At 54.7% G+C, this 57,671-nt stretch carries 39 protein-coding genes (2 of these 39 running past the window's edge); 18 read left to right on the forward strand and 21 right to left on the reverse strand.

Features of this window, described 5'->3' with window-relative positions; all coding sequences use genetic code 11:
- The 3 genes in view from FF011L_RS25225 to FF011L_RS25235 are tightly spaced (at most 59 nt apart) and all read left to right on the forward strand, a layout consistent with a single transcriptional unit that may run on beyond the window.
- A protein-coding gene (locus FF011L_RS25225; RefSeq protein ID WP_145354692.1) for a DUF2309 domain-containing protein crosses the window boundary here: on the forward strand, positions 1–35 show its 3' portion. The gene continues 3,088 nt to the left of window position 1, outside the view; the window shows 35 of its 3,123 coding nt (coding positions 3,089–3,123); its start codon lies off the left edge, out of view; the stop codon is at positions 33–35.
- Positions 35–1,444, forward strand: coding sequence for a proton-conducting transporter transmembrane domain-containing protein (locus tag FF011L_RS25230; RefSeq protein ID WP_246109622.1), 1,410 nt, complete (start codon positions 35–37; stop codon positions 1,442–1,444). Before FF011L_RS25225 ends, FF011L_RS25230 begins: the two co-directional genes overlap by 1 nt.
- 59 nt (positions 1,445–1,503) lie before the next feature.
- Positions 1,504–2,982, forward strand: coding sequence for a proton-conducting transporter transmembrane domain-containing protein (locus FF011L_RS25235; protein ID WP_145354693.1), 1,479 nt, complete (start codon positions 1,504–1,506; stop codon positions 2,980–2,982).
- A gap of 113 nt (positions 2,983–3,095) precedes the next feature.
- Here the strand turns inward: FF011L_RS25235 and FF011L_RS25240 are convergent, their stop codons facing one another.
- Together FF011L_RS25240 and infA are read right to left on the reverse strand one after the other, a co-directional pair.
- Positions 3,096–4,406 carry a DUF819 family protein gene (locus tag FF011L_RS25240; RefSeq protein ID WP_145354694.1) on the reverse strand — a complete coding sequence of 437 codons (1,311 nt, stop codon included), beginning with the start codon at positions 4,404–4,406 and terminating at the stop codon, positions 3,096–3,098.
- 9 nt (positions 4,407–4,415) lie between these two features.
- Positions 4,416–4,637, reverse strand: coding sequence for a translation initiation factor IF-1 (gene infA, locus FF011L_RS25245; protein WP_145354695.1), 222 nt, complete (start codon positions 4,635–4,637; stop codon positions 4,416–4,418).
- Between the two features lie 491 nt (positions 4,638–5,128).
- Here infA and FF011L_RS25250 point away from each other — a divergent pair, with 491 nt between their 5' ends.
- From FF011L_RS25250 to FF011L_RS25265, 4 genes are read left to right on the forward strand one after another with little or no spacing between them, the layout of a single operon-like run.
- Positions 5,129–6,808 (forward strand): TolC family protein, encoded by a 1,680-nt coding sequence (locus FF011L_RS25250; RefSeq protein WP_218932883.1) that lies wholly within the window; start codon positions 5,129–5,131, stop codon positions 6,806–6,808.
- 10 nt (positions 6,809–6,818) lie between these two features.
- Positions 6,819–7,694: an efflux RND transporter periplasmic adaptor subunit gene (locus FF011L_RS25255; protein WP_145354697.1), complete on the forward strand. Its 876-nt coding sequence runs from the start codon at positions 6,819–6,821 to the stop codon at positions 7,692–7,694.
- A 7-nt stretch (positions 7,695–7,701) separates the two neighbouring features.
- Positions 7,702–9,009: an efflux RND transporter periplasmic adaptor subunit gene (locus tag FF011L_RS25260; protein ID WP_145354698.1), complete on the forward strand. Its 1,308-nt coding sequence runs from the start codon at positions 7,702–7,704 to the stop codon at positions 9,007–9,009.
- Positions 9,010–9,022: 13 nt separating this feature from the next.
- On the forward strand, positions 9,023–11,263 hold the full coding sequence (locus FF011L_RS25265; protein WP_218932884.1) for a site-2 protease family protein: 2,241 nt from the start codon (positions 9,023–9,025) through the stop codon (positions 11,261–11,263).
- Here FF011L_RS25265 and FF011L_RS25270 read toward each other — a convergent pair.
- Positions 11,253–16,424 carry a cadherin domain-containing protein gene (locus FF011L_RS25270; protein WP_145354700.1) on the reverse strand — a complete coding sequence of 1,724 codons (5,172 nt, stop codon included), beginning with the start codon at positions 16,422–16,424 and terminating at the stop codon, positions 11,253–11,255. The two genes, FF011L_RS25265 and FF011L_RS25270, sit on opposite strands and share 11 nt — an antisense overlap.
- A gap of 207 nt (positions 16,425–16,631) precedes the next feature.
- On the opposite strand from FF011L_RS25270, the gene FF011L_RS25275 reads away from it, so the two are divergent.
- On the forward strand, positions 16,632–17,591 hold the full coding sequence (locus FF011L_RS25275) for an exonuclease domain-containing protein (protein ID WP_145354701.1): 960 nt from the start codon (positions 16,632–16,634) through the stop codon (positions 17,589–17,591).
- An 85-nt stretch (positions 17,592–17,676) separates the two neighbouring features.
- A complete protein-coding gene (locus tag FF011L_RS25280) occupies positions 17,677–18,669 on the forward strand; it encodes an alpha/beta hydrolase (RefSeq protein WP_145354702.1) in 993 nt (330 codons plus the stop codon).
- A gap of 390 nt (positions 18,670–19,059) precedes the next feature.
- Here FF011L_RS25280 and FF011L_RS25285 read toward each other — a convergent pair whose 3' ends face one another.
- Entirely contained in the window at positions 19,060–20,418 is a 1,359-nt protein-coding gene (locus FF011L_RS25285) for an amidohydrolase family protein (protein WP_145354703.1), read from the reverse strand.
- Between the two features lie 32 nt (positions 20,419–20,450).
- Between FF011L_RS25285 and FF011L_RS25290 the strand changes: the two genes are divergently transcribed.
- Both FF011L_RS25290 and FF011L_RS25295 read left to right on the forward strand, forming a co-directional pair.
- The gene (locus tag FF011L_RS25290; protein WP_145354704.1) at positions 20,451–22,688 is read left to right on the forward strand and encodes a protein kinase domain-containing protein; all 2,238 of its coding nucleotides are present in this window, start codon (positions 20,451–20,453) and stop codon (positions 22,686–22,688) included.
- A gap of 8 nt (positions 22,689–22,696) precedes the next feature.
- Entirely contained in the window at positions 22,697–24,007 is a 1,311-nt protein-coding gene (locus FF011L_RS25295) for an adenosylmethionine--8-amino-7-oxononanoate transaminase (RefSeq protein WP_246109623.1), read from the forward strand.
- 79 nt (positions 24,008–24,086) lie between these two features.
- Here the strand turns inward: FF011L_RS25295 and pheT are convergent, their stop codons facing one another.
- The 6 genes from pheT to FF011L_RS26630 form a co-directional block, all read right to left on the reverse strand.
- A complete protein-coding gene (gene pheT / locus FF011L_RS25300) occupies positions 24,087–26,144 on the reverse strand; it encodes a phenylalanine--tRNA ligase subunit beta (protein WP_145354705.1) in 2,058 nt (685 codons plus the stop codon).
- 40 nt (positions 26,145–26,184) lie between these two features.
- Complete coding sequence (pheS, locus tag FF011L_RS25305; RefSeq protein ID WP_145355945.1) at positions 26,185–27,207, reverse strand: phenylalanine--tRNA ligase subunit alpha; 1,023 nt, start codon at positions 27,205–27,207, stop codon at positions 26,185–26,187.
- 248 nt (positions 27,208–27,455) lie between these two features.
- Entirely contained in the window at positions 27,456–27,812 is a 357-nt protein-coding gene (rplT, locus tag FF011L_RS25310; RefSeq protein WP_145354706.1) for a 50S ribosomal protein L20, read from the reverse strand.
- Positions 27,813–27,962: 150 nt separating this feature from the next.
- Entirely contained in the window at positions 27,963–28,178 is a 216-nt protein-coding gene (gene rpmI, locus FF011L_RS25315) for a 50S ribosomal protein L35 (RefSeq protein ID WP_145354707.1), read from the reverse strand.
- Between the two features lie 297 nt (positions 28,179–28,475).
- Positions 28,476–30,032: a coiled-coil domain-containing protein gene (locus tag FF011L_RS25320; RefSeq protein ID WP_145354708.1), complete on the reverse strand. Its 1,557-nt coding sequence runs from the start codon at positions 30,030–30,032 to the stop codon at positions 28,476–28,478.
- A gap of 56 nt (positions 30,033–30,088) precedes the next feature.
- On the reverse strand, positions 30,089–31,102 hold the full coding sequence (locus tag FF011L_RS26630; RefSeq protein WP_218932885.1) for a DUF6384 family protein: 1,014 nt from the start codon (positions 31,100–31,102) through the stop codon (positions 30,089–30,091).
- 612 nt (positions 31,103–31,714) lie between these two features.
- On the opposite strand from FF011L_RS26630, the gene FF011L_RS25330 reads away from it, so the two are divergent.
- Complete coding sequence (locus FF011L_RS25330; protein ID WP_145354709.1) at positions 31,715–32,959, forward strand: cell surface protein; 1,245 nt, start codon at positions 31,715–31,717, stop codon at positions 32,957–32,959.
- 144 nt (positions 32,960–33,103) lie between these two features.
- Here FF011L_RS25330 and FF011L_RS25335 read toward each other — a convergent pair whose 3' ends face one another.
- From FF011L_RS25335 to rny, 6 genes are all read right to left on the reverse strand, one after another.
- Entirely contained in the window at positions 33,104–36,349 is a 3,246-nt protein-coding gene (locus FF011L_RS25335; RefSeq protein WP_145354710.1) for a WD40 repeat domain-containing serine/threonine-protein kinase, read from the reverse strand.
- On the reverse strand, positions 36,350–37,633 hold the full coding sequence (locus FF011L_RS25340; RefSeq protein ID WP_145354711.1) for a sialidase family protein: 1,284 nt from the start codon (positions 37,631–37,633) through the stop codon (positions 36,350–36,352). It abuts the gene before it with no gap.
- A complete protein-coding gene (locus tag FF011L_RS25345; protein ID WP_145354712.1) occupies positions 37,626–39,104 on the reverse strand; it encodes a neutral/alkaline non-lysosomal ceramidase N-terminal domain-containing protein in 1,479 nt (492 codons plus the stop codon). The genes FF011L_RS25340 and FF011L_RS25345 overlap by 8 nt, the downstream gene beginning before the upstream one ends.
- A gap of 161 nt (positions 39,105–39,265) precedes the next feature.
- The gene (locus FF011L_RS25350; RefSeq protein WP_218932886.1) at positions 39,266–40,543 is read right to left on the reverse strand and encodes a GspE/PulE family protein; all 1,278 of its coding nucleotides are present in this window, start codon (positions 40,541–40,543) and stop codon (positions 39,266–39,268) included.
- A 174-nt stretch (positions 40,544–40,717) separates the two neighbouring features.
- Positions 40,718–41,512 (reverse strand): TIGR00282 family metallophosphoesterase, encoded by a 795-nt coding sequence (locus FF011L_RS25355; RefSeq protein ID WP_246109624.1) that lies wholly within the window; start codon positions 41,510–41,512, stop codon positions 40,718–40,720.
- The gene (gene rny / locus FF011L_RS25360) at positions 41,509–43,071 is read right to left on the reverse strand and encodes a ribonuclease Y (protein WP_145354714.1); all 1,563 of its coding nucleotides are present in this window, start codon (positions 43,069–43,071) and stop codon (positions 41,509–41,511) included. The genes FF011L_RS25355 and rny overlap by 4 nt, the downstream gene beginning before the upstream one ends.
- A 232-nt stretch (positions 43,072–43,303) precedes the next feature.
- Between rny and tilS the strand changes: the two genes are divergently transcribed.
- Entirely contained in the window at positions 43,304–44,332 is a 1,029-nt protein-coding gene (tilS, locus tag FF011L_RS25365; protein ID WP_218932887.1) for a tRNA lysidine(34) synthetase TilS, read from the forward strand.
- Positions 44,333–44,465: 133 nt separating this feature from the next.
- Here tilS and FF011L_RS25370 read toward each other — a convergent pair whose 3' ends face one another.
- The 3 genes from FF011L_RS25370 to FF011L_RS25375 form a co-directional block, all read right to left on the reverse strand.
- Positions 44,466–45,887 carry an aminotransferase class III-fold pyridoxal phosphate-dependent enzyme gene (locus FF011L_RS25370; protein WP_246109625.1) on the reverse strand — a complete coding sequence of 474 codons (1,422 nt, stop codon included), beginning with the start codon at positions 45,885–45,887 and terminating at the stop codon, positions 44,466–44,468.
- 496 nt (positions 45,888–46,383) lie between these two features.
- Positions 46,384–46,782 (reverse strand): GYF domain-containing protein, encoded by a 399-nt coding sequence (locus FF011L_RS27310; RefSeq protein WP_391560901.1) that lies wholly within the window; start codon positions 46,780–46,782, stop codon positions 46,384–46,386.
- A gap of 98 nt (positions 46,783–46,880) precedes the next feature.
- On the reverse strand, positions 46,881–47,627 hold the full coding sequence (locus FF011L_RS25375) for a sugar phosphate isomerase/epimerase family protein (RefSeq protein WP_145354716.1): 747 nt from the start codon (positions 47,625–47,627) through the stop codon (positions 46,881–46,883).
- Positions 47,628–47,880: 253 nt separating this feature from the next.
- Here FF011L_RS25375 and FF011L_RS25380 point away from each other — a divergent pair, with 253 nt between their 5' ends.
- The 3 genes from FF011L_RS25380 to FF011L_RS25390 all read left to right on the forward strand — a co-directional run bounded on the left by FF011L_RS25380 (position 47,881) and on the right by FF011L_RS25390 (position 51,471).
- On the forward strand, positions 47,881–49,689 hold the full coding sequence (locus tag FF011L_RS25380; RefSeq protein ID WP_145354717.1) for an arylsulfatase: 1,809 nt from the start codon (positions 47,881–47,883) through the stop codon (positions 49,687–49,689).
- A complete protein-coding gene (locus tag FF011L_RS25385) occupies positions 49,658–51,142 on the forward strand; it encodes a sulfatase family protein (RefSeq protein WP_246109626.1) in 1,485 nt (494 codons plus the stop codon). Before FF011L_RS25380 ends, FF011L_RS25385 begins: the two co-directional genes overlap by 32 nt.
- A 116-nt stretch (positions 51,143–51,258) precedes the next feature.
- Positions 51,259–51,471 (forward strand): hypothetical protein, encoded by a 213-nt coding sequence (locus tag FF011L_RS25390; protein WP_145354719.1) that lies wholly within the window; start codon positions 51,259–51,261, stop codon positions 51,469–51,471.
- Here FF011L_RS25390 and FF011L_RS25395 read toward each other — a convergent pair.
- On the reverse strand, positions 51,468–52,526 hold the full coding sequence (locus FF011L_RS25395) for a linear amide C-N hydrolase (RefSeq protein WP_145354720.1): 1,059 nt from the start codon (positions 52,524–52,526) through the stop codon (positions 51,468–51,470). The genes FF011L_RS25390 and FF011L_RS25395 overlap by 4 nt on opposite strands.
- Before the next feature lie 428 nt (positions 52,527–52,954).
- Positions 52,955–53,767 (reverse strand): heparin lyase I family protein, encoded by an 813-nt coding sequence (locus tag FF011L_RS25400; RefSeq protein WP_145354721.1) that lies wholly within the window; start codon positions 53,765–53,767, stop codon positions 52,955–52,957.
- Positions 53,768–54,072: 305 nt separating this feature from the next.
- Between FF011L_RS25400 and FF011L_RS25405 the strand changes: the two genes are divergently transcribed.
- Positions 54,073–56,535 (forward strand): PSD1 and planctomycete cytochrome C domain-containing protein, encoded by a 2,463-nt coding sequence (locus FF011L_RS25405; protein ID WP_218932888.1) that lies wholly within the window; start codon positions 54,073–54,075, stop codon positions 56,533–56,535.
- Between the two features lie 4 nt (positions 56,536–56,539).
- Positions 56,540–57,671, forward strand: partial view of a DUF1501 domain-containing protein gene (locus FF011L_RS25410; protein ID WP_145354723.1) — the 5' portion only. Its footprint extends 338 nt past the window's final position; only the first 1,132 of its 1,470 coding nucleotides appear in the window; it begins with the start codon at positions 56,540–56,542; its stop codon lies beyond the right edge, outside the window.

Genomic DNA, 57,671 nt, shown 5'->3' on the forward strand with positions numbered 1-57,671 from the left:
AACCAAATACTCCACCGACACGACGGCCTTCATAATGAACGAGATCGAAAGTCTATTTCGAATGTTCGCAGGGCCTGGTGCGATCCATTTCCAAAGCTTCTTTGCCATGAATGGGATTGAAAGTCTCTACCAAACCCTGGGGACGATTGTCATCGCCAGCCCGGCGATCCTATTAGCCATCTTTGGCGTCACAGCGTTATCCAACATCTCGCTAAGCGAAACCGTCATCGCGCGGCTCACACAAGTCGCGGTGTTTGCGGCGATCGCGCCGACGCTGGGTATCCTGGCGATGATGCTATTCGACGGGACCCGCTACGTCCCCGTTGAATGGGGAAACTGGGTGACGATCCCAGAGCAGGAATTTCACTTCCACCTTAAGTTTGTCTTCGACCGGTTAAGCATCCCCTTCCTGTTGCTCTCCTGCGTCCTGTGCGGAATCGTTGGTGCGTTCACCCGAGGGTATTTGAACCGAGAGGACGGCTACCGACGTTTCTTTCTGTACTACGCACTCTTCTTTCTAGGAATGACCGTCAGTTCGCTGGCAGGAACGATCGAAACCCTGTTTGTTGGCTGGGAAATGGTCGGACTCTCTTCCGCCCTATTGGTCGCCTATTTCCATGAACGAGAGAACCCTGTCCGCAATGGGCAGCGGGTGTGGACGATTTACCGACTGTCCGATGCGGCGTTCTTAATCGCAGCGATCACGATGCACCACATGACGGGCGAAGGAGACCTTGGCGGATTGATGGGTTCGGAAATCTGGCCGGCAGGAACCGCGGTGGTCACTCCCAGCCAAGCCTTGTTGATCGGTTCGCTCCTGCTGATTGCGGCCGCTGGAAAATCAGCCCTCTTTCCCTTTTCGGGCTGGTTGCCGCGCGCGATGGAAGGGCCAACGCCTTCAAGTGCAATTTTTTACGGAGCCCTTTCGGTTCATCTTGGAGTCTATCTGCTACTGCGTGTCAGCCCGATCCTGGAGGCCTCGTTCATTTTGCAAATGATCGTCATTGGCCTAGGGGTTCTGTCCGCGGGCTGCGGTGCATTGATGTCACGTGTTCAAAGTGACGTCAAAGTCTCGTTGGCGTATGCCTCGTTAACCCAGGTGGGAATTATCGTTGTCGAAATCGGATTGGGTTTTCGCTACTTGGCACTGATTCACATCATCGGCCATGCCTGCCTACGAACGATGCAATTGCTCCGCGCACCCAACCTCCTTCGCGATTACAAGGAACTGGAAAATGCCCTCGGCACCAGTTTGACACCAGCGAACAGCACTCTAGCCAGCTGGCTGCCGGTTTCGGTTCGGAACTGGGGCTATCGATTTGGATTCGATCGTGGCTTCATGGATATTGGCTTGGACAAATGGGTCGTTTATCCATTCCAATCATTATTCAGATGGTTCAATCGCATGGAGCAAAGAATTACCGCAGCGATCTCAAGAAACTAATCGACAGCCCCAAAATCTGATTCCTTCTAGCCCGTCCCCCGACCCTCTCGCCGTACTTCATGCCCGAACTACATTTTCCCTGGATCGAAGTTTCCATACTGCTGCCTATGTTCGGGGCGATTTGGCTATACATCCAGCGTCGAAACCCCAACAACCTGACCCACGCGATCGTCATCTGCGGTCTGACGTTGCTACTGACGGTTGGTGAACTGATCGATTTTTTGATCATCGGATCCTTTGAAGCGCACGACCATTGGTTTTCACTGGAGTGGTTGTTCCATCGCGATCTTTTTGTTGTCGATGAACTGAGCGCGTTCCAGCTTCCTCTGTCAGCGCTGATTTTTCTTGTCACGATCCTTTCGACATTAAAAACAAAAGCCGCTCGTTTCTCACTGCCGCTGACACTTATTTCCGAATCATTGTTGCTGGCGACGTTCAGCTGCCGAGCCTCCTGGCCACTGATTGTTCTCCTGATCCTTTCGACGATTCCACCGTGGTTGGAACTGCGGCAAAGAGGCCGTTGCACGCGAATCTACACGCTTCACATGGCGGCATTTTCGATTCTATTGCTGGTCGGTTGGGGGTGGTTAACCCAAGTCGATCAAACCTCGTCCGCCGCCTTAATCCCCGGGGCACTTTTAACGGGCGCCGCGTTGATTCGGAGCGGCATCTTTCCGCTCCACCTATGGATTCCCGACCTATTTGATAAAGCTGCCTTTGGAACATCGATCCTCTACACAACCCCTTTGGTCGGTGCCTATGCAGTGATGCGATTGGTGTTGCCCTATGCACCAACCTGGGCATTGCAGACGATTGCCATTCTGTCTCTCTTTACCGCCCTGTACGCCGGGGGAATGGCCTTGGTCCAAAGCGAAGCACGACGCATGTTCTGCTTTCTTTTCCTCAGCCAAGCATCCTTGGTACTGATCGGATTAGAACTGGTGACTCCGATCGGCCTTACCGGCGCGCTGTGCGTATGGTTATCGGTTGGCCTATCGATGACAGGTTTCGGGATCACCCTCCGGTCGATTGAATCGCGAATCAATCGCATCTCGCTAACACAGTTCCATGGCCTCCAGCGGCAAATGCCGATGCTGGCTGGCTTTTTCTTGTTAACCGGACTGGCCGCAATCGGGTTTCCTGCAACGGTCGGTTTCATCGGCATGGAATTACTGATCGAGGGAGCCATCGAAGTCTACCCACTTGTTGGCACCTTGGTCGTGATCGCTGCCGCCCTGAATGGGATCGCTGTTCTACTAGCCTACTTCCGCATTTTCACCGGCCGATCCGTCCTAACGCGAGTCCCAATGCATGCCCGCATGAGTGAACGAATCGCCGTGCTGGTGCTCACCCTTCTGATCCTCGGCGGAGGCTTATACCCACAACCTGGAACCGCCACGCGATACCATGCCGGTAAGGCGATCAGCGACCAGCGGCAGAAGAATCCGCTCACCGTCGGTCCTGTCATGCATCACGATGAAGAGGATGACCACGACGATGAAACAGATGATGAAGTCGCACGCGACGCGAATGATTGAACCGGAGCCATCACCTTTCTTAGCGGCAGGGCGCGAGCCCTCCGGCCAGCAGTTTTGAACAGCAAGCGTACTGACCGGACGCCCCGCGCCGTTCCGCCAAGTGATGGTCTTGATCAGACCGCCGCTGCTGCGGCTTGCATCAACATTGCACAAAGCCAAGCACAGTAGGTGCCGAGGGCGTATCCGACGACCGCCAGCAGGACTCCGACAGGTGCTAAGGATGGATGGAAAGCTCCCGCGACTACCGGGGCACTTGCTGCACCTCCGATATTTGCCTTACTGCCGACAGCCAAAAAGAAGTAGGGTGCCCGAATCAGTCGGGCGACGATCACCAACAGCAACACATGGAAGGCCATCCAGACGCCTCCGACAACAAACAGTCTAGGATTGTAGAACAAGGCACTGATATCCATATTCAGGCCGATGGTGGCGACCAAGATAAAAATGAACAACGTGCCAATCTTGGAGGCTCCCGCCGATTCATACTCACGCAGTCGCGTGAAAGAAAACAGAACTCCAAAAGTTGTCGACAGGACAATCAACCAGAAGAATTCCGAATTCAAACTTAGTTTCTGCAAGCCTGGGTAATGCTCTCCGATCCAGGGGGCCAAAATATCGGCCGCTGCATGGCAGACGCCAACGGTGGCGAAAGCGATCCCTGACACGACCATCAAATCGGTTGTCGTTGGAATCCGCGAGAAGCTTTCCTCACGCAGCTTCATCTTTTCTTTTAGGCGTGTAATGGCCGAGGTGTCGGCATGCAGCCATTTGTCGATTTTTTCGCTCTGCCCAACGCCAAGCAGCAGAAAAAACATCCAGATTTCAGCGATGATCACGTCGACAGCGACCATCACACTGAACAGCTCAGGCGAGGGCTTAAAGATGGTCTGCATTGCGACCTGGTTGGCGCCCCCACCAATCCAGCTACCCGCCACGGTAGACAGACCTCGCCAGACCGCCGAGGAACCGTCGCCGCCGACCAATTCAGGCCAGACAGATCCGACCAATAGGATCGCAATAGGCCCCCCCAGGACGACCCCAACCGTTCCGGTGAGGAACATAATCAGAGCACGAGGTCCCAGACGCAGGATTTCTCGCAAATCGATGCTCATCGTCAGCAGCACGAGGCAAGCTGGTAGCAGATAACGCGAAGCGACCTGATAAAGATTGGATTCTGCCGGGTCAACAATACCAAATAGAGTCAACAGCGCCGGCAAAAAATAGCACATCAGCAGCATCGGAATGAACTTGTAAAACAAGCGAAAACCGGACCACTGGCTGTTGGAGCTCCAGAAAACGAACCCCAGGATGGCCATCAACATGCCAAACACGACCGCATCGTTGCGGATCAACGGAGCTGATTCAGTCAGACTTGATTCCAGCGTTGGTGCCGCAGCTAAGAGGCGCAGAGGGGCGCATAACATGAGAGAGATTTATCGTTCGCGATAGACGATCCGTCCTTTTGTCAAATCGTACGGAGATAGCTCCACGCGGACTTTGTCCCCAGGAACAATACGAATAAAGTGCTTACGCATTCGACCAGCGACGTGGGCAAGGACTTCGTTTCCAGTTTCCAATTGGACTCGGAATCGAGTATTTGCCAGGGCCTGGGTGACCGTGCCGTCCACTTCAAATGCCTCTTCTTTTTTGCTCAAAACGCTACCTTTTCTCTTAATGCTATGAAGGCGATGCCGCCAAACAGGCAGCCTAATACTTTCGCCATCATACGTAATAAGCACGTTTTATACCACTTCCAGCGGAGCGGTCTAGCGAAGCGCCCTAAATCATCGGTTTTTCTAGGGATGCGGACAGCCGTGAAAAGCAATCGCGGAACGTTCAGCCAAGCGAAAACCGGGGACCCTGGCAAGCTGCACGGATTGCAGAAGCAATAGCTTTCCTAGGGTTTTTGCAACGCAAGCCGGTTATTTCAGGGCAAGCGAAGCCAAAGGCCGCTCAGCGGAGAGCACGAACAGCCGATTAAAGATCCCGGTGGGCCCCACTTTCCTCTATTGAAATTCTAACAACGATGCGGTGGCCATTTTGCCATTTTACGATCTTCGTTTTTCTGTTTTGCCTCCACGGGCCAACACGATTTGCTGACGCTGCGCCCCCTTCGTCGATCCTTCAGCCAGTGCCTCCCCCCACGATGGCTACCCCGAAACGTCTAAGCACGTTGGGATCGCCGCAGCGTCTACCGCCGATCCATCCCCTGGAACGCTCAGCCCCTCCCTCTTTGGCGTTTCCCGAAGAAATCCCGCCACCAATCGCGGATCGCATCCGCATCGTCCAAAGCGGTCACCAAGACCCTCTTCATTGGTGGGACGCCTTGGTTCGGGATCCATTGCTGCCTGAATCCCGCTGGGTGAAATTTAATCTGCAGACACTGCTAGCCGATGCGCTGGCGAATTCGCCGCGAATCGAATCGGTCAACCAACAAAACCAGGTCGCCCTCGAGGGCATCCTAGACCAAGAAGCGACTTTCGATTCTCGGTTGCTGTTGGACAACCGCTATGGACGCACAAGCGATCCCGTGGGGAACTCCTTGGTAACCGGTGGGCCGCCTCGACTGCGTGAAGAGGACTGGGGGACGAACCTTGGGATTCGCAAACAAACCAGACTGGGCGGTGAGTTTGAATTTCGCCAAGAACTGGGGCTGCTGAATAGCAACAGCTTGTTCTTTATTCCTCCCAATCAGGGCAATTCGCGGCTAACCGTCAGCCTTAGTCAGCCGATCCTGGCGGGCGGCGGCCAATTGTATGCCGAACGCCTGATCTTAGAAGCTCGCCTGAATTCCCAGGCAACCGACCAGGAAGCGATTCAAGAAATCCAATCGACCCTCGCCGAACTGATGCTTTCGTACTGGAACTTGTACGAGCGGCGCAGCCAGTTGATCCAACAAAACGATCTACTTCAACGTGGGATCCATCTAGAACAGATCGTCCAGGGCCGTCGAGACTTAGACACCGGACCGATCGAACATCTGCGAATCAAAGAGCAACTGACGATTCGGAAAACCCGCATCCTGCGCACCCGCACCGACCTAGAAAATCAACAGACACGGATTACGGCCCTGATTGGATCCCAGAACCTGCGGCACGATTTGATCAATGAAATGATCCCTTTGGGAAATCCGCAGACCTCGTTTGAAAAAACGGATCTGCGACAGGCCGTCCTGACCGGCTTGCACCATCGTCCTGAACTTGCAATTGCAGCGGCGGAACTAGAAACCAAAGGCCTGCAGCTTCAGATCAGCCGAAATCAACTGCTCCCCCAATTAAACGCTCTTGTCGAAGCCTACGTGGCAGGCTTAAACGGACGAAGCGACGTCGCGGGTTCGTTTGCGGATCAATTCAGCGAAGGGGAGCCTGGCTTTTCGGCTGCTCTTGAATTTGAAATGCCGGTCGGGCGACGGTCCGCCCATGCGAAGAACCGTGCAGCGATGGCCAGTTACCAAAAGCAATTAGCGGAGGTCCGCAAAACGGTTCTGGTGATTCGTTCCGATACCGAAATCGCTGTACGCGAAATGAACGTCACCCAACAGGTGATTGCCTATCGCCAAGCGACCCTTTTGGCAGCCCTTGCCGAAGAACAATATTTGACACGTCGCTGGGAACTGCTGGGCGGCGACGGATCGTCCGCTGGCCTGATCATCGAAGACTTGCTTGAAGCCCAAAACAGGCGGACGGCCGCCGAGGAACTACTGGTCACCGCCCAAGTCGAATACCTCCGCGCAGTCATTCGGCTGCACCTTGCGATGGGGACGCTGCTCGTTGAACAACCACTCTCAACGCGTCCGGTTCCTCCGCCCCTTTCCATTGCTCAATAAGGATCCAGTCATGCCCTGTATTTCCAGGTCCATTTCGATATTGCTGCCGATGGTCCTCATGTGCGGCCACGTACTCGGACAAGGAGACAGCCCGCAGTTCGACGGACTACTGGAACCGCTCCATGATATTGAACTAGCGGCAAGCGAAGTTGGGGTTGTCGCGTATGTTGGCGTCAAGATTGGCGATCGAGTTCGCGAAGGCCAGGTTATCGCAAGACTGAACGATGAATCGCAACGTCTAAGTGTCGCCATCGCCAAGCAATCGGCTGCAACGCGCGGTGCGATATTGGCAGCGGAAGCGGAGTACAACTTGCACCTCAACCGCACCGAACAAATGCGTCAATTAAGGCAAGAGGACTACATTCGTCCCGACGAACTGAAGCGTGCGGAAGCTGACCTGGAAATCGCCGCCAACCGCTGGCTTCAAGCCAAAGAAGAAGCGAGCCTTCGCCAGGAAGAACTAAAACGCGCCGAGAACCAACTTCGCCGACAAACCATCATCGCACCGATCGATGGAGTCATCGCAAAAACATACCGGCAACCAGGTGAGTACGTATCCCCTGGAGACCCCGTGATTGCACGTCTGATTTCAACGGACCAACTAATCGCGGTAGTGAACGTCCCAACGCGTTATCTCTCATTGGCCAAAACCGGCAATCAAGCCACGGTGTTTACCACAACCCCGCGACAATCGATCACCGGCACCATCCTGACGGTCTCTCCGATGATCGACGGAGAAAGCGGCACGATCCAGGTCCGCGTTAGTCTGAACCTGAAATCGAGCTCATGCCTGGCGGGCGATCGCTGCACGGTCGCCTTCAGCCAGGCGAAAGCCGAACTCCAGATCGGACGTTCGAACGCCCCTTCAAACTCGCGTCGCCAATAAGCGTTCCATGACGATCGAAATCGAATCGCATCCGCAATCCGCCTTAGCGCCCACCACTGCGCCACCCTTCGTTGGCGAACAGGCTTGGCTGGAATTGTTTGCACAGCTTGCGGAGCAACCGAATCGCATCGCCGCGTTGCAAACCTTGACGGTTGCACTGCAAAACTTTTATCCGCACAGCCAACTACGGATTGCCCGCGGAGGGGACCGACTAAAAGAGATCTTCGACGCACGACTTGGGCGTCTTGGAGTCGAAAGTTCGTTGCATCACGAACTCTCGGAACACTGGCAACCAATCATCGATGCCGACAAGGCGTGTTTCGCGATCGACCAGCATCGATTTGTATTGGCTCCGGAAACGTCCGGACTGACACGAATCGTATTCTGGATCCCCCCTTCGGCCACCTGGGACAGACAGCGGGATGAATCGCTACATCGTGTTGCCGCTTCACTGGCAACCGTGCTGGCGAGCCGTCCGGCGATTGCCGTCGGGACGCTGGGTGGAATTTTCAGTGGCAAACGACAGTCCTTTGCAGCTTGGGCAATCGGCGCGATCCTGTTGCTACTGGCAATGCTTCCCGTCTCCTACCGCGTCCGCTGCAAAGCCACTTTAGAACCGGTCCAGCCGCGAATCGTTTCAGGCCCCTTTGAGGCAACGCTTCTTGACTGCCACGTCCAACCTGGGGATACCGTTTCCAAGGGTCAAGTTTTACTGACGCTAGACGGTCGGCGACTGCAGACTGAAATCGAAGCGTTGACGGCGGAGCAAAGCCAAGATTCCAAAGAAGAATCGGTCGCGTTGGCAAAAGGTCAAATCGCAGAATCCCAACTTGCTGCGTTGCGAAGCCAACAACTGCAGCAACGTATCAATCTACTGAAAGAGCGACTCGATCGAATCCTTGTCCGCAGCCCAATGGACGGGGTCGTGATCAGCGGAGACATGCGGCGGTCGATCGGGTCTCCAATCGACACTGGGCAACCTCTATTAGAAATTGCACCGCTCGAGCAGATGAGGATTGAACTTGCGATCCCCGAGGCGGACGTGCTGTACGTTGCCAGCGGTGCGGAAGCCTCCGTACGATTCCATTCCCTCCCACGGACCAAATGGACAGGGCATCTAGAATCGATCACTCCCAGCGCCGAAATCCGCGACAACAACAATGTCTTTGTGGGCAACTGGACCATCGCCAACGAAGCGGACCGACTGCGACCAGGCATGCAGGGATATGCCGTCGTCTATGGCCCGCGGCGTCCCTGGGCCTGGAAACCGATCCGACAAAGCTGCGAAACCATCTTCCGTGCGATCGGTTGGTAGGAGCCCCATTCCCATGACCAACGCTGATTCGGATTCGGATCCCAAAACTGCATCGACGCAGGGACCTCTACCTGGTCCCGCGGCACTGGCACGCCTGCACCCGGCGCTCCACTTTCGAAAGCAGACCACCGGGGGACAGATTTCTTATGTCTGCCACGATCCACGACGCAGCAAATATTTTCATTTCGGGGCCATTGAATATGAAGTTGCGATTCAATTGGATGGCAAAAAAAGCCCTCACCAAATCTCGGCGAACTTGCAGGATTCCGGAATCGACTGGACCGACGAAGAGGTCGTGAACCTGATCGCCTCGCTGGTCCGTTCTCAATTAGCAGAAGTCACCACGGAACCGTCCTCCCCTGCGGCAAAAGTCGTGGCTGCCTCCGAGGGATCGTCCTCCAAGGGAATGCCGGCCCCATCGACTGCCGAAAAACGCCCAAGGTCGGTGCAGGCAATTGGGATACTTTCACTGCTGGTCAGTCAACGGATCCCGCTGTTCGTAGCCGATCCGCTGGCGACTCGTTTAACGCGTTCCCTGCATGGCCTCTTCTCGGTCTGGGGCGTTCTCGCATGGAGCCTTTTGATCGGTAGCGGAGCTTGGTGTGCCCTATCCAACCGAAATGAATTCCGCGGGGAATTAGGGCAGCTATTTTCCACCGACGCCTGGCCACTGCTGATCGTTATTTGGGTCGTCGCAAAAGCGATTCATGAAATGGGACATGCACTCGCGGCAAAACGCCAAGGAGTCACGATCGGAAAGGCGGGCATCATGTTTTTCATGCTGGCTCCGCTTGCCTATGTGGATGTCACCAACGCGTGGCAGCTACGCCGTCGCTGGGCTCGCGTCCAAATTGCGTTGGCAGGAGTCTACTGCGAACTGGCAATCGCCGCGATCGCGATCTGGGTCTGGCACTACTCCAGCGATGTCATGCTCCGCCACATCGCAGTCCAAGTCGTGATGATCACCGGCCCGGCAACCCTTTTTGTCAACGCTAACCCACTCCTCCGACTGGACGGCTATTACGCGTTGGCGGACATCCTACAAATCCCGAACCTGCGGATGCATGGACGGCGTCACCTCTCGGGACTTTGCCAGCAGTGGTTGCTTGGACGCCCGATGGAACCGAGCCTGTTAACTGGCTGGCGAAGACCTACCGCATTGCTCCATGCGTTCGCGTCGGTCCTTTTTCAGATCGTTTGGATGGGTGGACTGTTGTGGGGAATCAGCCAATGGGGCGGGATCTTAGGGATGCTGATGGGGATTGCAGCGTTCGCACTTTGGGTGGCGATTCCCCTTTGGCGATGGACGGTTTCGCTGCACCGATTGCCCGCTTGGCCAGCCTATCGATTCCGCCTGGGGCTATTAGCGGTGATCGTCTGTGTGGGCGTTGGATTGGTCGCGACCTTTCCGTCACCACTCGGCCGGCGGATCCCCGTCGTGGTCCGATATGCCGACGAACAACTTGGCCGTGCGGCCTCCGATTCGTTTATCGAAATGGTTGCGGTTTCGACAGGGCAATGCGTTCAGCAAGATCAGATCCTCGTTCGGCTAAGCGATCCGGAATTACAAACGCGACATGACGAAATCGTTCTTGAAATCGAAGCGACAAAAATCAAGAAACGGATTCTCACCAACCAAGGCAAACAAGGCCTAGCGACCGCCGAAGAAGAACACCTACTTGCCTTAGACAGTGAACGGTCCGAACTAAAACGCCAACTGGAATCGCTGACCCTGCGGGCCACTCGACCAGGGATTGTGATTTCTGCGGACCTTGCCAAACGCCAAGGTACGTTCGTTCAGCAGGGAGAGATCGTGGTCCGGGTTGCCGATGAATCGACGAAAGAACTGTTGGCCGCGATCGACGAAACGGACCTGCAAGCGTACCGTGCTGCCGCCCGAATTCAGCACCCGCTGCCAGTCCGATTCCGAGGCGGTCAAAAAACCGAGGTCATTCCAGGGGCTCCACGACCACGTGGCGGATTGGCCGTTCCTCACGTCGCCTTAATCGCAGGTAACGGAGGTCCGCTGGCGACCGCCCCTCTTCAAGAATCTCGTCAAGCCGATGAACCGTCTAATGATTCCCTGCAACTAGCGACGCCACACACCGAAAGCATCTCTCGATTGTCCGCTGCCGAATCGGCCCGTTTGCGTGCTGGTCAACAGGGGATGCTGACCATCGGCGACAGCCGCTCGTTGGTCGAGCGACTGTTTTCGCACCTTGCCCTTTCCTATAGGCCCTTCGCTACAAACTAGACACTTCATCAAGGTAAAGCAGGACGGCTTCGTCTTCAAGATCGCCGGTGCGTCCAACGTCAATATCCTGAGGAACGGCCGCTTCCCCCATCCCACCCTGCCGTGAGAGCTGCCCCAGCCTATTAATAATGTCCAAGGCATCCGTTGGCGAAACAAAGTTATCGCCGTTCACGTCTACAAAGCCGTAAAAATCATCGGTCGCCTGCAGGCTTCGACTGCCAAAACGATTCAGGTAATTGATCACCGCCAAGGCATCCGAAGCAACGACAATCTGATTGTTGTCCACATCGAAACGGTCGCGTCCATTCTGGAAAGCGAACTCATTTGGCAACACTTCAATGGTAAACACATGCACGGCACTCGCTTTAGGATTCCCTTGATCGCTGGCCTGCAAAGCAACCGCGTGGAAACCGATATGCCGCGCCTCTGCGACGCCTGACAGGATGCCGGTTACCGGGTCAAACGACAACCAATCGGCCAAGGGACCATCGGCACCAATCATGGTCAGGACCGGTGTCTGTCCTGCATCAGGATCAACAGCAATCCCGGGTTCGAAGGTCAAACTTAAAGGATAACCATGCTTAACTCTGACGCTGTCGTTCAGCACAACAGCGTCCAGCAAATCACCCCTGAAGACTGGAGCTTCGTTGCCATCGACGATTTGAATCAGCAAAGTTCGCACGGCAGCCAGACCGCTTGAATCGCTGACCGTCACCTCAAGACTATATTCTTGCAGCTCTTCAAAATTAAACGATGCAGCATCTGCGACCGTTAGGGCTCCGGAAACCGAATCGATCTCCAGCAGCGACGCAGCCGTTCCGCCGGAAATTTCAAACGCAATCGAGTCCCCGTCATCCGGATCTGAAGCCTGAACCAAACCGACAAAGGCTCCTGGCTTTAAGGTTTCGAGCAGTTGGAACTGATTCGATTCGATCAGAGGGTATTCGGGGGCGTTCTGTAACTGAACGGGGATGTCTCGAACCAAACTGGCTGGCGGTGATCCGTTATCGGAAACCTCAACCGTCAAAACCTTGTTTGGATACTTTTCAAAATCAAGATCCGCTCCGCTGGCCACGGTCAGCAGTCCAGTCACCGGATCGACATCGAAATCGTACTGAGCCGATCCGCCCAGGATTTTGTACCGCACCTCCTGGCCCGATTCGGGGTCGATCGCAGCCAATTCGGCAACCACCGATCCAGCTGCGACGTTTTCAACAACATCAAGGTTAAGCGGTGGCAAAACCGGAGGCTCATTGATGTTCGTTACATCGATTTGAATCGTTCGAGAATCACTTAGGGACGGGGAACCGGAATCGCTGACCAGCACATCCACCGTATAAGTAGGTGACGTTTCATAATCGAGTGGTTCAGATCCCAGCGAAATCATTCCGGATAGACGATCGATCACAAACGCATTCTGGCCTGTCCCCCCCACGATCCGGAAGAAGTGATTCTGGCCTGCATCGACATCCGAAATGGCAACCTTGCCAACGGCCCCTCTAGCGGGAACCGCTTCGCTAACGATCAGCGATTCGGTCAGAATACTAGGCGACTCATTGGAATCTCGTACGACCACGGGGATTTCGGCCAGCCGTTTGGTTGCGGGATTCCCTTGATCAACCACCTCGACCAACAAGGTCAAACGTGGCCGCGTTTCAAAGTCCAAGCTGGAATTATCGATCAACCTGACCATCCCGGTTTGGGAATCGATCGAAAACGTCCCATCATCATTTAAGAGGCTCAGGCTAGCTTCGCCAGCAAGGCCTGAATCGACGTCAAAAAACTCAATTCGCCCGATCACGGATCCTTCGTTTGCTTTCTCGCTAACGCTTAACGCTCGGTTGACGATTGTGGGCTGATCATTGATATCCTTCAAATCAATCGTGACCGTACCGCTGGCAATCTCCCCCAGTGGATCCACCGCTTCAACAGCAAGAACGACCGTTGGGCTCTGCTCGAAATCGAGGTCTTGCGGTCGCCGAACCGTCAACCGGCCGGTACTGGAATCGATCGCCACCGCGTCGGCCCCGGAGCCTCCAGCGATCCGATACTGCAAAGTTTGCTCCAGATCGGGATCGATTGCAAAGACCGATCCAATCACGCTTCCCGCCCGTTCATGTTCATCTAGCAAGAAGCGAAAGGCTCCCATTTCCGGTGTCGAATTATCGTACATTCCGAAGTTGAATTCGAAATTCTCGAAACGTTCAATCTGAGCCTCACGTGCGGCCCCACCGATCTCGAACCCGGCCTGTCCCGCACTGATTTGATAATCATCGGTCGCCAACATTGGCAAGCGATACTTACCATCGGCGTCGGTCACCGCAATCGCTTCACGCTGCTCGTATTGTAAATCCGTGATATAGGCGTCGTAGGTAAAACCATCGTAATAGGTTTCAAAATAAGCGATGTCGTCGTTAAACGTCGCCACCGAAATCGTTTGCTGAGCGCCCAAAGCCAAGTTGGCCGTGGATGCGATTTGCAACAGCTGGCCATTTGCATCATAAGCCTCCAGCCAGCCCACGGCGGTGCGGTTCCGATCTCCGCCGATGAAGGTCACCGAAGCGGAATTCACGGGCCGAAAGAAATCCGCTCGAATCCGGTAACCGGAAAAGACGGGAGTCATCGAACCTAAATCCGAAACCGTTGAGAAGACGTTTTGGAAACGATTAAATTGAAAGTCCGTGTCAACCGTCAGCGTTCGGTTGATCGAATTACCGGAGGAGGAAAGCACTCGGAACGTGGCAACCGAACTAACACTATCGAGCGGGATACCGGGCACATAGTTACTCGCCGAAATCCTCTCCGTCACGACGTCACGGATCCCATTTCCATTCGTGTCCGCAAGCACCACCACCCCTTCGAGTGGCGTTTCTCCTGAATCTCTTTCCCCGTTGCGATCCGTGTCCGCGTAGACCTCACCATAGACTCCGCCAATAAAATTGTAGTCTCCCACGTGGTCTAGCTGACGGCGTGTAAAAGCAGGAGTCGTAATCGGCGAATAGGTGTAATCATCAAGCTCCCAACCGGCGCCGATGTAATTTTCGTAGCCAACGGAACCTCCCACCCAGTCTTCCGCAGTCCCTCCGACAGAACCACCGATCCGCGCCATGTATTCAATCCGGTCGCCCAGAATCTGAACCGCGTTTGGCGGTGCAGTGAAATTAAAAGCAGGTGAACCGCCGTTGTCGACAAACACGACGGGACTGTAAACACGATCCGCCAGGGAAACCGTGCTGCCCCAAACCCTGGCGACTGAATCGTGAATGGACCAGTCGGCCCCCACGCCATCAATAACGCCCCGGTTACCCGTATCAATATCTTCATTCAGCTCTGGTTTGGAATCAGAATGCACCACCATGTAGGTTTGCGCATCAATCGAAAAATAGTGAATCGCGTTGCGGGATTCCGTGGTTTCAAAACGATTGTCAGGGAGACCTGAGAATCCTTCCGCCGTACTTTGCAGAACGGTTGCTTCAACATTAGGGATCACCGCAGTTACATCGGGCAACAAAACCAAGAATCCATTGCTACCAAACCGAAGCCCTGACAAATCGATCACGGTTTCAATACTGCCAGCCCAGTAACTGTTTCCATCGACGGCCACAAAATAGGTCCCGTCCGGCACCAAGGAATCGGGCTCCCCACGCAGCTCCAAATATTGCTCCGCGGTCCCCACCGTATCAAAACTAGACTGAAGAAAGACCTCACTGATGTAGATCTCAGACGCGTCAAACGTCTCATACACAATATTTACAGGAACATCGACCGGGGTCAAATTCCGCCAAGCCAACCCCGAAAAATCACCATTCACAGCAAGCTGCACCTGCGCCGTTTGAGTCGACAACGAATCGTCCCTCAAACGAACTTTGACTTCCTGTGGCGTCTGCCAGTTCTCAGCATTGAACGCCAATCGATTTCGATCCGCCGCCACACCCGCCAACGAACTTGACACATCGATCACCACATTCCCAAGTGGCATCCGATCAAGAACCACGCTAAACGAATCCTCGCGGGAACTACGTCGAAGATCGGTCGAACCATCGGTTGCGATCACCGACACTCCAACCGGCCCTAAGTCCAAACCAAAATCGACCTCTTTGCGATCTTCGTTCTGCCCCAACGTGACACGCTGCGCAACCGGTCCGCTTGCTGCATAAAACAAACTTGTGGGATGGACCGATTCACTCACCACCAGCCCCGGCTCCACGGCGCCCGTGATCGGATTGACTTTCAACCACTGCTGACCGCTTGCATCCCCATCCGACGCCATCACCAGATCCGTACCGTCAAACGTCAAAGAGCCCGTCTGCACGGGCTCTGCCGCGGGAGCCAGCAGACTTCCGGTGCCATCCAAACCAAACCGAAAGAATTGGCCAGCGCTATTGCTATAGCCAACAATCTGTTGCGTCCCCGGTTCGAACGTTAGATCGGCGACATCCCCCAGATCGTCCACCCCAACTCCGATCGCGGTACCGACTCCTGTCGCTTGATCGATCTGGATCAAGTAATGTCGATCCGGGTCGACGGAATCCTTGCCAACGGAATAGAGATTTTCAGTCGCCGAATCGTACGCCAACCCATCTACAATATCGAATCCGATGTCGCCGACCTTATCAAACGCTCCGGTCGACGAATCGATTTGATAAAGCCCGTCTCCCGTACCGTCGGTTCCCAGCAATTGGCCGTCGTTGGCTCGGACAAGCCCTGTCAAAAGCGGATTCTGTGCATCAACGATCCGTGGTATCGCAGTTCGGAACAGATCGCCCTCAGAATTGACTTCGAACAACTGGACCGTCCCATCCTCCTTTGCATCTAGGCCGAAGAATCCGGCCGGATACGATTGTTTGAATCCTGAATCTTGACGGATCGCGTAGGTTCCCGCGTCCAGGTTATTGAAGGCATAACGCCCATAGGCGTCGGTCAGATTGACGGGCTCGCCATTCTGACGGCTCCCGCTGTTATTCAGGTCAACATAGACGGTCTGATTAGCGAAAAATCCTTCCCCTGAATCGATCACACCATTGGGAATATCGTCTGCCCATAACTGCCCACTAACCGATGCCAGTAACCGGCGAGATTCAAGCGTTTCAAACAGGTGACGACGACGGGCAGAAGATCGGTGGGCGGACAAACGTCCAGCACGAATAGAAGAGCGACTCATCAGATAACCACGCAACTCAAGGAGAAGGATGACACAATCAAAACAATCGATACAACCGTTAGCACAGTGGGCCCTCGATAATAGACCACCGATTTCGAAAACGCGAGCGATTTACGCTAAACTAGAAATTCAGACAGCAAACACTGGTTCTTTTTTTAAAAGCACCTATACATCCGCACAGAACGACAATCGCACAGAAACACGTCCATGGACTTTACTGCAATCGATTTTGAAACCGCCAACCAGCGCCCCGACAGTGCTTGTCAATTGGCAGCGGTGGTTGTTCGAAATGGTTTGATTACCGCGAAACATTGCTGGCTGATCCGGCCTCGTCCTTTGTCCTTCAGCCCATTTAACATCCGAATCCATGGAATCGCACCGGAGCAGGTCGCTAACGAACCCGACTTCGCTGGCCATTGGCCCGACATCGCAAAAGTCCTGAACGACACTTGCTTGGTCGCCCACAATGCTCCGTTTGATATCAAGGTTTTAAACGCCTGCTTACAGACACACCAAATCGATTCGCCAGTGTTTTCGTTTACTTGCACCCGATTAATCGCAAAACGGACTTGGCCCGCTTGGGGCCGCTACGGATTAAAACCAATCTCGGAGCGTCTAGACATCCATTTCCGACACCATGATGCACTGGAGGATTCGATAGCCTGTGCGAAGGTGCTGTTGGCCGCTGCCCAGCAACGCCAAGTCACGACGATGGAAACGCTAGAGGATTCGCTCTGTATCGAACGAGGCGAATCAGGCCCAGCAGGCTACCGTGGCGCCTGCCAACGGAAGAAGCGTCGCACCCAAAGATCGGCAAAGCCCCCGACTCGGCAAAACGCACCGCTCCCCAGCCCTCCAAGTGCCGCTCCATCGCTTGATTTTCATCGCTTATTGCTTCGCGCCGAAATGCTACGGACGCTCACGGGCAAGCAGGTCCATATCCGGGGCCCTTTCCAAATCCTCCAAGCGGAGCAGATCTGTACACTAATTGAGCGATTGGGTGGACTTTTATCAACGAAAGCAAGCAATCTGAGTGAAGTTGCCACGGCTCCCGACGACACGGACGTTCAAATTGTGGGACAAAATGGTCCCGCCGACGGCGATCCATCGGGGCCGCCAATTACCTGGACCGAAGAGCAGTTTCTACAAACTTTAGTAGGCCGGTAGCGCAGATTTGGCGCAGCAAGATTTTTAAAAAGGCTCTAGAAGGAAACCTAAGTGCTTCCTTTTACCAGCAGAGCCCACCATCGCCATGATCCTCCACGTCCATCGCGTTCTCGTGTCGACCATTATCGCTGGGATCCTGATCACCAACGTCCCGTACTCTCAGGCCCAAGTCGATACCCCCGAAGGAACCTCGCAAATGCCTTACCTCAACGTTCCTCTCCCAACGATGGGAGGGACCCAGGTTTGGACGGATCATCGGAATATCAATGGCTGGCGTCTGCAACAGAATGTGATTACCGGTCATTGGCGATTGCTGGACCCGAGTGACATTCGCCGGGCCTGGGGCGATCGTGAATCCTGCCAAAATAAGTTTCCCCAACTGACCGACAGCGAACTTGAGGCGGCCGCGCCCAAAGAGGTGGTCATCTTGCTACATGGCCTGATGCGCAGCAAGCATTCCATGCGAGGTTTGAAAAAACGGCTGGAAGCATGTGAAGATGCCCCGCAGGTCATCGAATTCTCGTACGCCAGCACCCGCTCCGGCATCGCCGACCATGCAGCCGCTTTGCGTGAGGTGGTGGAAAGTTTACCGGGAACCCCCAAAATCAATTTTGTAGGTCACAGCATGGGCAACATTGTGGTTCGGCATGCAATCGGAGACTGGCAAAACAGTAGCGACCCCTGCAATGTGCTTTCGCGATTGGATCGCATCGTGATGATCGGCCCGCCGAACCAAGGTGCCGCGATTGCCCGCCGACTTGGCAAACTTGGCTTGTTCAAGGTAATTACCGGCCAAGGTGGAATGGAATTAGGCCCGATCTGGACCGACCTGGAAGCTCGCTTGGCGACCCCACCCTGCCCCTTTGCTGTAATTGCCGGCGACCTCCCTTCAGGGATCCCGCAAAATCCGTTGGTCGATGGCAATAGCGACTTTGTGGTCAGTGTGGATGAGGCTCGACTGGAAGGGGCCGAGGTTTTCCGCACCGTCCCCCACATCCATTCCTTCATGATGGACCAGCAAGAGGTGCAGGACATCGTGATTGACTTTTTGGAACTGTCTGAAAACACCGAGAGTTAGATCGAGCAGGGAGCTGGGAGTTGGGAGTTGGGAGCAGGGAGCAGGGAGTTGGGAGTTGGGAGTTGGGAGTTGGGAGTTGGGAGTTGGGAGTTGGGAGTTGGGAGTTGGGAGTTGGGAGTTGGGAGTTGGGAGTTGGGAGTTGGGAGTTGGGAGTTGGGAGCTGGGAGCTGGGAGCTGGGAGCTGGGAGCTGGGAGCTGGGAGCTGGGAGCTGGGAGCTGGGAGCTGGGAGCTGGGAGCTGGGAGCTGGGAGCTGGGAGCTGGGAGCTGGGAGCTGGGAGCTGGGAGCTGGGAGCTGGGAGCTGGGAGAAGATCTGCTCTTGGGTGCAAACTCCTTCACTCCTTCACTCCTTCACTCCTTCACTCCTTCACTCCTTCACTCCTTCACTCCTTCACTCCTTCACTCCGTGTCTCCGTGTCTCCGTGTCTCCGTGTCTCCGTGTCTCCGTCTTTTTTCCCTGAGCGATCGCCTTCAGTCGCTCAGCGACCCCCGGGATCAATCGAGCGGCATTGTCGCGATAAATTTTCTTCAGGACCTCATCCGGCAAATCAACTCCGTAAATTCGCCAAAATCCCTGAGGCGGAAATTCCTTTTCGCTATACGGGAAGGACTCATCGCGGGTCTCGAAGAACCGCCAGTAATACCGCACCCGTGCTTCCGGCCAAGGTCCATCGGTTCCGAAGACCACTCGATCGGCATAGCGAATCAAGAATTCACGGGCGGTATACGGCTGACGGCCCAGTTCGTTGATCCGCGAGGCAGGATCGACACTCAAATTCGGGTACTTGTCTAGCCACTGGGCAACGTGTTGCAAATCTTCGCCATGGCTGCCCAGGTGGGCGGCGATGAACTGCGTCTTTGGATGACGAGCAATCACACGATTTCGAGCCGCCAAAAGCGATTCATGCGAGGGAAAGCGATCTTCGGGTTGATCGTTATAGAAACTCCAATCGGGATGGCGACTTAATTCCTCCCAGCGTTCATTGTTCCGGTCGATGGGCTGAAAGAAAGCAACCGGATCGGCGGTATGAATCAACACGGGGATTCCCAGTTCACCACAGGTTTGCCAAATGGGATCCCAACGCGGGTCATCGATTTTTAAGTACTCGCCCGTGGCATCCTGATAACCCAATCCAAGCCGTTTAAAAATCTTCAGTCCGCTGATTCCCTTTGCCTTGGCGGCCCTCAGTTGTGCCGCGACTCGATCGGCGAAACCGCGGCGTTGGCATGCCCAGGTGGCGGGCTGATCTCGCACTCCGTCTCCCTGCCAGTCAAGATGAGCGAAAACGACAAACCGGTCGCGGTAGTCCTTCCACAGAAACGCTAGATGCTCGTCCAGTTGAGACCCCAACTTGCCATCGAGGGAACAACAGACAGCAATCTTGTTTCGGTCCATCAGTTCGACGTAGTCGGCCAACGCTTGGCGGTTGTGCCGCTGCTTGTAGTAAAAATGGGTATGCACATCGACCGCCCAAAACTTCGCATGGCGAAGATCGGTATGCTTCGCCCGAAGCTGTGATTGAGGGCGAAAATCGGCCAACAGCAAATCCTCTTTGTCCTCTGCCTGAACCTTAGACTGCGGTGAAGGGTTTGGTGATTTTGAGGCCGGCGTCTCCTGGCCTGCGGCTTCCTGACCACCTAGCCAGGATCCTATCCCCCCAAGCAGCAGAAACAGGAGCGTCCGCCCTAGGATCGAACGACAACCGCTCGCTATAGTAAACAGACCAAAGACCAACAAGACGCGATTCAATTTTTCAACCTTTTGATAGCGGATGGTAGCGAGTGGCGGGCGAACAAACCGAACGACAAACCGATAACGAACGCCGCGAAGCGGAACAATTGAGTTTGCAGGCGACCGTTCCCCCCTCGCAAATCCCAGGCTACCGCCTGGAACGGTTTCTAGGTGCTGGTGCGTTTGGACAGGTCTGGGTCGGCCACGACCTAAATACCGGGCGGACCGTCGCTGTCAAATTCTACCTGCACCGAGGTGGAGTCAACTGGTCCCTTCTTTCCCACGAAGTCAAAAACCTCGTTCAGCTGTCTGCCGACCGACATGTGGTTCAAGTTCTGGAAGTGGGCTGGGAAGGCGACCCACCCTATTATGTCATGGAATACTTGGGGAGTGGCTCCCTTGAGGATCTTTTGCAAAGCCAAGGCCGCTTATCGGTCCGCCGCAGTGTCGATATTTTCCGCCGTATTTGCGTCGGATTGAACCACAGCCACGGCAAGGGGGTTTTGCACTGTGACCTCAAACCTGCCAATATTCTACTTGACCAAGATCATGAACCACGGCTAGCCGATTTCGGCCAAAGCCGTATGTCGAACGATCAGAAACCGGCACTGGGGACACTGTTTTACATGGCCCCCGAGCAAGCCGACCTGGAAGCGGTCCCAGACGCTCGGTGGGACGTATATGGCCTGGGGGCTATCCTGTACCGCATGCTAACGGGCAACGCCCCCCATCGCTCCAACAGCCTACTAAAGGAGATGGACACTGCGGGGTCACTCCCGATCCGCCTGGAACGCTACCGCACCACGATTCAAGCAAGCAGATCGCCTCAGAAACATATGGACCGCCGCGGCGTCGATCGAGCTTTGGGTCAGATCGTCGATCGCTGCCTGGACCCCGATCCTGAATCGCGCTTCGCAAATGTCCAACAAGTCCTCGAAGCACTCGACCGACGCGACGCCCAGCGTTCCAGCCGTCCTCTCATGCTGTTGGGAATCATTCTCCCACTGCTGCTGATCACAGCGACCAGTATCTACGCCGCTCGCAGCATGTCGCAATCCCGCAAACGATTCACTACCGCCCTGCGAGCCGCGTCGCACGACAGCAACCAATTCGCCGCGAAATTTGCTGCCAGCACACTCGAAAACCAAATCAGCGGCTACTTCGATCTCGCTCATAACGAAGCGCACGACCCCGCCCTGCTCAAATCCCTGCGTCCGTTGTTGACTTCTCCAGAATTTACCGCCATGCGCGAAGCGGTCGTCAACGGGGAAGCGAACGAGGTTCGCGATGCATTCCTTGACCTGCCCGAGCGACTGGCAATCGACCGGCTTCTAGAAGACCGTGTCCAGCTCCACGCGCGCAGGAACCAGGTCAATGACCAGGCGCCTCACTTGGCAACGATTTTTCTTGTCGATGAATGGGGGACGATTTTTGCAATGGGTTACGAATCGCCCGTCGATCGTGACCATCAAAGCACGGCCAGGAATTTTGCGTTCCGAAGCTACTTTCACGGCGGCCGAGAAGACCTTCCCCGCGACACCCCCGCCAGCGAGGTCCAACCGCTTGAGCGGACGCATCTATCGGCGCCCTTTAAAAGCACGTCGACAAACGTTTGGAAGATCGCGGTCAGCACTCCTGTCTATCTTTCTCCAGAGGACAAACGACCGGCTGCGGTACTTGTTTTGACAACCAATCTGGGCGAATTTCAGTTGATGCAGTCCGATGGCGACATTAATCAATTGGCCGTTCTTGTCGATGCCAGAGCGGGTGAACGATTCGGAACGATCTTGCAGCATCCGTTGATGGATCGTCGTATCGATGCCGGAAAACCACTAGGGGCGGAACGTTTTCAACTTCCCGCTCCGCTGCTAGAACAAATGCTTACCGGCGCAGACATTGACTACCAAGACCCCATGGCAGCGACTCCCGACGGCGGTGATTTTTCAGGAACTTGGCTGGCGGCGGTTCAAGAGGTGTCCGTTCCCCGGAGCGAATCGGACCCGAACCATTCCCATCCCAGCAACGATCATTTTTCCGACATCAGTGCAGAACCTGACCAGACCGACCTGCTGGTCATGGTGCAGTATCGCCTGAGCAACGTTGAAGCCCCCGTCCAAGCATTGCTCCAGAAACTTCTGAAAGAAGGAGCGATTGCAATCGTTTCGATCATTAGCGTCACGTTTATCCTCTGGTACCTCGTCCATCGCGCCAGTGACTTAAGCATCGATCGCCGCGACGCCAAAGATGCCAGCCGTGAAAGTGGATCGACCATCACCGCAGAATCCTGAGCCCTACATTGAAATCGACTGCCCCGGATCAACACACGATCCCCTCCTGGCAACAGAGCACGGCAGACCACCTGTGGATGCCCTACTGCCAACAAAAAACCGCCCCGCGTCCACTGCCCGTTGTTGCAACCGAAGGAATGCATCTGATACTGGACGACGGTCGCCGGCTGATTGATGGCCTTGCTTCCTGGTGGACCGCCTGCCATGGCTATAACCATCCTGCCATCGCAGCGGGCGTAACCGAACAACTGCAACAGATGCCGCACGTCATGTTTGGTGGCATCCAGCACCCGCCTGCAGCGAAACTCGCAACCCGCTTGGCAGCCTTGCTACCGGGTGATCTAAACCGAGTGTTCCTGTGCGATTCAGGATCGGTTGCCATCGAAGTGGCCATGAAAATGGCAGTGCAATCCTACCTCAATCGCAACCAGTCGGGACGACTGCGATTTATCAGTTTCCGCAATGCCTACCACGGCGACACCACCGGCGCGATGTCTCTTTGCGATCCGGTCACCAGCATGCACGCCCACTTCAAAGGGTTCCTATTGGAGCAATACCCTGCCCCGTTACCACGAACAAGGCAAGAGATTGCGGACTTCAATCGCTTTGTAAAAGAACGTCGTGATGATTTAGCAGGAATCGTCATTGAACCTTTAATTCAAGGGGCTGGTGGCATGCGGTTCCACGACCCAGAAACCCTGGTCGCCCTCCGCAACTGCTGCGACGACAATGACTTGTTGTTGATTGCCGATGAAATCGCCACCGGGTTCGGCCGCACGGGAACGATGTTCGCCTGCGAACAAGCCGACATTGTCCCTGACATTATCTGTGTCGGAAAAGCGCTTACCGGCGGCACCATGGGAATGGCAGCCACGATCGCCACCGATCGCCTGTACCAACACTTCCATAGCGACCAGCCGCAGCATGCACTGATGCATGGCCCCACCTTCATGGCCAATCCGCTGGCCTGTACTGCCGCAAACGCGTCGCTAGATCTTTTCGAAACCGAACCCCGACTGCAGCAGGCTCAAGCCCTGCAAAAGGTGCTTGAGGAGGGACTTGCCCCGTGTCGCCGACTGGGCAGTGTCGTCGACGTACGGACACGAGGCGCCGTGGGAGTGGTCCAAGTAAAAGAACTGGACCGAGTCCCACAAATGATTGCCGCCGCCGTTCAAGAAGGCATCTGGGTTCGCCCCTTCAAAGACATGGTTTACGTCACTCCCGCGCTCAACATGCCTCACGCGGTCGCGGAGGAACTATGCGGAGCTCTTGTCAAAGTCCTAGACGCCTGGGACCAAGACAAACTACCCATCAGCTAAAACAGAATTCACTCTCCTGCTAGGAGAGTCGATTCAAAATGCGGAGAAGGCGATCACGACAATGCTCTGCGAGCGTCGCCTAACCGTCCAGCAACTTGGCGTCCAGTTCCTTTTCACAGGTCTGGATGACGCTTTGCACCAACTGGTCGGCTTCGCCACCCGTCAGGGTTGCATCGGAGCGTTGCAAATCGACACTTAGCAAGATTCGTTTCTTGCCAGCTCCATCCTTGTCGGTATTGCGATAGGTTTCTTGGTAGCGAATATCGGTCAACTCGTCTCCAACGGCGCTCCGCACGACCTTCCGCAGTGCCGACCAGCGAACCTGTTCGTTGACGACAAAATTTAGGTCTCTTGAAACCGTAGGATACGGACTTACCGACTGGAACTGCGGCACCAAATGACAGTGGGCCATCAAGACAGGAATCGAAAGTTCCGCTGCCACGACAGCGCCCGGCAACTTTAAGGATTTCTGCACTGCGGAATCGATCAACCCGACATACCCCAGCGTTTCACCAGCGATCTGCAAGCGAATCGATTGGTTCTCCACCATGCCAGCGATGGACTCCACCGAAACTTCTGCTTGAACCTGAACGCCTAAGCGTCGCAGCAAAGTTTCCACGATCCCCTTCGCTTGATAGAAATCGGCCCCGGTGACAAACGCCAACGTGTATTGTTCGTCGGGCAGATCGGTCGCTTCTTTGCCGGGCAGATAGGTATGAGCCAACTCAAACAGGTTGGCGTGCAAACTAGCGGCTGCCCAGTTCCCTGACCGAGAATTCAATAAACTTGGAATCAGGCTTCGACGCAATCGGCGGGCACCTTCCAACATTGCAACCTGGGTTGCCAGAGCGTCTCGTTGCGTCCAGGGGCTAAGCAGATCGTCCAAGGAGTCGACGACGATGCTAGGCGTCATCGCCTCGCTGATTCCAGCCGCCGTCAGCACGTGCCGGATTTGCTCTGCAGCAACATCGAACGGTCGTTTTGCACTCGCGGCAACAGGGATTGGGGCGTCTTCTGGAATTTTGTCGTAGCCATGAATCCGAGCCACTTCCTCGACCAGATCGACTTCTCTCGTCAAATCATGTCGCCAGGTTGGCGGAACCCAGATCGTTTGATCGGCATCCGACCGCTGGGCTTCGCAGCCTAGGCGAGACAGGATCCGGCCTACTTCGGCTGCTGGAATTTCGATCCCCAAGACTCGCTTTAACTGCGACAGGCGAAGCACGACGGACGGGGAATCAGGGATTTGGCTAGCAGTATCAATCACTCCGGAATCGACAGTCCCGCCTGCTGTTTCCACGATCAATTCACAACAGCGACGACTTGCCCAATCGACGCCCAGCGGATCAACACGCCGTTCAAAGCGAAAGGAGGAAGGGCTATGCAGTTTTAATTTCCGAGCCGCGCGGCGGACGAACAGCGGGGTGAAAATCGCAGCTTCGATCAACACGTCCGTCGTGGCCGTACCGACTTCACTTCCTGCACCACCCATGACACCGGCGATCGCCAACGGTTTTTCAGCATCGGCAATCACACAGACCCTAGGATCCAATTCATAACTTTTATGATCGATCGCTTCCAACGTTTCCTTCGCAGCAGCCGGCCGAATTCGGATTTCTCCACCAGCAATTTTTGCCCAATCAAAAGCGTGCAAAGGTTGCCCGCATTCCATCATCACAAAATTGGTCACGTCGACGACGTTATTGATCGGCTGGTACTCATCCAGTCCACCGTCGCGGCGTCGTTTCCAAAAGACGCTTTGCAAAGCTTCCACCAACCAGTCCGGGCTGGGACCCACTTTGATCCCACGAATGCGCCGCGCCGTATAACGGGGACACGCTTCTAGAAAATCATTGCGAACTTGCAGAGAATCTTCGATTGCCGGCCCATCGTTCAACACCGAGGGCTCGGGCGTCGTTAGCGGCAGGTCATACAGAACCGCTACTTCACGAGCGACACCGATGTGCCCCAGACAATCGCCGCGATTACTGGTCACTTCCAAATCGATCGCGATATCCTCACCGATCTCGGTGCTTCCCTCGTGATTCAATCCCGACAACGCCAACCGCTGTGAGAGTTCCTCATGCGACATCTGAAGCGGGACGTAACGCTGCAACCATTTCCACGAAACAAGCATCGATCCGAATATCCAAAGTGGCGTAAATGAAGGGTTGGATTTAGAACTGAGACAAAAACCGCAGATCGCCGCTATAAAGATCTCGGATATCCGTGATGTTATGCCGCCGCATACAAAGGCGTTCGACGCCCAGCCCGAAAGCGAATCCGCCCACCTTTTCAGGATCGTAACCAACCGCTGTCAGCACTGCGGGGTCAACCATCCCCGCCCCACCAAACTCAATCCATTGGTCATTCCACAAGAAATCGACTTCCACACTCGGTTCCGTAAACGGAAAGAACGAGGGCCGGAATCGAATCGGAACGTCCGAGCCTAAATAGTTATTAGCAAACACCCGCAAGACGGTCTTCAGATTGGCCATCGTAACATTCTGGTCGACCAACAACCCTTCCATCTGATGGAACATTGGGAAGTGCGTCGCATCCGGTGCATCGGGTCGATAGACTCGCCCAAGAGAGACGATTCGAATCGGCGGTTGCCGCTTTTCCATCACGCGAATCTGAACCGTACTGGTCTGACTTCGCATCAACTGGGACCCTTCTTCACCGGCGGTCGCACCTGCGGTCGCTAGGTAGAAGTTATCAAGCGGATCACGTGCTGGGTGATCTTCAGGGATATTCAAAGCGACAAAATTGTGCCAGGGACCTTCGACCTCCGGCCCCTCAGCCGACTCAAATCCCATCCGCCCCATGATTTCTTTAAGGTGCTCGATCGTCTGGGTAATCGGATGCACATGCCCCAGATCCATCGGGATACCGGGCAGAGTCGGATCAGGCGTAGGCGAATCGCTCCCTGAATCCTTCTCTTTCAAGGAATCGGTAGCGTTTTCCAGTGCTTCCGCTAGGGCTTTCTTAACCTTGTTCAGTTGCTGCCCAGCTTGAGGCTTGTCCTCTTTCGAGATTTTGCCCAACTGCTGCTGGACTTCACGAAAGGCTCCCTTTTTGGCTCCCAAAAAGCGAACACGAGCCTCCTCCAAATCCTCTTTGGATTGGACGCCCGCAAACACACGACTTGCCTCGGACTGCAACGCTTCAAGCGCCGCGATAAATTCCGCCAGGGTCATGAAAACAGTCTTCTTCAAGAAAGTAGACCCGCGAATCCGCTCGCGGGAACGGAAAGTGACATTGCAAGGCATCAAGCGTAATACCCATTGCAAATATCCCGCAAGCGTTCTTACGGGATCACGAATCGAATGATGCAGCAGGCGAACCCTGGCAGAAACCAGGAGAACCCATCGCGCGACCAACTGACCAGAACAACCCAATCAATCGATCGCAAGCACCATTGCAGGATCACAGCTTCACTCAAGCCTTAGGCGGCGAGAGCGGCTTTCACCTTTTCACACACTGCGTCAAAGCCCGCAGCATCGTTGATCGCCATTTCCGAAAGGGACTTACGGTCCAGTTGGATGTTGGCTTTATTCAGACCGTAAATGAATTCGCTGTAGCGCATTCCGCGTTGGCGGACGGCTGCATTGATACGAATGATCCAAAGCTTGCGAAATTCGCGTTTACGAACGCGACGGTCACGGTAGGCGTAAGCGCCAGCACGCAACAGAGTTTCTTTGACCGATCGGATCAGCGTTCCACGACCGCCAACATAACCCTTAGCACGCTTAAAAAGACGTTTCTTCGATTGCCGACGTGCGGCACCTTTCGTCGTACGCATCTGATTCTCTCCTCGCCACAACGGGCGACAGTTGACCAACTCAGGCCGCTGCACAGCACAGCCGTTACAACCCAGTTGACTTGAAAATTTTTATTCCGAGCAAGCTCAAACGAGCCTAACCATCACTACTCAATCGAACGGACGAATGAACTAGCTACTGTACTTTCCGAGTGCCGCTTTAATCATCGGCTCCATGCAGGTATCAACCGAGGTTGTTCCACGCAGGTTTCGTTTTCGCTTGTGAGACATACGCCCCGCCAAGTGGCTGGTGCCACTACTGCGATGCATCGCTTTTCCTGTTGCCGACAAGCGGAACCGTTTCTTGGTTCCCTTGTGGGTCTTCATCTTCGTTTTGCCTTTGGCCATCGAACCAATTACCTCAGGTACGGTTTTTACGTCAAAATGTAGCCACGCACTATAAAGACCGTCGGCAATTGTAGGAAGGCCTCTGCAGCTGATTTCTTATCCCCGATTATCTAACCTCCCGAAATCGCCTGGCAAGCAAGGTTTTCGCTTTCCCCCACCGCCAAAGGGCTGGCTGAAAATCGCCTATTTTCCAGCGTTTTATCTACCCCACCCCCAATCGGCGGTATCAAAAAACACCACCTGCCACCCAGCTAACGACCAACCGGAAATTACGCACGGAATAGAAACCCCGGAGGACTACAGATAATCCCGCGTCCGAAAAGCCCCCCCGCCGGACGGACGAGACTGAGAGGGGCGCGACTGAGGAGCCCGCGACGAAGAGGACCGCGAAGCCGGTCGACTGGTGCTATTACCAAAGGTTCGCGAACGGCTTCCGTGATGACTAACCCGGCGAGACCCAGCCCTCCGAGCGTGCTCGCTTAAAGCGCTGCCAGCAGCACTGGCCATCGCATGAATCAGGACCTGAGTCAGCGGATGTGCAGCGACCTGCGAAACCTGTTCCATCACCGACGGGCCAAAAACCTGAGCGCGGCGAAGATCAACCCAAATGGAATCGGCCGAAGTATCACCGCGACGAAATGCCTCCAAAGCTCCTGTAATGTCGAAGGTCATCCGAAACTGACTACGCGACGACTCATACCCTGCGGCCCGATATTGCTGCAACAGCCGACCCAATTCCTGAGCCTGCTGCTCCAACCGGGTAACCCGCTGATGCCTGTCCGATACTTCATCGCCTGCGTTTTCCAACTCAGCTTCGACCCCCTGCAGGCGAGCAACGATTTGGTCATCGGAGACCTCAGGCGTCTGATCGGCTCGGCCGGCGAGCGTCCGCATGTCGGTCTTCTCAAGCACGGAGCGAAACAGATCGACGGCTTCGCGGTAGTACGGCCCCCGCGTGTCCTCCAGCTCGGTCAATTCTGAACGGACCGCGTCAAGCTTCAAACGAACGCTGTCCAAACCTTCGATCACGCCGACTCGTTCGGCACGAACCTTTTCCAGTTCTGCCGATACCGCGGTTAACCCCAACGATTCGGCTCGCTGGTCTCGCTGACTTTCCAGTTCCTCCAACACCGTGTCGACCGCTTCGCGATCTTCCTGAACGATTTCCTGCATACGCTGAGGGGTCGTTGTCAGGAAATCGTACCCTTGGCGAGCTTCCCGATAACCGATCAGCTTTCCCACCCAGCGGTCCATTCGCCTGGTAAATCCTTTTCCTGCGTAAGCCGGAGTTCCCAGACCTCGATCATACAAATATTGAAACAAGTGACTCTTTTCGTAGGCGGGTAGTTTCTGTGCGGCATCCTGCTGCACTTCACTTAGCCGACCCTCAGCCTGCTCCAAGGCCGCCTCAGCAGTCGCGGCCCGGTCCGACAAAGAAGCGAACTGCGGATCGGCAGCCAATTCGTCGGCCAACTGCCGACTGAGCACCTGCTGCTGTTCCAGCAGATCCTCTAGACGTGCATCCACATTTTCCAACAAGGCTTCCCAACGCAACTGTTCGTTCTGTTGTTCCGCCAGAACGTCGCCCGCGCGTTGTTGGTGCTCCTGTTTACGAAGCAGAATCTGCCCCACATCCTCTCGGATTTCACGCCAGGTGCCCGCCACCGATTCGGCGGTCAATTCGGCAAGATAAAACTGCGCCAATGAAGCAAGTGTTTCGCCACGATCGCGTGCCAACCGCGTGAGCTGCGCATCCTGCGTCTGCAGGTCCATCCTTTCAGACTGCAGATCCCCGACGACCCGTTGATGGGCACGGATCAAATAGTGATGGACATCAGAACCGGATAAAGTCATTGCACAAATATCTTAGAATAGTTAACAACAAACGATTCGAACTAGCGCGATTCGCGCTAACGAGGAACGTCCAACTGCGTCAGCTGAGCGGACAGCGTAATCGGTTCGCCCGCAGGACCAGGCAAGCGAATGACCGGCTCCATACGACCGCGTTGCTTTTGCGAAAACTCCGTTTCATTCAGCACTCCGTCCGACCGCTTATCTTCTGCCAGCCGGTCATAAACCTCTTTCGGAACCCGCTCAGCCCAGCGATCGACTCGATCCACCCTGCCGGTTTCCGCATTGCGGATCGGCAGAGTCAGGACAGTCCCTTCGGGCGAAACCGCTTCAACCACTACATAATACCCTGCAGTCCGATAGCGTCCCGTCTGATCATTGCGAGCCTCGCGGTGCAACATCGATGCAGCAGTCCCACCCGATACGATGCGAATGTCATACTCCGTCGCCAACTGCTGATGCAGGTCCTTCAGTTGCTGGATCGCGGTCACGGCAACCGCCTGATTTCCGGCATCTGCCGAAAGTACCTGAGCCTGCAAACTAGCAGCTCGCTGCAGCGCGGCAGGATCCTCCGCAATCGCTTTGATTTGCTGGCTTAAACCCTCGGCCTGGGCGACTTTTTCGGCCAGCGATTTACGGCTTTGGACCGCCGGATTGAGAGGTGCCACCGAAGAGAAAAACAAGAACCAGATCATTGCGACCATGGCCGCCACGGCTCCTGCTGCCGCAGTTAAGTAGCGAGACCAGATCCAAGCATACGCCAACATTTTATTGAAATTAAGCGGTGGATCTTGGTAGACATTCAGTCCCGCAAAATACTGATCGATCGCGGCATCGATTTCAGCTTCTGTCACCTGATCGCCAGAAAGCCGAGCAGACCGGAGCAATTTTTCACGAATCTGGGCACGGACACCTTCCTGCTGAAACATTTTTTCGGCAGTCGCACGATCGCGGCCCATCTCGCGAGCCACATCCATCACTCTCAACATTTCATTGAGGGATAGATTCTCACCGGGAATTTCCACATTCGCCACACGAGGACGGGGAGCCGGTTGCTGAGCTCCTTGAGACATATAGATACCTAGGCGTCGCAGGAAAAATGAAGGCCCATCCGCTGCCGCTTTCTATCGGGACGTCTGGTTCCCGGGTTCGGGACAAGGTGCAATATCGCAGGCGTATCGGATCGCAGGCGTATCGGCACAAAAAACCGCCAAGCCCATTCCCATCCCTCTCCCTCAATACCAGCAACAAACCCGATCTTCAGCAGCCCCTTCGATTCTATTGGGATCCAACACCGTGCGATAGCACGCCCCACCAGAACCCACGACAGACTTCGGCCGGGCGTCCCATGCCATCTACGTTGGCACCTGCGGGCGGATTCATTCTGTTTTCGATCCAATAGCCGGACGGCTCGCGGCTTATCGATTTAATCGAAAACGGAGAAAGATTATAGCCTTTCGCGCCGCGAAAGTAGCTTGAAAAGGACGTTCTTTCGCGGGGTACGACGCGTCAATAAATGGCGTAGTGGACGAGGCACCAGAAAAATCCCAACCCGACGCGTCACGGGCTGGGATCTGCCTCCCCACGCCGCTCCCTCCTCCCTTCGGCTTCAGAAAGTGGTACGCTGAAAGATATGTTTTCGCCGCTTGTAGACTTGTCATATTTTCTTTTGGAGATGTCCGGTAATGACCGACCAAGCCCAGCAATCTGCCCAGCAATCTGTCCCGGCCCCGGCGAAACAATCGTCGCAAAGCGATCCCGCCATGATGCGTAAGTATCTGGACCGGGCCATCGACGTCCTCGACAAATTTGGGCTCTCCACGAAGGATTCCTCTCCTAGCGAACTGATCAGCCTGCTTGAAGGAGTCAAACACCTTGACGAGGGAAAGGTGCTAGCGATCGCAGAAGTGATCCAGCACATGAGCACCTTCAATCAACTGGTTCGCGACAATGTCGAAAACATCAAAGTCGGCAATCGCTACATGGAAATCACCCAGCTGTTCGACAGTGTCCGCGAAGACAGCAAAATGCTGATCAACCAACTCGACGATGGCAAGATCTCGGGGACGGAGAAATTCCAAAACTGGTGGATGAAAATTCGCCGCGGGACACCTTCAGATCGCTTCGACACCATTAAAGATGTCTACATAGACGTCTCGAAAGATACCAAGGCGGCCCTGCAAAGCGAAAAAGAAATCATGGAGGGCTACATCGATTTTCGGTTCGCCCTCAAAGAAGCGGAAGTGCTGTCCCGTGAACTACTGGACACTCACGCCCCAATTTTGGAAAGCGCCAAACAGGGACTCGGCGACGCCCAAGTAGCGCTCGACGAGTACAAAGGCGAAGATGAAAGTGGCCGTTCGCGGATGGAACTTGCGAGAGACGAAGCAAGGCACCGCTATGAAGAAGAAGACCGTACCTACCAACTTCTAAAAGACATCGCCGAAAACCTGCAGATCGGCTACGACGTCGGCGAAACGCTGATCACCAAACTGCGGCAGACGCACGACGTTAAAGATCGCGTCTATCGCCGTGCCGTGACCTTCTTCACGACCAACGAACACGTCTTCACAATCCTGGGCACGGTCTACACCAGCCAACAGGGCTTGCACGAAGTCACGCAAGCGACTGAAGCGATGAAAGAAGGAGTGAACAAAGGACTGGAAGATGTCGCCAACCTAGGTCGCGAACTCGAACGCGCCGCACTGCGAGCCGGGTACGGATCGACCATCAATCCCGAATCGGTCCAGAAATTGGTCGATGCCATCAGCGGCTTCCAGATCGAATCGCTGCATATGATTGCGGAACTTCGCCAAGAGAGCGAAGAAAGCACCAAGCAAATTCGAACCGCCGTCGAAACCGGCAAAAAGAAATACCAACAGACGCTGGCTAAGTTTGCCCGCGGCGAATCTCTAGAAGCCAATCACTGATACCTCGAACATCAAACAAACCTGCTGACCGATTCGTTGCTTTCACGAAACGTTTGCATAAGCAAGCCCGTTCAAGCGTCGGCAGCAGGTTGGATTCGTCGATCGAAACAGGCTAGCGTTCGCGTCCCCGCTCCTAGCCGTCTACTATCGGGCCGCAACGACCTGCTCTTCCGCGTTTCCCTTCGGACTGCCGATCGACAGATAGTCGGCGGACTCTGCTTCGATCTTATTGGCTGGCCAAATTTTGAAGGGTGCATCGTCGAACATCGACATCAACATATTACTGGCAGCAAAATAGTGTAAGAAATCGGGGCTGCTTCGCGGGCAGTCTAAAACGCCCAATTCACGCCCCGTGGCGACATCCCAAAATCGAATCGTCAAATCTGACGAAGTTGTCACCAAAGTCGCTCCATCGTCTAAAAACAAGCAAGCATTAACCGTCCGTTGATGGCCTCGCATCAAAACTGCCGGTTTCGAACCGTCCAATGAACGAATTCGTACCGTTCGGTTCGACAAAGTCGTCGCCATCTGCTTGCCTGCAGAATCGAAGGCAATTTTCACATACTCTTCAGCGCCAGTGGCAGCCTGTTCGAAAAGACTTAGTTTCTTTCCGTCCCAACGATAGATCTTTGCCCGACACATGATCAAAAAGGATTCGGCGTCTGGAAAGGTAAGAATTTGATTAGCGTCATTCTCTGGCAACCAAACCTCATCTTCCTGCGTGTAGTCTTTCGTATCGTAAACCAAAAAATGATCATTAAACAAAGCGAATAAACGCTCACTGAAAAACAACAAGCCTCGGCAGTATTTGTCTTTATCCACCAAAGGCAGGCGATGCACCACTTCCCCCGCGGGGACATTGACGACACAGAGGTCCGTTCCTGAAGCAACGACCAACGTCTTTTCATCTTCCGAAACAACAATATTCCCGTATCCATCAAGCGGCAATTCAATGATCTTTTGAATCGAATCCGAGCCACCTTCATAAGAGGCTATGGTACCGTTCTCTAGCCGCAAAAAGATTTTGGAGGCCCCTGGCGAACTTACATGCATGCCAGCCACCGCGGTCGAAACATAGGGCATCCCTTCTCCGCTCGGCCGCATCGGGAAGGAGCGTGCAACGTCCCACAACTGGACTCTGCCATCTTCTGAGGTGGTTAAAAATTGAGTGTTCGAATCAGGATTCGCAATCGCACGGATACCGGTAACCTGCCCAAGGCTGGCCTGGAACAGCAACGGCTCAGCAAAATTTCCTTGCGAGTCCACCTGTTCGGTTTCCCAAACATAGACCAAACCATCGTCGGTGCCGGCAAACGCGAGCGTGCCATCGGCACTGATATCGATACAGCGAACGCGGGCGCCGACTTTCGGTTGCCGAGCCACCGTTCTCCCCGAGGGCCAATCAACTACCGCAACCTGATGCTCGCCAGATGCCGCCAAGCGAAGATCCCCAGCGGAATTTAGCGGCAAAGAACTCCCGAATGTATTGGGCGTGAACTGAAGCTTCACTTGCTGATAACGCTTATCCACAAAATCCCATACACGAATTTCGTTGCGATGATCCTCACGATTCAACAAGGCCAGCGACCGTTTGTCCTTTAGAAATATCAAAGATTCATTTCGAGATTCCGTCGTCTCGCGATGGACAAACCGCCCTTCACTATTGTGAACCTGGACATCGCGATAGCGATCCGCCGTCGCAAACCATTCACCATCCGGCGATACCGCGGTCGCTTCAATCGTATTTGCATGTCCAAGCAACGCAACAATCGTTTCTCCGGTCTGCATGTCTCGTCGCGACACCCCATTAAATCCCGTCAAACTTCGATTCCCTGTCAAGAACCATTTTTTATCGGGCGAAATCGCAATCCCATCCAGCGCCGTACCGACTTCGTGCTTATGCAGCACACGACGATCTTCTAGATCGATGACATACACGAAACCATCATGCCCGACCGAGACCGCCAACTGACCGTCTGTTGAAACCGCGACTTCCGCCGCCACTCCATCGTGTTGACATAACAACGTGGATTCGGGAGCCGTCGTCAAACGCCGCAAAAGTCCCCAAGCAAAATGTTGTGCCCCGTGCTCAAGCGGATCGGGCCGATGTTGCTGGAGCAACTGCTGAACGGTGGGAAAGTTATGGGACGCATAAGCCTTAAATGCAACCGACATATCCGAAACAAACAACTGTTGACTTAATTGTTGCTCACGAACCTCCAAACGCTTGTTCGCAACAACCAGGCTTTTATTGGAATCTTCTAATCGACTATTAACGGCAACAAGGGATCCTGAATAAACCGCTTGCATGACAAGCACCGCGATCACCGTTGCGGCTACTCCCAACAACGACGCCAGTGCGACCAACGGGTTTCTTTCGCTCCATCGATAAAGCCTTGCAGTCCACCCAGGCAAGCGTGCCGAAACGGTTCTTCCAGCGGCAAACAACCGCAAATCTTTAGCAAAATCTTCTGCCGTGAGATACCTTCCCTCCGGCAACAACGACATCGCCTTGCAGATGATCGCTTCTAAAGGGCGAGGAATGTCTGGGCGAACTTTACTGGGAAGCGCAAGATTCCCTTGAGCAACATTGAACAGAATCTGCTCCCGATTACCGGAAAAAGGTTTCTGCAATGTGGCCCATTCATAGAGCGTCGCCCCCAAACTGTAGACGTCTGTGTAACGACTAACCTCCGTCAACGATCCGCCCGCCTGTTCGGGACTCATATAGGCAGGCGTCCCCAACAAATCGCCAGTCATCGTAATCGCAGTCTGTTCATCGCCAACCGAAGCCAATCCGAAATCGGTGAGCCATAACTTCCCACATCGATCGAGCATCAAGTTTGAAGGCTTGATATCGCGATGAACGATTTTTCCAACATGAGCCGCATGAACGGCTTCGGCAATGTCCGCGATCGATTTCGCTATTTCAACATAGGAGAACGCTTCTCCTTCTAGATTCGACTCGCTTCCGGCCGCACCGGTTTCCGGGGAATCGTGAACCGTCGTACAAGCGGGCTGACTCTTGATCTGGGTGATATGCTCGGCAAGCGTCTTTCCTTCGATCAGTTGCATTGCAAGGTACGGAATTCCTTGCTCTTCGCCTGATTCAAACAGCGGAACAATATGCTCGTGCTGAAGCACCTGTACCGCTTGGGCTTCCCGCTGGAAGCGTTGGAGAAATCGCCGCTGCCCCGAATACCGGTGCCGCAACAGTTTCAAAGCGACCGATCGATTGGTGCTAACATCCTCGGCGTGATAGACCTCCCCCATCCCGCCGCGTCCAAGAAACTGCACGATCCGGTAAGAGCCAAACTCGGTTAACGAAGAAAACAGATCTTCAGAAAAACCGTCATCGGCGCGCGTCAGATCATCAGGTAAATGTTCCACTTAAATTGATTCGACCAATCGATTGGGTCGACTCCAATTAATACGAGCCATCAAAACATCGCCGCGATAATTTGCCCTGGGCATCCATTCACCAACCGTCACCCACGATTCATGCGGAGTGGCATTAACGACACCAAAATTCCCCATCAAAGCAACGTTGTCCGCATCCTTGACACCATCGCCAACCAGCGGCAGAAGCACCTGCTCGGTCGAACGAATCAAGCATTGGTTATCCACATCCACCTGAGCCACCCAAAGGGGCGATCGCCAACGCATCACCTTTTCATTTTGGGCATCGTGCCGCGAGTAAACGAGAAACAGCCCATCGCTATGAGTCAACCAGTGCTGCTGAGTCGTCGACATTCGAATCGGTTCTCCATCGTCCCAGGCCCACGCTCGCTTGGGACTCCACTGCAAACCGTCTTCACTTTCCGAATAGTATCCATGATCGTCTTCGGCTCGTATTGTCATCCGATAGCGATCCCCAAAACGAGTCACGCTAGGTTCTAGCAACCCACGACCAACAGCGTTATGAAGCGGAGGACCTACCGATTTCAGTGTCAACTGATTCCCGTCGTAATCGGCGTGGACTCCCGAAACCATTCGATTTTGGGCGGTCGGTCCAAAGGTAAATGACATTTGAATCGCACCATCGGGCATGACCACCCGCTGCCCACAATTATTGGTGTAAATATAAGCCCCGCGAGGATCGTCCCATTCCAAGATCTTTCGATCCGACCAAGTCCCATCGCTTTGCCGCGTCGCATAAACCGGGTAGCGAGCCAACTGCTCGCCACGAGCGAAGTATTTGCCTTTGTAAAAGACAACGTGGCCCAACGCCAAAACCGAATCGGTCGGCGGATGGTACTGTGGAGTGATATCACACACGCCCGCCTCCAGGCCGTCATCACGACCGGGAACAGGCTGACGTCCCAAGGCAGGAATCGGCTCAGGTTCGCTCCACGTCTGACCAAGGTCTTTAGAAATCGAAAAATGGACGGGCCCAAAATAATCGGACCCACCGATTTCTTGCAGGGTCATCAATGCATAAGGAGTTCCCTCTTTCGTGGGCACCATACAAACTCGCGGATGGAACCAAGTTTTCTGTTTCCCATCGCGGTTTCGCCAGAGGGTCTGCTTTGAAATCGAAGCGATCAACGGGGTGCCCGCAGCATCGCCAGCATCCGCAGCGAAGCTTGGCACGCCACCAACCAAGCCAGACTGCAACGCCCCTACCCCAATCCCTGCCAGCAATACACGACGATTCACAGAAGGCTTACTCATTGTTGAACCCTTCGAACATATCCATTAAGGAGTTGACTATTTTAACGGTTGCTTCCTTTTCCACGTAGTTTGTTCCCAACCACGTTTCATAACCTCCCAAGCGATGTTGCTCGGGGGTCGGCAAGTATCCAAAAGACCCGCCGGCTAATTCAATCGTAAAGGTATCGGGAAAGGGACTGCGATCTTTAATTTCCAGGCCGGTCTCCGCAAACGTTTCAAACGGGACCGCCGCGATTCCTAATTCACCAATCTGAAAAGTTTGCAGCGGGACAGAAACCTGCTTGGGTGATTTCTCCAGAGAAGCAATTCGTCTTGCATAGCTTCGTTCACGTCGATGCCCAGCGGCTTTCTCGCCACGTTCATCCACCCCAGCCAAATAAGCTCGCATCTCTTCGGTTGGTTGGCGAACCTGCAACTCCAACTCCGTTTCCTTAGCCGCCAGTTTCACGTCGGTTCGAAATTCAATCTTCTCATGAGCTTCCGCGACGCGGCTGGCAACCTTGTTGGCAACCTCTTGCATTTTTTCGTAAGCGGCATACTTCGGTGAAGTCTTTGCAGCGAAATGAATGTTATTGACATCGCCACTTGTCCCGTTGGAAAGGATGCCAACAAACCGAGGCGTCTGCTCCTGTGCATTCAGTTTCTTTTCAATCAACTTCCCGAAATACCCAAAGTAGTCTGCGGAAATTTCACCATTGGGAACCCCGCCGACGTAATGCAGCGAATAATTCCCCAAGAGTGCGATCGGGCGTCCAGAAGTGCTTTGCACGGAAAGGAAACTGATCTCGGGATCGACCGGCCCAGCGGGTCGGTCCAACTGAGCACTACCGCGAGGCGGATTCATACGCACCCGATCGATACCACCAAACGGGTTGGTCAATAGCGAAGCATCCTTAACGAACCAACGCCGATTGAAGACCTCCGAAGGTTCATCAATTTTCCCCCAACCGATCTGAGCCGGTTCGAGGTTCCCGAGTGCACGACGAACACCGTCGACAATCCGCTGAACCAAAAACGATTGGTAAGGATTCAATTCTTCCGGCGGTGCTCCAGCGATCCTGCGCGGCCCACGGGCGGTCGTCGCGGAGTGAGTATGCGTTGAAGCGGTCAGGACATGCGAACGTTCGATGCCTGTTTTTTCGGCAATCTGTTTTTTAGCTTCGTCAAAGACCTCACGAGGGATCCCGACATTATCGCAGATGACGAAGACCAGCTTTGTCGGCCCTTCCGCCAACACCAAGCATCGGGCGTGAAGTTCATCGTGGACCTGGGCTGCGGGAACGGGTTCCCAGTTGCCAACAATCATTTCGCCAAGCGGCGGGGTGATATTGCTGGTGGCTGCACCCGCCATCAAAACGCCCGCTTCTTCGGCCGCAGTTGCGCGAGCACAAAACAGCAGACACGCGACCACGGCTCCGCACAGCAAACCGACCTCAAGAGTGCGACGCGTCAAATCGACCAAACGATACATAGTGCAGATCTCAAAGGAAGGCAGGAATGGACCGGTTTCGACAAAACCCGAACCAACAAACAGGAAGGTTAAATAACGCAAACGCGGATAGGTATTGTAGCCCCACGCCCCTCCTGGTTGCCTGTTTTCTCCTTAAAATTTCACACACGCACCACTTAAATCTACCCCTGACGGGCTAAACGCGCCAATTGACCAAGCAGGGGAGACGTCATTGCACTGCTACCATCATCCGCGGTCATCTCGCCACGATAGATTCGCAAAACTGCAGCATCCGCCAAGCTGACCATCCCCGATTCGTGTGCCGCATTCAGGATCGTTGAGGGCGGTTTCTGCTGCTCGATCACATTCCCCAGATCATCATCAACCTTAAGAATCTCTGACAGGCAGGTCAGACCGACAAAGCCATCATTGAAGCAGGCGGGACATCCCTGGCTGGTATACAGCTTGGGCGTCTGATCCCCCAGTCGCTTCGCAACGGCCGCCGAAACAGAAAGCGGTTCAGACACTTCGACTTCTTTTCGGCAATCTTGGCATAGCCGTCGAACCAATCGTTGGCAAACAACCCCGTTCAGGGCCGCCGCGAGGAATGGGGGGCTAACCCCGTAATGCCACATCCGCTCAATCGCATCGACCGCCGTCTTTGCATGAATGGTCGCGAGCACTAACTGCCCGCTGGTTCCCGCTCGCACCGCCGCCGTTGCGGTTTTTGGATCCCGGATTTCACCGATCATGATGACATCGGGGCTGTGCCGCATGACCGTCGACAGCAGGTCGGAAAAGTCAAGATCTTGCTTCAGATTCACCTGAGACTGCATCACTCCATCGATTGCATATTCCACAGGATCTTCGATGGAATGTATTTTTTTAGCACCATTGTGCAAGTGTCGCAGCGAGGCATAAAGCGTACTACTTTTTCCGCTTGCGACCGGGCCCGCGACCAGAATCAGGCCTGCTGCAGCGTCAAGCATCTCCAGCAAAGTCGATTCTTCTTGGGCGTCCATCCCCAGTTGCTGCACGCGTCGAACCGACACTTGCCGATCGAACAACCGAACTGCCAAGTCCATTCCAAACAGCGTAGGGATCGTACTCAACCGCAGATCAACCTCGCGGCCTCGCGGCGTCTTAATCGCTGCCCGCCCTTCGGTTGGTCGCAGCAAGTCTCCTGCATCGCTCCCTCCAACGACTCGCAAATAGCCTTGCAGTCGCCGACCGTAGCTACGTGCCAATCGAGCCACCTGCTCGATCCGCCCCATTCGCCGCACAGAAACGATCATGCTGTTTTCGGCATCGGAAAAAAACAGGTCACTGGCATGTCGCTCGACGGCCCATTCGATCAAATTCCCTGCATAAACATCCGGTGGAGAATGCTCCATTTCGCCTTCGACCGGAATAAAATCAATCGCCTCCGAAGTGTCCTCATTTGGTGATTCTTGATTCATGACTGCCGCGACTTTCCGGTTAGTGGTAACGGTCGAAGATGGAACGTCTATGAAGCGAGCTAGCGATACGGTGCACTCCATCCAGCGTCGAATGACCGGATGGTACGTCCCTTTTTCTTTAAAACGAATCTTAAAGTTCGGTTTGCGAGCGGTCCCCTTTCCGCGAAAACAGCCTTAGGATTCCGCGGCAATTCGATGTTCAAAACGCTCGATGTGAACGCATTTCCCTGTCTCGGTATCGACCTCCATCAGGACACCACACAGCCGCACATCGTCGGTAGCGACATGGTAGTGAACGGGTTCGAAACTAATTGCCGTCTTGAGCACGCGTTCGATATTACGACCAATGATACTCTCATAGGGCCCGCTCATCCCAAGGTCACATTGAAAACCTGTTCCCCCAGGGAAGATCGTTGTATCGGCAGTGGGGACATGGGTATGGGTCCCCAAAACGGCGGAGACACGGCCATCCAGGAAGCGTCCCATCAATTGTTTTTCACTTGTCGCTTCGGCGTGCATGTCAAGAATTCGCACTTTCACATCGTCTGGAATTTCCGCCAGAATGCGTTCCGCTGCGACAAAGGGACAATCGACCGGCCGCGTGTAGACGCGTCCTAACAGCGAGAAAATCGCGACCTGCGTTCCATCGCGAGCGGTGACCACGACCGACGTTTTGCCGGGCGACCCTTCAGGGAAGTTACCCGGTTTGACAATACGGTCGCTTGTGTCCAAACGAGTATAGATCTCCCGCTTGCGGTAGACATGGTCTCCCATAGTGAATGCGTCGACGCCTGCTTTTAACAGGGCGTCGTACTGCCGGATCGTCAGCCCCGAACCATCGGCGGCATTTTCAGCATTGGCGATGACCAAGTCCAGATTGTGTTGGGCGCGGATCGATTTCAAATCGCTCTTCACCGCGGCAACCCCCGGTTTGCCAACGATATCCCCCAGGACCAGAATCCGGATCAATGGGCGACCTCCGTGAAGCGGCTTTCCCGGACAACCGTGACTTTAATTTCCCCCGGAAACGTCAACTGCTGCTCGAACGCTTTGGCGATGTTTCGGCAGATCACGGCCGCTTTCGCGTCGTCGGTTTGCTGTGCACTAACAATCACACGCAATTCACGACCAGCCTGAATTGCAAACGCCTGCTGAACGCCGGCGAACCCGGTTGCGATCGATTCCAGTTCTTCCATCCGTTTGACGTAGCGTTCCAGCGATTCACGGCGAGCCCCAGGGCGACTGGCACTGCAAGCGTCGGCGGTCGCCACCAACATCGTGTAAGGATATTCGGTGATGATTTCGTCATGGTGCCCAAAAGCGGCGTGCACCACTTCAGGTGGCTGATTGTGTCGTTTTAGCAAATCGGCCCCAATCTTTGGGTGCCCCCCTTCCAACTCATGATCCGCCGCCTTGCCAATATCGTGCAGCAATCCACAGTGCCGAGCCAAATCCCCATCCAGCCCGATCATTTCGGCCAGCATGCCCGAGATAAACGCAACCTCGACGCTATGCCGAAGAACGTTCTGGCTATAGCTGGTGCGGAAATGCAGACGCCCCAGCATCTGAACCACCTTGGGCGGCAGCCCAGGAATATTGACCTCTTCGATCGCCTCCTGCCCTTTGGTGACAATAAAGGCATCGATCTCTTTCTGAGTCGCTTCGACGACTTCCTCGATCCGAGAGGGATGTATCCGGCCATCGGCGATCAGTTTATTCAACGACATCCTGCCGATTTCGCGTCGCACGGGATCAAATCCGCTGACGATCACAACGCCCGGCGTATCGTCGATAATGACATCCACTCCGGTCGCTTTTTCAAAGCTGCGGATGTTGCGACCTTCGCGACCAATGATCCGCCCCTTCATATCGTCGGTAGGAATATCGACGGTGCTGGTGGTCGATTCCGCCGTATGGGCCGAAGCGTATCGCTGAAGCGCCGTCAGCAGGATTTCCCTCGCCTTACTATCGGCGATCTCCGTAACACGTCGCTCATGGCGCAGCACGATCGTGCCAACCTCTTGTTCCAATTCCTGCTGCAGGTTTTCCATCAACCGCGAAACCGCTTCCTCACGAGTCAAGCCGCTGACTTCCTGGAGTGCGGCGACCTGCTCTTTCGCTGCCGATTCCAGCTGCAGACGCTGCTTGCCGACGGTTTCCAACTGAGCGGTCAAGCGCTGCTGAGTGTTCTCCAATCCCCTTGCCTGCTTACGAAGACTCTCTTCATGAGCCACCAATTGCTCATGCTTTTGCTGAAGTTTTCGTTTATCGTTGCGAAGGTTTTCGCGAGCTTCAGAGATTTCCTTTTCCGCTTGGGATTTGATCATCATCGCGGCCTCTTTGGCTTCCAAAGCGGCTCGGTCTTTTAGGTTGGCCACTTCACCGCGGGCCAGTGTCAATATGCGTTCGCCTTCGCTTTCTGCGTCGCGTCGTTTGGTCGTTTGAACCCATTTTTGAATTCCCAGCGTCAAAAGGGAACCAAAAACGGTTGCGATCACCGCAGTGATCAGTGTCAGGGGGTCGAGCATCTTGCGATCCTGTTATGTTAAAAGAATCGCCTGGAAACCGGGGCTGGAGTGCTGGAGTAAAATCGGAAAAGAGCTGGCTGCACCCAAAAAAAGAGGCTCGAGACCCGCGGGTGGATAACCTTACCTAACCAAACAAATAATCCCGGTCAGGGCAATTCGGTGATCTTTAAGATAGTAACAGTTGTGATAGCAGGCCGAAACAATGGGGACCGAAAAGCCGTACAGGAACGCCATGCAACGTCTGGAACGGGCTTTAGTGAACAGCTGGGCCCCCTCCGAATGGACGGCAGTTCCTCTGTTAGTCGCTGTTAGCGGAGGCGCTGACAGTGTCGCGTTGCTGATCGCATTGACAAATGTTCACCGGAAGCAGAGCGGCAAGGGTCCGCTAACAGTCGCCCACTACAACCATGCCCTTCGATCCGAAGCATCGGACCAAGACGCCCTTTTTGTACAGCGATTGGCCAACAAACTGGGCTGGCCGTGCGTGTCGACCAAAGGATCTGGCCCCCCCGCAGCCGACGAAGCCTCCCTCCGAAACCTGCGCTACGATTTCCTTGCGTCCCTAGCCCACCAGATAGGTGCCCGCTTTGTGGTCACCGGACATACCCAAGAGGACAACGTGGAAACGGTGCTCCACCACCTGTTCCGCGGCACGGGACCGGCCGGACTGGGGGGGGTACCTCGAACGCGAGACCTGGCGGAAGACGTTCTGCTAATCCGCCCCCTCCTCAATGTCCCCAAATCAAACCTCCGAGAAGCCCTCACCGAAATCGGGCAGGAGTGGCGTGAAGATGCGACCAACCAAGAATCGATCTGGAAACGAAACTGGCTTCGCAATCAGCTGCTCCCCCAGATCGAAACCGAATACCCAGGAGCGAGCGACCGGATCGCGGCCCTTATCGACCAACAACAAACCCTGCTGCTAGGCCTGGAGCAACGGGCCTGCCAGTGGACAGATGCCTACATAACCGCTCAGCAGAATGCGATCGTCATCCAGCGTCCCGGCGATGACGATCGTTTTTCAAGCATGCACGATCACCAAGCGATCCGCATCCATGCACTGCGAGGATTGTGGGACCAACAAGGCTGGCAGCGACAAGCGATGGCCCGGCAACACTGGGAACGGCTGTCGGAGGTTTTGGGACACCAAGCGGCCGAGACCTTTGATTTGCCCGGAGGCGTCCGAGCCTCCGCACGCGAAGGCGGTCCTCTGGAACTGCAACGACCAACGAATTTGGCTTCCCCCTCTCGTCAAGAATAAGCGAGAGGGGGTTGTCGCGACCGTCGCAGGCGACGTGCAGTTTACTGGCGAGGGCGGTGCAGGCCTGCCCACGCTTTGGCGAGCGTAGCGACGAACCGGATGACCATCCGTCGCTACGTTCCAGTCCGTTTCTTTATTCTGCCTCGCCCTTTGCGAGAACTCGATCCAGGATCTGGCAAGCTTGATCGATATGTTCGTTGGTCGCGATCGCCGGCGGCGGGAGGAATCGAATTCGCGTTGGCTGGGCACCGCAGATGAACCCCAACAAACCTTCGGTATAGAGCGTATCCAACAGAGCCTTTGCGGTTTCAAACTGGCCATCCCCTGGCGTGAAGGCGATCATCATCCCCTCACCGAATGGGCCGCTAATCTTGCCTGGATACTTCTTTGCCAACCCTTCCAGAGCAGCGGCAAAATAGCGATGCCGCTGCATATTGGCTCCGTCCTCACCGAAACAGTTGGCCTGCTGCAATTGATCCAGCATGGTCAATCCTGCTGCGATCGAAGCGGACGCACCGGTAAAGGTCTGACTAAGGATCGGCCCTTTCGGTTTAAAAGCCTCGCCGTACAAAGTGGCACAGACCTGCGTGATCTTGCCGACCGTCACAATATCGACCATCGATTCCAATCCGTAATGCTGAAAGGCATACGGTCGGCTAAGTCGCGAGAAAGCTTGCACTTCATCAAAGATGATCGGCACGCCCGCTTCCTTCAGCGGTCGACAAAGGGCCATCAGAAAATCGTGACTTCCCGAATAGTAGCCTCCTTCACCGGCAAACGGTTCGGCCCAAAAAGCCCCGTACCGCCCTGGATGGCGATTCAACAGTCGCTTCAGTTCATCAACGGCCCGCTGCTGACTTCCTACCGGATCGGCCGGATCAAGAAACGGCAGATAGTCGACCTGCAACGCCAGAGGCAGCCCCTGACGGTAATTGGGTCGATCGGTGATCGCCGCCATCGCCAACGACCGTCCGGCAAATGCATTTTCAAATGCGATCACACGATCGGCCGGAGCGGCATGATGCAGCGCAATTTTAAGTGCATTCTCATTGGCCATCGCGCCGCTGGTACTTAGCATGCAGTGATCGAGAGCAGCAGATTCTTGCTGGCTATTCGGCTGGACAGCCCATTCCAACAGGCGTTCGCTCAGCACCATTCCGGGCGGATGTTGCTGAAGGTTTCCCTGCATCAACGTATCTTCAATCGCGGCGTCGACTGCCGCATCCAGAATCGCCGGATGACTATGCCCCGCCCCATGGACGCCGATCCCGCCAATCATATCCAGTTTGACGCTTCCATCGGCCAATTCGACCCAAGGTCCATTTCCAATCCCGCTGGCAAGGTAGGGCCAGATCGGTTTCCCTCCACGCGAAGTCTCCAGCCGTTTCAGCATCGCTTCGTAACCGGCAAGCAGCGATTCCCGAGGCGGTCGGACCTCGGTCAGCGGAGCTCCATGTTCAGCCAAAGCCTCTTGCAACAAACGCTTGGCTTCAAGAACTCGAGGGTCGGCACGTAATTTTTCGGCCTGAAGTGAATCGGATGCAGTCACTGTCACGGCAATCTTCCGGTTTCAATCAATAGGGAGGGAAAGGCATTTTGCTGCCCCATCGTAATGCGGGCAGCCACTTCCGTGAATCACTTGTGCCAAAACGAAAACCATCGGCCGCCTTTTCACTGGGCGGCTGATCGTTTCGGACGAAATCAAGGCGTCAATCCCGCTTCGATTCATAGACAAGGGACAACGGACGTCTAAACAGAGACGAACCTAGCCGGGAAGGTTCAGCGCCCAGCCGAGACGGGCTGTCGTTTTAATCGGAAGCGGAGAAACATCGACAATCCGTGCAACGGCAAACCGGCGTCTGAGGCTCAAAACGATGCGTAATTGCCGTGCGGATTCCTAGCGGATCGGTGCAAGCCGACCGGCAAATCCATTGGGTTTTCTATGCGACTGCCGGACGGCTCGCGCCGTACCGCTAAGAAAGTAAACGGCACTGGGCTCGCGGCGTACCGCTAAGAAAGTAGACGGCATTGGGCCTGCGCCGCTCCGGAAATCACCTGCGACGGTTTTGGTCCCCGGGCGATTTGATGCGTTGCAGCCACCGGCCCACCGAGGCGCTCTTCTGAGGCTTTGGTTTTTCGGACCTTTTCATCCCTGGAATTGGATGCTCCGTCACTTTCGGACGTGCGTACTTCAATTCAACCTTGCACTTGGGGCAAAAGCAGGGAGGCTTACGCACCTTCGATTTGCACTGCGGGCAGAAGTATTCCGTTGTCGACTGCGCGGCCGCTTCGAACAGCCCTCCAACCGAACCGGCTTGAAACCAAGCCGAATCGTTTTTCCGGACCATTGTGCTTTGGCAGATAGAACCGTCACGAATCCGATCGAGTAGTGCAGTACTACTAATCGGCCCCAGTTCAGTTTCCGCTTGCTGAATAAACCACTCAGACATTCCTGCAGCCGCTCTACTACGAGAACCGGATAGTCCCCCCTCCAAAGAAGGGCTTTCAATAAAAGTAAACGGTCGGAACAACAAAGGCAAGCTTTAACCTAGATCAGGCTTTCCAGCAATCGTCGTAACTTCCGCAGTTCCACTCGGTGATCCAAACCCTCGGTGGGAGGGATCGAAACGGTCAACGCGCGGTTGTACCGCTCCCGCTCCAACAAGGATACCCATTTTCCATAGTCAATTTCACCCTGCCCGACGCTGGCATGGAACTTGTCTGGCAAGGAATCCCGCAGATGGATGTTATAGACGTATTTTAGAATCCGATCCAAATTTTTGTTCTTTGCTGGCCCACAGATGAAGACACTCGGGTCCATCGTGATTCCCAGACCATGCACGTTGTCGCACAAGACCATCAATGTATCAGGGTCTTCGCTCAACCGCCCCAGTTCGCACTTCACAGCGACTCGAGCTCCCTGAGCTTCGGCCAGATCGACCAACCGCTGCAAATGTTCGACTTCCTCGTTGAAAGGAGTCCCCAGTTCGGCCGAAGGGACGGTCAACGTGACCACGCGAGTCGCTTTGGCGAACTTGCAAATCTCGTCGAACAGGGCGTAGTGTTCGGCACCTGATTGCTTCAGGTCAATGCTATACCCACTGATTTCCATCCGGTGCGAATGACGCACCTGATGCACCACCTTCTCAGGGACAGTCAGTAGGTCTGCAGGATCAACATGCCCATCGGAATGCAAATCAATTTCAACCGCTGTGAACTCTAAATCATTCAACAGCTCAATTGCATCTTCAAAACAGCGGTCAGGAAGACACTCCAAAGTTGCAGCAATTATCATGATTTACCAGCCTCCATGTGGGTTCTTTGCAACAAAAAATAATTGCAGTCATAGTGAACTGGGAAGTTTAGCCATTTAAGCAGCTTTGGTAAAACCCCGGTCCTTTAAGATCGCTGGCGGAAAACCTCAGGAAATGCTAGCAAATTGGCTTGATACAATAGCTTTGCGGATCGTTTACACTAGATCCTTGGTTTGATGGATACCGCTAACAAACGCCCTGCCTACCAGGCTCCTCTTCTCTTAAAAAAGCGCCATGCCAACACTAACGTCCCGCTCTATTGGCTTATTCGTTTTCGCGTGCCTGTGGGCATTTGCGTCCTATCCCGTTTCTTTGCAGGCGGCCGACCGCCCCAACGTAGTCATTGTGATCACGGACGACCAAGGCTATGGCGACCTCTCTTGCCATGGGAATCCGATCCTCAAAACACCTAACGTGGACCAGCTTTATTCCGAAGCGGTTCGGTTGACCGACTACCACGTTTCTCCCACCTGCTCGCCAACACGCAGCGCATTCCTGACAGGCCACTGGACCAATCGCACCGGAGTCTGGCACACGATCATGGGGCGATCGATGCTCCGCGAAAACGAAGTCACAATGGGCAAGGTCTTTCAGGACGCTGGCTATGCAACGGGAATGTTCGGCAAGTGGCACCTCGGGGACAACTACCCGTATCGCCCTGAAGACCGCGGATATGGCGAGGTCCTCCGCCACGGTGGAGGTGGAGTCGGGCAGACGCCCGATTACTGGGACAACGCCTATTTCGATGGCAGCTATTGGCACAACGGGACCCCCACCCCGGTCAAAGGATTCTGCACCGATGTCTTTTTCGATTACGCGAAAAAATTTATTAAGACTCAAAAAGAGGCAGGCAAACCGTTCTTAGCGTACGTCGCAACCAACGCCCCGCACGGTCCAATGCATGCTCCTGAAGATTCAAGTCGCCCCTACGCGGACCAATCGGTCAACTTGGCCAATTTCTATGGCATGATCGCCAACATCGATGACAACGTCGGAAAACTGCGTGCCTTCTTGGACGAAGAAGAATTGACGGACAACACGATCTTCATTTTCACAACCGACAACGGTTCGTCATCGGGATGGAAAACGTTCAACGCAGGAATGCGTGCGGGCAAAGGAAGCGAATACGATGGCGGGCATCGGGTTCCATTTTTCCTCCACTGGCCCGCCGGCAATCTGGACACCGGTCGCGATGTCGAAACGATCACCGCTCACGTCGACGTGCTGCCAACTCTGATTTCAATGTGCGATATCGCTTCCCCAAAAGACGTTCAATTTGATGGAACCGACATCAGCACGCTGATCGAGGGAAATGCAACCGACTGGCCCGACCGAATCCTGGTCACCGATTCCCAGCGAGTCAAAGATCCGATCCAGTGGCGTAAAAGCAGCGTCATGACCGATCGCTGGCGTTTGATCAACGGCAAAGAACTATACGACATCGACCAAGACCCTGGGCAGCAAAAGGACATTGCAGCCGAACACCCGCAAGTCGTCCAGCGGCTTACCGATTTCTACGAATCATGGTGGCATGAATTGCTGCCAACGTTCGCTCAGGAAACTTCGATCTACCTAGGCCATCCACGCGACAATCCCGCCCGCCTGACGTCCCACGACTGGATCACCACGCGGATGACTCCATGGAACCAGCAGCAGGTTCGGCAGGCGATGAACGGCCCTGCGAACACTGGATTCTGGAATGTACTGGTCCACGAAGCGGGCGAATATCAAATTCGTCTTCGCCGTTGGCCTGAGGAAAACGGCAGCGCCATCCAAAGTGCGTTGCCGCCCGGAGCCGACGTGCCGGGTGTTAAACCGTACCGGGCGGCACAAGGCAAAGCGATCGCAGCGACCAAAGCTGGCATCCAAATCGGCGACCAACAGCAACAACAAGCCATTCCCCCAGACACGGCCGAAGTCGTTTTCAACATTCAACTACCCGCCGGAAAGACTCGCTTTGAGGCGACGTTCGAAACAGCGGACGGCACCAAATTCGGAGCCTACTACGCCTATGTTGAACGATTGCCAACCGCCACTAAATAAAGGTCTCTCACCGATGCTGATGTTCGTTCGCTTGCAAGCTGTGCTGCTGGGACTGTTGATGGTCTCGTACAGCCAGGCCGCCACTCCGTCGACCAATTTTGTCGTGATCAATTGCGACAACTTGGGATATGGAGACACCCAGCCCTTCGGATCCGAACTGCATCGCACGCCTTCCTTAAACCAGATGGCTGCGGAGGGACGCAAATTCACACATTTCTATTCCTCGGCAGGTGTCTGCACGCCTTCGCGTGCCAGCCTGATGACAGGTTGTTATTCACAGCGAATTGGGATGCATGACAACCCTCGCGACGGCTGGGTCCTGCGTCCGGTCTCTCGATATGGTTTGAACCCTGATGAAATGACGATTGCAGAAGTTCTTAAACAGCAAGACTATGCGACGGCGATCATTGGCAAATGGCATCTTGGCGACCAACCGGAATTCCTACCGACGCGTCAAGGGTTTGATTACTTCTATGGGATTCCCTATAGCGATGACATGACCGCTCGGACATGGAAAAACGATGGTTCCAAGTGGCCACCACTTCCCCTGATGCAAAACGAAACGGTTATCGAAGCTCCCACGGATCGAACCACTTTGACCGAGCGATACACATCGGCGGCAACCAAGTGGATCACCGAACATCAGGACAGTCCCTTCTTCCTGTACCTGCCGCATGCGATGCCGGGCAGCACCGCACATCCGTATGTGGGGACCGCGTTTGCGGGCAAGAGCGCGAACGGGCCATGGGGAGATTCGATAGAGGAACTTGACTGGTCGGTTGGCCAGATATTGGATCATCTAAAGGAACTGAATCTTGCCGAAAAGACCTTGGTGATCTGGACCAGCGACAACGGAGCTCCCTCCAACAAGAACAATTTCCAGCGGGGTTCCAACCTTCCTCTTCACGGCCGCGGCTATAGCACCAGCGAAGGAGCCTTTCGCGTTCCCATGATCGCATGGCAACCGGGCCGAATTCCCGCGGGCACCGAATGTTCAGAGCTATCAACCATGATGGACCTGCTACCAACATTCGCGCACCTGGCAGGAACAAGCCCCGATCCGAAGCGTCCCATTGACGGGTTAGACATCAGCCCTCTGCTACTGGCAGATGAAGGCGCGACAACGCCTCACGAAGCTTTCTACTATTACTCGGGGGCTCAATTGCAAGCGATTCGCAGCGGACCGTGGAAACTGTTTCTTCCGATCAAACCGGCCGGCAATCATCCCCACTTCTCAGCGGCTCAGCCCCCCGCTCCACTGCTGTTCAACGTTGTCGAAGATATCCGCTGCGAACAGAACGTCGCCCGTCAAAATCCGGACATCGTGTTTCAATTGTGGACACTTGCAGAACAGGCCCGCGATGAACTGGGGGATCAAAATCGCCAAGGAAACGGACAACGCGTCCGAGGTGAACTACCGGTCGACAAGCAACCGGTGGCGCAATCCCTCTAGCCCCGGTCGAAAGGGCATCCGCCATGACAAGTGTTGCTTCACCACAACACTTTGCTCACCACCGCTCGCTTTCGATTTTCCAGGGACGTGAAATCAATAGGTGACGGTTTACGACCGTGGATTTACGAGCCAGCGACGCGATCCGTGCCGTCGTGACAAGAATGCAGCAGGAACCACCATCTGGCGACGGTAGCTGCGGCGGTCCCGTCACGAACCGTTTTCATACCACCCCTTCGACAGCCCAGCATTCGACAGCCCAGCATTCGACAGACATCCGTTCGACAGACATCCCATCGAATGCTTTCACGGACTTGCGTTCGATGCGTTAAAACGGCTGCGTTGTTGGCTTGAATTCCGAATTCACACAGCCGGACAATTCGATATTGTCCGGATCCAGAACCAGCACGGAAGAGCCTGGTGACCAATCCAACTGATCAAGATTTATCCAGATGACATTGGGGCTGGTCGTCAATTCGAAGAAGTAACGGCGTGTATCGAGGTTGGCGACCGTCCGATACTCCGTGTCGTAAATCGTTCCCGCAGTTTTATAGGGAGCGTTAAAAGGAACGGAAGCGTTACGTGCAATCGAAAACACGGATGCGACCGCCTCTCGTTCGCCCTTTGGCTTGCGAAGCGTTTTCAAAAAATAGTTAGCCCGTACAAAGCGATCGATGGGGTTCACATTTCCCGGCAATGTAGTTTGGCGGGTAGCGTTCTCAAAATCCCACTTCTTCAGCTCTAGCAACTGTTCATCGTAAGGCGGGTCATTGGTCATCACTTGATGCTCTTTGCCATGATAGACCTTTGGTTGTCCATTCACATATTCGATGATCGCCGAATCGCCTGTCGGGTCTTCGATCGCCATGTGCAAAGAAGACTTAAACCCGGCGTGTTCCACCATAATCGGCTGAATGCCTTCCATCAGCTTCAACGCTTCCTCAACGGTGGCGGCGTTATCAAGCAGGTACTGTCCCCACAGGCCCGCCTGGACTCCAGCCTTATCGCGATCACGGGGACCGAAGTCAGCAGCCGTCAGGAACAACAGATGCATCACGAATCCTTTTTCATTCATGCCGTCGACGGAGGCAAGACCATAAGCCGAAACGACGACCGATCCATATTTCGAAGTCCATTTCGCCGGATTCTCGTTGACGACGACGGCCGGGCCAACTTGACCGCCATTCCTCTCCAGGCCTGGCGGGAATACGTACAGCATTGGCTCGGTCGATTCGGCCCAATCCATCGTGCGTCCGGAAATATCTGCCAATCCATTTCCGTTCCACAACACTCGCGTACACGCGAGGGCGGTCGACGCCGACAAGACTCCGGCAACGGTCAATAATTCGCAAAATAGTCGAGCAAAATCGTTGGCTGTCGCGATCATTCAGGTTCCTCTAAGGTGTCCAAGTTTGAAAAATTAAAATTCCGCAACGAACTTGTGAATGGCAAGCGAGCGACAGAAGTCACAAAGAACTGGCGAATGCCATCCATGTCGATGAACAAACGAATCACCTGCCCTTCGCACACTCCCTGGCTTCAGCTTCGCCATGCTTCTAGCACAAGAATTTTTCCGGGAGCCGCCAATCAACCGTCAGGCCCTCTCCGGTCGCCACGCCGGTGCAGTATAGGAGATTCCGCCAATTCATTCACGTACTCCCCCACCTGTTTTGCGAAATCGGCACCGGTTTGACTGGTAGCGGCAGGCAACCACCAAGCATGGCGTCGATTGCCCTTCGCCGCTGCGTAGTCGCGTGGCAAGAACGATACGATTCGTCCTTTGTGGATACAGGAAACGCAACGACCAACGCGTCGCTACGGCGTCTCATCCAAAGCAATTTCAAGGTCGTCGATATAGATCCAGTTCTCAGTATCAATGTCGGGGTGACGGTACATTCCCACCTTCAAATAGTGCTGATAGCCGTTGTTCATGTTTGGTCCGCTTGCGATCAGAACCGGGACCTCCGATTCGTCGACAAAAACTTCGGCCTGCCCCGACATTCCCTCTGTCCAAGAAATCCGCGTTTCGATCGTGTGCCACGTTCCCTTCGTAATAGGCGTCGGCCCTATCTGCTGCTGAACATTGCCGTCGGCTGTCAGCCCATAGTTAAGGCCGACAACCAATTGGGAATCGACTTCGCCGATGCTAAGCGAGACGGGTGGGCTGAGCGAGTCAAAGTCCTCCCAAGATTCGCCGATTGCCCGATTCGGTTGATCGTGCCACTGGCCGATCAACCACCAGCGGTTTTCGGGGGCGTCCGACACAAAATCCTCCGCAACCATGAATCGCCAACGATAGGTCACGCAATCACCGTCTTTAAACGGAAAATCAACACTTACTTCTGCACGGATTCCGCCGTGCTGCTTGGGCATTGCAGGGAACACCCGAAGACCAAGGTGCTGTGAATCACCTTCGCCAATGACGGCCAGACTATCACGAGTGGCCACGTCAACACTCGACATTCCAACAAGCGACTCCGGCATGATCGCGCGAAGGAACCCAACCTCCTCGTCCCTCCCCCCGCGTTCGCTGCAGCCACAAAGAAACAGATTTAAGATAGCAAGGTGCGTGAATACGATTCGTCTTGCTGGAGCCATAACGGTAAGGTTCGCGGTGTTGGCGTTCATTATTCAAGCATTCGGATTCAACAGGTAGCAGGAATTCACCTACCTTCTCACAGACACAAATCCCGCGACTTCGGCGGGGCGTTTCTTCTTCGCCTGCTCTTGAGAACCACCCAGCGACGATCAATGTATCCGGCCGAAACGCGATTTGATTTGAAGCAAACGATTTCGCCATCCACGACGACCTTAATGTAGTTGGTATTTGGGCAGCGTTCACGAGGCTCCTTTTCGCTGTTTTTCGGGGTATGATGGAGGAAACCCTGCCTGCGATCCATTCGGCTGTTCCGCCCCTCCTCCTTGCCTGCTCCATGCACTCCCCTGCTCCGCTGCTCCGACTGCTCAGCCTGCTGCTAACCATGGGATGGTTCCTTGGTCCGCTCTCTGCTGCAGATCCGATTGATTTCGCCAAGGATATTCGGCCAATCCTTTCAGAAAATTGCTTCTTCTGTCATGGCCCCGATACGGAGACTCGCGAGGCAGGTTTGCGACTGGACACATCCGCAGGGGCGGACGAGGTCATTGAAGCCAATGCGAGCGAGGAGAGCGAACTGTTCCAGCGGTTGATCAGCGATGATGCAGATATGCTGATGCCTCCGCCAAGTTCCAACCGCCAGCTAAACGCTCAGCAAATTGCTCAGATCAAAGAATGGATCGACCAAGGTGCCAACTGGGAACAGCACTGGTCTTTCAAACCGCTCATCGCTCCGGCCATTCCAACGTTGCCCGACACATCGCTGATCCGAAACCCGATCGATCAATTCGTTCAATCGCAACTTGCAGCACAGAACATCCAACCGTCGCCTGCAGCCGCACAGACCACGCTGGTGCGACGCCTGTTTCTTGACCTGACCGGATTGCCGCCGACCCCGGAACAGACAGCCGAATTTTTGGCAGACGTTTCCGAGGATGCCTACGAGCAATTGGTCGACCGGATTCTGGAATCCCCTGCCTACGGAGAACGCATGGCGTGGAACTGGTTGGAAGCGGCCAGATATGCCGACACGAACGGCTACCAAGGGGACAACGAACGAACGATGTGGCCCTGGCGTGACTGGGTGGTGCAATCTTTTAACAACAACCTTCCCTATGACCAGTTCACTCTGTGGCAACTGGCCGGAGACCTACTTCCCGACGCAACCAACGAACAAATACTTGCAACGGGGTTCGCTCGCAATCACATGATCAACGGCGAGGGTGGACGAATCGCGGCGGAGAACCGTGCCGAATATGTGATGGACATGTCCGAAACGATGGGGACCGTGTGGCTGGGATTAACTCTTAACTGTTGCCGGTGTCACGATCACAAATACGATCCCTTGACCAACGAAGAGTACTATCAGTTCTTTGCCTTTTTTGACCAAACGCCGGTGACAGGCGCAGGAGGCAATGCTCAGACGCCGCCCACCCTGCCGGTCCCCAGCCAAAAAACAGCCAACGAATTGGAGGTGCTGCGTGCTCAGCTACAGACACATAACCAACGCCTTAAAGACCTTGCCAAACAAACGATCGACGGCGGACAGATTCCATTCTCGTTTCCGAAATCAACGGATGCGGTGATCCGAAACGGCTTCCGGCAGGCTGACCGCGCGACTGCGGAACTGGCGATTAAGCAAGACCAGCAAGCGGTTCAAGCGAAAATCACCGCGAAGGAAAAAGCGATTCCCAAGGTGATGGTCATGGCCGACATGAAAGAACCTCGGGAAAGTTTCATCCTAGAACGCGGCCTGTATAACAAACCGACCGTTCAAGTCACCGCGGGCTTCCCCAAATTCCTCCCTGCGCCGGAACCGACCGAGAAAGCAGATCGTTTGACGCTGGCAAAATGGTTGATTGATCCAGAGCATCCGTTAACCGCTCGAGTCGCCGTCAATCGTTTTTGGCTTCAGATTTTTGGCACGGGACTGGTTAAAACAGCCGAGGATTTTGGCGTGCAAGGAGAAATCCCACCTCAACTGAACCTACTGAACTGGCTGGCTGCCGACTTTCGCGATTCAGGCTGGGACGTTAAGCGATTGATTCGTCAGATGGTAACCAGTCACACCTATCGACAATCCTCACGCATCGCATCCCCTGAAATCTATGAACGCGACCCTGAAAACCGACTGCTCGCCCGCGGTTCCCGCTACCGGCTTCCTTCCTGGATGATTCGCGACCAAGCGCTGGCCGCCAGCGGGTTGCTCTCCTCGGTTTCTGGCGGTCCATCGGTGAATACCTACCAACCGCCCGGAGTCTGGGAAGAAGCTTCCTTTGGCAAAAAGAAATACGTCCAAGACCATGGGGAGAAATTGTATCGACGCAGTCTTTATGTTTTCTGGCGAAGGATTGTCGCCCCCACAATGTTCTTTGACAGCGCATCGCGGCAAAGCTGCACCGTCAATATCCAGCGCACCAACACTCCTTTGCATGCTCTGCAAACGCTAAACAACACGACCTATGTTGAAGCGGCCCGCGTCCTGGCAGAAAAGGTCCTGGCAGAAAAGGACCTGGTCGAAACGGGCATCGATCCAACAAGCGATAGCGACGCTCAAAAAATCGACCGAGTGTTTCAGCGAGTTCTTGCCCGCCCCGCAACCGCGACCGAGCAGCAGGCGTTGCAAGCAGGCCTTGACCGCTCACGCACCCAGTTTCACCGAACGCCCGATGCGGCGACCGAGCTAACCGCGATTGGTGAAGCCGCACGGGACACATCGATCCCGGTTGTCGAACATGCCGCCTGGACTGGTCTGTGCTTGGCAGTCCTCAACCTGGACGAAACTCTGAACCGAGAGTAAGCCAATGAATCCGCTACAACAAAACCAGCAGCATTTGAATCGTCGTCATTTCTTTGGCCGCAATGCGACCGGGATCGGGACCGCTGCGCTCGCGTCGCTATTAAGCCGAGACGGATTTGGAGCGACCGCCACGCAAGACGCCAGTGCAAATGGCGGACTTGCCTCGCTTCCGCATTTGGCTCCGAAGGCCAAGCGGGTCATCTATCTATTTCAGAATGGAGCCCCCACCCACGTCGATCTATTTGACTGGAAACCAACCCTAAAAAAGCTGCATACAGAACCGGTACCTTCGTCTTACATCGGCGACCGCCGTTTCAGCACGATGACCGGAAACGCGGATGGCAAATTGCTGTTAGCCCCGATCGAACCTTTCGCACAACACGGGCAAAGTGGTGCTTGGGTCAGCGAGCTAATGCCACACACCGCAAAAATCGCCGACGAATTATGTTTTGTCAAAAGCATGCATACCGAACAGGTCAATCATGCTCCGGCGATCAATTTCATGTTAAGCGGCAGCGAGATGCCCGGGCGTCCTACGATGGGTGCCTGGATGACTTATGGTTTGGGAAGCGAAGCGGAAGAGCTACCTTCGTTTGTCGTGATGACCAGCATCACGAAAGACACCACCTGCGGTCAGATCTTTTACGATTTCTACTGGGGAAGCGGATTCCTTCCCTCGCGATTTCAAGGTGTCAAATTCCGTGGCAGCAGCGACCCTGTTTTGTATGCCGCCAACCCCGCGGGAATATCGCCTGACATGCGTCGCAACTGGCTGGACGTAATCTCCGAGATCAATGAACACAAACTGCAAGAATTTGGAGACCCCGAAATAGCGACGCGAATCGCTCAATATGAAATGGGCTTCAAGATGCAATCGAGCATTCCGGAACTAGCCGACCTCTCCTCGGAATCGGAAGAGACGCTCAACATGTACGGCCCGGGCGTTCGTGAACCGGGCACTTTTGCCTACAACTGCTTGATGGCTCGGCGTTTGGCCGAACGGGGCTGCCGATTTACGCAGCTAATGCACGCGGGCTGGGACCAACACACTTCGCTAACTACGGAACTGTACAACCAGTGCCGCGATACGGACCAGGCGAGTGCCGCATTGGTGATGGATTTGAAGCGACGCGGTT

Origin of the sequence: Roseimaritima multifibrata (assembly GCF_007741495.1) — a bacterium.
In the GTDB taxonomy this organism is placed as follows: Bacteria; Planctomycetota; Planctomycetia; order Pirellulales; family Pirellulaceae; genus Roseimaritima; species Roseimaritima multifibrata.

Excerpts from the sequence above, each read along its gene's own strand:
- FF011L_RS25230 (WP_246109622.1), top strand. The coding sequence starts at position 35 with ATGAACGAGATCGAAAGTCTATTTCGAATGTTCGCAGGGCCTGGTGCG.
- FF011L_RS25235 (WP_145354693.1), top strand. The coding sequence starts at position 1,504 with ATGCCCGAACTACATTTTCCCTGGATCGAAGTTTCCATACTGCTGCCT.
- FF011L_RS25240 (WP_145354694.1), bottom strand. The coding sequence starts at position 4,406 with ATGTTATGCGCCCCTCTGCGCCTCTTAGCTGCGGCACCAACGCTGGAA.
- FF011L_RS25250 (WP_218932883.1), top strand. The coding sequence starts at position 5,129 with ATGGCTACCCCGAAACGTCTAAGCACGTTGGGATCGCCGCAGCGTCTA.
- FF011L_RS25255 (WP_145354697.1), top strand. The coding sequence starts at position 6,819 with ATGCCCTGTATTTCCAGGTCCATTTCGATATTGCTGCCGATGGTCCTC.
- FF011L_RS25260 (WP_145354698.1), top strand. The coding sequence starts at position 7,702 with ATGACGATCGAAATCGAATCGCATCCGCAATCCGCCTTAGCGCCCACC.
- FF011L_RS25265 (WP_218932884.1), top strand. The coding sequence starts at position 9,023 with ATGACCAACGCTGATTCGGATTCGGATCCCAAAACTGCATCGACGCAG.
- FF011L_RS25270 (WP_145354700.1), bottom strand. The coding sequence starts at position 16,424 with ATGAGTCGCTCTTCTATTCGTGCTGGACGTTTGTCCGCCCACCGATCT.
- FF011L_RS25275 (WP_145354701.1), top strand. The coding sequence starts at position 16,632 with ATGGACTTTACTGCAATCGATTTTGAAACCGCCAACCAGCGCCCCGAC.
- FF011L_RS25280 (WP_145354702.1), top strand. The coding sequence starts at position 17,677 with ATGATCCTCCACGTCCATCGCGTTCTCGTGTCGACCATTATCGCTGGG.
- pheT (WP_145354705.1), bottom strand. The coding sequence starts at position 26,144 with ATGCTTGTTTCGTGGAAATGGTTGCAGCGTTACGTCCCGCTTCAGATG.
- pheS (WP_145355945.1), bottom strand. The coding sequence starts at position 27,207 with ATGACCCTGGCGGAATTTATCGCGGCGCTTGAAGCGTTGCAGTCCGAG.
- rplT (WP_145354706.1), bottom strand. The coding sequence starts at position 27,812 with ATGCGTACGACGAAAGGTGCCGCACGTCGGCAATCGAAGAAACGTCTT.
- rpmI (WP_145354707.1), bottom strand. The coding sequence starts at position 28,178 with ATGGCCAAAGGCAAAACGAAGATGAAGACCCACAAGGGAACCAAGAAA.
- FF011L_RS25320 (WP_145354708.1), bottom strand. The coding sequence starts at position 30,032 with ATGACTTTATCCGGTTCTGATGTCCATCACTATTTGATCCGTGCCCAT.
- FF011L_RS26630 (WP_218932885.1), bottom strand. The coding sequence starts at position 31,102 with ATGTCTCAAGGAGCTCAGCAACCGGCTCCCCGTCCTCGTGTGGCGAAT.
- FF011L_RS25330 (WP_145354709.1), top strand. The coding sequence starts at position 31,715 with ATGACCGACCAAGCCCAGCAATCTGCCCAGCAATCTGTCCCGGCCCCG.
- FF011L_RS25340 (WP_145354711.1), bottom strand. The coding sequence starts at position 37,633 with ATGAGTAAGCCTTCTGTGAATCGTCGTGTATTGCTGGCAGGGATTGGG.
- FF011L_RS25345 (WP_145354712.1), bottom strand. The coding sequence starts at position 39,104 with ATGTATCGTTTGGTCGATTTGACGCGTCGCACTCTTGAGGTCGGTTTG.
- FF011L_RS25350 (WP_218932886.1), bottom strand. The coding sequence starts at position 40,543 with ATGAATCAAGAATCACCAAATGAGGACACTTCGGAGGCGATTGATTTT.
- rny (WP_145354714.1), bottom strand. The coding sequence starts at position 43,071 with ATGCTCGACCCCCTGACACTGATCACTGCGGTGATCGCAACCGTTTTT.
- tilS (WP_218932887.1), top strand. The coding sequence starts at position 43,304 with ATGCAACGTCTGGAACGGGCTTTAGTGAACAGCTGGGCCCCCTCCGAA.
- FF011L_RS27310 (WP_391560901.1), bottom strand. The coding sequence starts at position 46,782 with ATGTCTGAGTGGTTTATTCAGCAAGCGGAAACTGAACTGGGGCCGATT.
- FF011L_RS25375 (WP_145354716.1), bottom strand. The coding sequence starts at position 47,627 with ATGATAATTGCTGCAACTTTGGAGTGTCTTCCTGACCGCTGTTTTGAA.
- FF011L_RS25380 (WP_145354717.1), top strand. The coding sequence starts at position 47,881 with ATGCCAACACTAACGTCCCGCTCTATTGGCTTATTCGTTTTCGCGTGC.
- FF011L_RS25385 (WP_246109626.1), top strand. The coding sequence starts at position 49,658 with ATGTTGAACGATTGCCAACCGCCACTAAATAAAGGTCTCTCACCGATG.
- FF011L_RS25395 (WP_145354720.1), bottom strand. The coding sequence starts at position 52,526 with ATGATCGCGACAGCCAACGATTTTGCTCGACTATTTTGCGAATTATTG.
- FF011L_RS25400 (WP_145354721.1), bottom strand. The coding sequence starts at position 53,767 with ATGAACGCCAACACCGCGAACCTTACCGTTATGGCTCCAGCAAGACGA.
- FF011L_RS25405 (WP_218932888.1), top strand. The coding sequence starts at position 54,073 with ATGCACTCCCCTGCTCCGCTGCTCCGACTGCTCAGCCTGCTGCTAACC.